General features: G+C 29.1%; 40 protein-coding genes and 1 pseudogene. 21 read left to right on the top strand and 20 right to left on the bottom strand.

The features are described 5' to 3' along the window. Both G507_RS16630 and G507_RS0108420 read right to left on the bottom strand, forming a co-directional pair. Positions 1-1,956, bottom strand: a pseudogene (locus tag G507_RS16630) (hypothetical protein); the annotation flags it as partial. A 9-nt stretch (positions 1,957-1,965) separates the two neighbouring features. Next, the gene (locus G507_RS0108420; protein WP_026717091.1) at positions 1,966-2,382 is read right to left on the bottom strand and encodes a hypothetical protein; all 417 of its coding nucleotides are present in this window, start codon (positions 2,380-2,382) and stop codon (positions 1,966-1,968) included. A gap of 167 nt (positions 2,383-2,549) precedes the next feature. Between G507_RS0108420 and folE the strand changes: the two genes are divergently transcribed. The 4 genes from folE to lgt all read left to right on the top strand — a co-directional run bounded on the left by folE (position 2,550) and on the right by lgt (position 6,326). Continuing rightward, positions 2,550-3,221: a GTP cyclohydrolase I FolE gene (gene folE / locus G507_RS0108415; protein WP_026717090.1), complete on the top strand. Its 672-nt coding sequence runs from the start codon at positions 2,550-2,552 to the stop codon at positions 3,219-3,221. A gap of 127 nt (positions 3,222-3,348) precedes the next feature. After that, positions 3,349-4,830 carry a cysteine--tRNA ligase gene (gene cysS, locus G507_RS0108410; RefSeq protein ID WP_026717089.1) on the top strand — a complete coding sequence of 494 codons (1,482 nt, stop codon included), beginning with the start codon at positions 3,349-3,351 and terminating at the stop codon, positions 4,828-4,830. A 164-nt stretch (positions 4,831-4,994) separates the two neighbouring features. After that, positions 4,995-5,228 (top strand): membrane protein insertion efficiency factor YidD, encoded by a 234-nt coding sequence (gene yidD, locus G507_RS0108405; RefSeq protein ID WP_026717088.1) that lies wholly within the window; start codon positions 4,995-4,997, stop codon positions 5,226-5,228. Positions 5,229-5,402: 174 nt separating this feature from the next. Then, entirely contained in the window at positions 5,403-6,326 is a 924-nt protein-coding gene (gene lgt / locus G507_RS0108400; RefSeq protein ID WP_026717087.1) for a prolipoprotein diacylglyceryl transferase, read from the top strand. A 54-nt stretch (positions 6,327-6,380) separates the two neighbouring features. Here the strand turns inward: lgt and G507_RS0108395 are convergent, their stop codons facing one another. From G507_RS0108395 to G507_RS0108355, 9 genes are all read right to left on the bottom strand, one after another. Beyond that, positions 6,381-6,959 carry a DUF3575 domain-containing protein gene (locus tag G507_RS0108395; protein ID WP_026717086.1) on the bottom strand — a complete coding sequence of 193 codons (579 nt, stop codon included), beginning with the start codon at positions 6,957-6,959 and terminating at the stop codon, positions 6,381-6,383. A gap of 100 nt (positions 6,960-7,059) precedes the next feature. After that, positions 7,060-9,996 (bottom strand): protein translocase subunit SecDF, encoded by a 2,937-nt coding sequence (gene secDF, locus G507_RS0108390; protein ID WP_026717085.1) that lies wholly within the window; start codon positions 9,994-9,996, stop codon positions 7,060-7,062. A gap of 185 nt (positions 9,997-10,181) precedes the next feature. Beyond that, the gene (mdh, locus tag G507_RS0108385; protein WP_026717084.1) at positions 10,182-11,114 is read right to left on the bottom strand and encodes a malate dehydrogenase; all 933 of its coding nucleotides are present in this window, start codon (positions 11,112-11,114) and stop codon (positions 10,182-10,184) included. A gap of 27 nt (positions 11,115-11,141) precedes the next feature. Continuing rightward, positions 11,142-12,146 (bottom strand): DUF6588 family protein, encoded by a 1,005-nt coding sequence (locus G507_RS0108380; RefSeq protein ID WP_026717083.1) that lies wholly within the window; start codon positions 12,144-12,146, stop codon positions 11,142-11,144. A gap of 1 nt (position 12,147) precedes the next feature. Next, positions 12,148-14,091 carry a DNA topoisomerase (ATP-hydrolyzing) subunit B gene (gene gyrB / locus G507_RS0108375; RefSeq protein WP_026717082.1) on the bottom strand — a complete coding sequence of 648 codons (1,944 nt, stop codon included), beginning with the start codon at positions 14,089-14,091 and terminating at the stop codon, positions 12,148-12,150. A gap of 354 nt (positions 14,092-14,445) precedes the next feature. Then, the gene (gene asnB, locus G507_RS0108370) at positions 14,446-16,110 is read right to left on the bottom strand and encodes an asparagine synthase B (RefSeq protein WP_026717081.1); all 1,665 of its coding nucleotides are present in this window, start codon (positions 16,108-16,110) and stop codon (positions 14,446-14,448) included. Positions 16,111-16,363: 253 nt separating this feature from the next. Continuing rightward, positions 16,364-16,813 carry a hypothetical protein gene (locus tag G507_RS0108365; protein WP_026717080.1) on the bottom strand — a complete coding sequence of 150 codons (450 nt, stop codon included), beginning with the start codon at positions 16,811-16,813 and terminating at the stop codon, positions 16,364-16,366. A 65-nt stretch (positions 16,814-16,878) separates the two neighbouring features. Continuing rightward, positions 16,879-18,633 (bottom strand): TonB-dependent receptor, encoded by a 1,755-nt coding sequence (locus tag G507_RS0108360; protein WP_026717079.1) that lies wholly within the window; start codon positions 18,631-18,633, stop codon positions 16,879-16,881. A 55-nt stretch (positions 18,634-18,688) separates the two neighbouring features. Beyond that, positions 18,689-21,703 (bottom strand): tetratricopeptide repeat protein, encoded by a 3,015-nt coding sequence (locus tag G507_RS0108355; protein WP_026717078.1) that lies wholly within the window; start codon positions 21,701-21,703, stop codon positions 18,689-18,691. Positions 21,704-21,877: 174 nt separating this feature from the next. Here G507_RS0108355 and G507_RS0108350 point away from each other — a divergent pair, with 174 nt between their 5' ends. Then, positions 21,878-22,561, top strand: a complete 684-nt coding sequence (locus G507_RS0108350) for a cell division ATP-binding protein FtsE (RefSeq protein ID WP_026717077.1) — start codon at positions 21,878-21,880, stop codon at positions 22,559-22,561. Here the strand turns inward: G507_RS0108350 and G507_RS0108345 are convergent. Together G507_RS0108345 and G507_RS17650 are read right to left on the bottom strand one after the other, a co-directional pair. Beyond that, positions 22,530-23,783, bottom strand: a complete 1,254-nt coding sequence (locus G507_RS0108345) for a hypothetical protein (RefSeq protein ID WP_157496532.1) — start codon at positions 23,781-23,783, stop codon at positions 22,530-22,532. The two genes, G507_RS0108350 and G507_RS0108345, sit on opposite strands and share 32 nt — an antisense overlap. After that, complete coding sequence (locus G507_RS17650) at positions 23,773-24,357, bottom strand: hypothetical protein (RefSeq protein WP_157496530.1); 585 nt, start codon at positions 24,355-24,357, stop codon at positions 23,773-23,775. The genes G507_RS0108345 and G507_RS17650 overlap by 11 nt, the downstream gene beginning before the upstream one ends. A 734-nt stretch (positions 24,358-25,091) precedes the next feature. Here G507_RS17650 and G507_RS0108335 point away from each other — a divergent pair. From G507_RS0108335 to G507_RS17320, 3 genes are read left to right on the top strand one after another with little or no spacing between them, the layout of a single operon-like run. Next, positions 25,092-25,808 (top strand): glycosyltransferase family 2 protein, encoded by a 717-nt coding sequence (locus tag G507_RS0108335; RefSeq protein WP_026717074.1) that lies wholly within the window; start codon positions 25,092-25,094, stop codon positions 25,806-25,808. Then, entirely contained in the window at positions 25,808-26,932 is a 1,125-nt protein-coding gene (locus tag G507_RS16625) for a glycosyltransferase (RefSeq protein WP_051191547.1), read from the top strand. Before G507_RS0108335 ends, G507_RS16625 begins: the two co-directional genes overlap by 1 nt. A gap of 9 nt (positions 26,933-26,941) precedes the next feature. After that, positions 26,942-27,889, top strand: coding sequence for a glycosyltransferase family 2 protein (locus G507_RS17320; protein WP_051191544.1), 948 nt, complete (start codon positions 26,942-26,944; stop codon positions 27,887-27,889). Here the strand turns inward: G507_RS17320 and G507_RS0108320 are convergent. Both G507_RS0108320 and G507_RS16615 read right to left on the bottom strand, forming a co-directional pair. Further along, positions 27,867-28,262: a sugar 3,4-ketoisomerase gene (locus G507_RS0108320; RefSeq protein WP_026717073.1), complete on the bottom strand. Its 396-nt coding sequence runs from the start codon at positions 28,260-28,262 to the stop codon at positions 27,867-27,869. The two genes, G507_RS17320 and G507_RS0108320, sit on opposite strands and share 23 nt — an antisense overlap. Next, complete coding sequence (locus G507_RS16615) at positions 28,262-29,362, bottom strand: glycosyltransferase (RefSeq protein ID WP_051191543.1); 1,101 nt, start codon at positions 29,360-29,362, stop codon at positions 28,262-28,264. The genes G507_RS0108320 and G507_RS16615 overlap by 1 nt, the downstream gene beginning before the upstream one ends. Positions 29,363-29,500: 138 nt before the next feature. On the opposite strand from G507_RS16615, the gene G507_RS0108310 reads away from it, so the two are divergent. Both G507_RS0108310 and G507_RS0108305 read left to right on the top strand, forming a co-directional pair. Continuing rightward, a complete protein-coding gene (locus tag G507_RS0108310; protein ID WP_026717072.1) occupies positions 29,501-30,643 on the top strand; it encodes a glycosyltransferase in 1,143 nt (380 codons plus the stop codon). Continuing rightward, complete coding sequence (locus G507_RS0108305; protein WP_157496528.1) at positions 30,640-31,890, top strand: glycosyltransferase family protein; 1,251 nt, start codon at positions 30,640-30,642, stop codon at positions 31,888-31,890. Before G507_RS0108310 ends, G507_RS0108305 begins: the two co-directional genes overlap by 4 nt. Here the strand turns inward: G507_RS0108305 and G507_RS0108300 are convergent. The 4 genes from G507_RS0108300 to G507_RS0108280 are packed head-to-tail and all read right to left on the bottom strand — an operon-like array spanning position 31,874 to position 35,795. After that, entirely contained in the window at positions 31,874-33,106 is a 1,233-nt protein-coding gene (locus G507_RS0108300) for an O-antigen translocase (RefSeq protein ID WP_157496526.1), read from the bottom strand. The genes G507_RS0108305 and G507_RS0108300 overlap by 17 nt on opposite strands. A 42-nt stretch (positions 33,107-33,148) precedes the next feature. Next, positions 33,149-33,718 (bottom strand): acyltransferase, encoded by a 570-nt coding sequence (locus G507_RS17895; protein ID WP_026717069.1) that lies wholly within the window; start codon positions 33,716-33,718, stop codon positions 33,149-33,151. Beyond that, complete coding sequence (locus tag G507_RS0108285) at positions 33,718-34,818, bottom strand: DegT/DnrJ/EryC1/StrS family aminotransferase (protein ID WP_026717068.1); 1,101 nt, start codon at positions 34,816-34,818, stop codon at positions 33,718-33,720. The genes G507_RS17895 and G507_RS0108285 overlap by 1 nt, the downstream gene beginning before the upstream one ends. Continuing rightward, positions 34,815-35,795 (bottom strand): GNAT family N-acetyltransferase, encoded by a 981-nt coding sequence (locus G507_RS0108280; RefSeq protein ID WP_026717067.1) that lies wholly within the window; start codon positions 35,793-35,795, stop codon positions 34,815-34,817. Before G507_RS0108280 ends, G507_RS0108285 begins: the two co-directional genes overlap by 4 nt. Positions 35,796-35,940: 145 nt before the next feature. Here G507_RS0108280 and G507_RS0108275 point away from each other — a divergent pair, with 145 nt between their 5' ends. Beyond that, positions 35,941-37,677 (top strand): T9SS type B sorting domain-containing protein, encoded by a 1,737-nt coding sequence (locus tag G507_RS0108275; RefSeq protein WP_084518953.1) that lies wholly within the window; start codon positions 35,941-35,943, stop codon positions 37,675-37,677. 1 nt (position 37,678) lies between these two features. On the opposite strand, the gene G507_RS0108270 is transcribed toward G507_RS0108275, so the two are convergent. Beyond that, the gene (locus G507_RS0108270; protein WP_026717065.1) at positions 37,679-38,419 is read right to left on the bottom strand and encodes an RDD family protein; all 741 of its coding nucleotides are present in this window, start codon (positions 38,417-38,419) and stop codon (positions 37,679-37,681) included. Between the two features lie 20 nt (positions 38,420-38,439). Here G507_RS0108270 and G507_RS0108265 point away from each other — a divergent pair, with 20 nt between their 5' ends. The 10 genes from G507_RS0108265 to G507_RS16610 all read left to right on the top strand — a co-directional run. After that, positions 38,440-39,420, top strand: coding sequence for a stage II sporulation protein M (locus tag G507_RS0108265; RefSeq protein WP_026717064.1), 981 nt, complete (start codon positions 38,440-38,442; stop codon positions 39,418-39,420). Beyond that, on the top strand, positions 39,404-40,357 hold the full coding sequence (locus G507_RS0108260) for a hypothetical protein (RefSeq protein WP_026717063.1): 954 nt from the start codon (positions 39,404-39,406) through the stop codon (positions 40,355-40,357). Before G507_RS0108265 ends, G507_RS0108260 begins: the two co-directional genes overlap by 17 nt. Next, positions 40,350-41,075 carry a hypothetical protein gene (locus G507_RS0108255; protein WP_026717062.1) on the top strand — a complete coding sequence of 242 codons (726 nt, stop codon included), beginning with the start codon at positions 40,350-40,352 and terminating at the stop codon, positions 41,073-41,075. Before G507_RS0108260 ends, G507_RS0108255 begins: the two co-directional genes overlap by 8 nt. A gap of 1 nt (position 41,076) precedes the next feature. Next, entirely contained in the window at positions 41,077-42,273 is a 1,197-nt protein-coding gene (locus tag G507_RS0108250) for a DUF4350 domain-containing protein (protein ID WP_026717061.1), read from the top strand. Between the two features lie 16 nt (positions 42,274-42,289). Then, entirely contained in the window at positions 42,290-43,294 is a 1,005-nt protein-coding gene (locus G507_RS0108245) for an AAA family ATPase (protein ID WP_026717060.1), read from the top strand. Positions 43,295-43,304: 10 nt separating this feature from the next. After that, complete coding sequence (locus G507_RS0108240; RefSeq protein WP_026717059.1) at positions 43,305-44,639, top strand: DUF58 domain-containing protein; 1,335 nt, start codon at positions 43,305-43,307, stop codon at positions 44,637-44,639. A gap of 71 nt (positions 44,640-44,710) precedes the next feature. Beyond that, positions 44,711-47,686: an amidohydrolase family protein gene (locus G507_RS0108235; protein ID WP_026717058.1), complete on the top strand. Its 2,976-nt coding sequence runs from the start codon at positions 44,711-44,713 to the stop codon at positions 47,684-47,686. 73 nt (positions 47,687-47,759) lie between these two features. Next, positions 47,760-49,046, top strand: a complete 1,287-nt coding sequence (locus G507_RS0108230) for an amidohydrolase family protein (RefSeq protein ID WP_026717057.1) — start codon at positions 47,760-47,762, stop codon at positions 49,044-49,046. A 99-nt stretch (positions 49,047-49,145) separates the two neighbouring features. After that, positions 49,146-49,934, top strand: a complete 789-nt coding sequence (locus tag G507_RS0108225; protein WP_026717056.1) for a TrmH family RNA methyltransferase — start codon at positions 49,146-49,148, stop codon at positions 49,932-49,934. Positions 49,935-49,975: 41 nt separating this feature from the next. Then, positions 49,976-50,157: hypothetical protein (locus G507_RS16610; RefSeq protein WP_035665874.1), on the top strand; the 182-nt coding region annotated here is incomplete at its 3' end.

Below are 50,157 nucleotides of genomic sequence, written 5' to 3'. Positions count from 1 at the left end.
ATCGCCATCACAAATTGTATCTCCAGTGATAGAAGCCGTTGGTAAAGGAATTACTGTAATAGTAACACAATCCGTAAAAGCTTGAGTACAAACTGGTGTCGAATTTGAAGCAGCACCCACTAAACAATACGTTGATGTTGCAGTAGAACTTACCGAAGCATTTCCTGATCCATCTAATACAATCGTACTAGAAACTCCATCAATCGTGTAAGTAATCGTAGCATTTGCCGTTCCTGCAAAATCTATAGTAGCAGAGGTACCTGAACATATAGAAGGTGTAGTAGTCGAAATTGAAACCGTTGGTAATGGATTAATTGTTACGGTGGCACAAGCTGTTAATGTTTGTGTACATGCTGGTGTCGTGTTAGACGTTACATTAACTAAACAATATTGAGAATTTGCTGTTAATATTGGTGTAGTTATTGTTCCAGTTCCAGAAGCATTTAAAACAACCGTTTGATTAGCTCCAGCGTCAACTGTATAGGTTACCGTAGCATTTGCAGTTCCTGTTATAGTAACCGTGCCAGATGTTCCAGAACAAACCGTATTAGCTACTAAAGTAGCTGTTGGTAGTGGATTAACTATTAAATTAAATGTAGTTGTGCTATATACTGTAGTATCAATATTTGATTCCAAGCGAACATAAATCACTTCATTTGGTCCTCCAACATACATAGTAGGTGGAGTTGCTAAATCGGTTGTATTATTTGTTTGCGCTCCTACTAAAGAAGTGTGGTATGTTATTGAAAATTGTGTTGGATCAACTCCATTATAAATAGCCGCATCCTGACTTGTTAAGTCAAAAATTTCGACACCATCTGGTGAATTGTTAATATCACAAACAATCATATCTGGTGGCATAGTTGCTGTGGCGACACAATCTACAATAAGATTAAATTCTGTATTTTCGAAACAAAGAGGATTGTTTAAGTTTTCTACACGAACATAAATTGGTATTGATGTTGTGGTGGTAAATGTTGTAGGGTTAAGAATTGGATTTGAACCATCAAAAGAATCAAATAAATCCAAATGAAAAGTAACATAATAATCTGCTGGATCAAGTGGATTCAACATTGCTGCAATTACTGATGTCAAATCAAATTCAGGATTACAACTCCCGGCTGTACCTGTGAGATCTGGAGGAGTATTAAGATTTGGTGGGGCGGAGAATGTGACAATTTTTTCATCTGTTGCACCAGCCGTACAACCTGGTCGAGTAGCTAAAACTGACCATAATCCACTTTGACAAACAGTAACTGATTGGGTTGTAAGCGTAGGTTGTAAAACTCCATCTAAAAACCACACAAAAATTGGTGTTCCCGGTTGTGTTGTTGGTGAATTAAAATTAGCATTAATTGTATAACAAGTTACTGATGAACTACAAAAAATTTCATCTGGGCCTAAGCTTACACCACAAACCACGTTACAATCTGTTGCACCTGCTCCAACCTGACCTAAATTAGTTTGTGTCATTGTAATTTGACCAGGTAGATTTTTAAAATTTGTTATTAAAACCATATAAATTTGGCCTGCAACCGCACCAGGAATACTAAAATTTTCTGTAGCAGAAGCTGAATAACTACAAGCAACTACATTATTTGGTATTGCAGTGTTTCCATCTGGATAATCGTATAAATCGGTACAGTTTGGTGAGGTAAATGGTCCCCAAACTATAAAATCAACATCTTGATTATCATAATTAGGTGCGTTATCCCCTTGCGTTAATAAAAAATTTAAATTTCCCGACTGACTAATAGTCATGTAAAACCAATTTGGGTTTGGAGTTGAAAATAAACAACCAATACCCGGGCCTTCACCAGCTGTATTACCAAATGTATTAGCATAAGTTAAGGTAGTACCACCAGCACAAAAAGGTGTGGCCGTAGCACAAGTAGGACTTTGACTATAAATGAAATTTAAGCAAAAAACGGTAAATATTATGTAAATCTTTTTCATAGTAATAAATTAGTCTAAAAATGAATAATAATTCCAATCTGATTGCTTAAGACATTTTTCAGACTTTACAATAACTCTCCACTTAAAACATTTAGCCATCATATCTATATGTTTTATTTTTAGTTCTTTTAAATCTATAAAATCTTTGCTTTTTAAATTTATTATTTCGTATTTAAGTGTTTGAATAGCATCTAACCCTGCTGAGCAGTCATATATTTTTATAATTTCCAATGAAACTTGATCTGATGCAGATAATTTAGAAAAATCCCATTTAAAATTTACAATTTTAACTTCAGGATTTAACTCTTCAATAAATTCTTTAGCTTGAATAAAATACTCAAAATCACAAACTAATTCTGTTTCCTGAGCATTTATATTAATGGATGTGATAAATAGCAGTAACGCTAAAAGTATTTTTACTTTCATATTTTATAAAATAATAGTTAATTAAGGGTGTCGAAATGTACAAAAATTTAACATTAAATTAAACAAAATATATTAAAATGTATAGTTTTAACATTTCTACTCTTTTTTAAAGTTTATTATTTATCTTTGCACTTTAAAAAATTGCTATAAACTTATTGCATAATAATATGTCTAAAAACGAAGACTTTAATTTAGAAATTGGTGAAAACCATATTGGCACAAGTACTAATACACCTTTAAGAGCGGATGCTTTTGCTATTTCTGATGAAGAAAAAATTGAATTAATAAAAAAAGATGTAGAAAGCATCTTAAACACACTTGGAATGGACTTAACAGACGATAGTCTAAAAGGTACTCCAAACCGTGTGGCAAAGATGTTTGTTAAAGAGATTTTTGGCGGATTAAATCCTGATAAAAAACCTAGTTCATCTACTTTTGATAACAAATATAAATATAACGAAATGTTAGTAGAAAAAAACATAGTTGTTTATTCTACTTGCGAACATCATTTGCTACCTATTGTAGGTCGTGCGCACGTGGCTTATATTTCTAACGGAACGGTTGTAGGTTTATCTAAAATGAACCGAATTGTGGATTATTTTGCTAAAAGACCTCAAGTTCAAGAACGTTTGAATATTCAAATTGTTGAAGAACTTAAGAAAGTATTAGGTACAGAAGATGTAGCTTGTGTTATTGACGCAAAACATTTATGTGTAAATTCTAGAGGAATTAGAGACATCGAAAGTAGTACGGTTACTGCCGAATTTGGTGGAAAATTTAAGGAAGAAAACGTAAGAAGAGAGTTTTTGGATTATATTAAAATGGAAACTACTTTTTAATTTTTACCCAATAATTTGAACTGAAAACTAATGCCCTAGCCCTGATAGAAACGGCATCCTTTTTATTTTGTTTTCAAAATAAAAAGATATAGTGGATAGCAGGATTAGCTTCAAGAAAACAAAAAATATGCAAATATATAAAAACAATTCGTTACACCTATATAATACTACTTCTGGAAAAAAGGAATTATTTTCTCCGATTTCGGATGGAAATGTGGGTATGTATGTTTGTGGACCAACGGTTTATAGTAATGTACATTTAGGAAACGTGAGAACTTTTATGAGTTTTGACGTGATTTATAGGTATTTATTGCATTTAGGTTATAATGTTAGGTATGTAAGAAATATTACGGATGCTGGACATTTAACTGATGATGGTGATGTAGAAAATGATCGTTTTGTAAAACAATCGAAGTTGGAGAAATTGGAGCCAATGGAAATTGTTCAGAAATATACGGTTGATTTTCATAAGGTTTTACAAGAATTTAATTTCTTAGAGCCAACTATTGAACCAACTGCAACTGGACATATTATTGAGCAAATCGAATTAACTCAAAAAATGATTGCAGATGGTTTTGCTTATGAAAGTAATGGTTCTGTTTATTTTAACGTTTTAGAATACAATAAAAAAGGCATGAATTATGGTGAATTAAGTAACCGTAATGTGGAAGAGCTATTTGCTAATACTAGAGATTTAGACGGACAAAGTGAGAAAAAAAATCCTCAAGATTTTGCCCTTTGGAAAAATGCTTCTCCTGCACACATCATGCGATGGAATTCTCCTTGGGGAGCTGGTTTTCCGGGTTGGCATTTGGAATGTACTGCAATGAGTACAAAATATTTAGGTGAAAATTTTGATATACACGGTGGTGGAATGGATTTGAAATTTCCGCATCATGAATGTGAAATTGCTCAAGCTAAAGCTAGTTTTGGACATTCACCTGTGAACTATTGGATGCATACAAATATGTTGACTATGAATGGTCTTCGTATGAGTAAATCGACTGGAAATTATGTTTTGCCTATGGAATTAATAGGTGGAAATAATCCTTTTTTCGAAAAGAGTTTTAGTGCTAATGTGATTCGTTTTTGCTTTTTACAAGCGCATTACAGAAGTGTTTTAGATATTTCTAACGATGCGATGGTTGCTGCTGAAAAAGGGTTTAATCGTTTGATGGAAGGAATTGCTCTGTTAGACAAATTAGTTGCAAGCTCTACTTCTACTCTATCTATTCAAAACTGGAAAGAGCAATGTTATAAAGCTATGAATGATGATTTTAATACGCCAATTCTAATTGCAAATTTGTTTGAAGGTGTAAAATACATCAATCTAGTAAACGATAAAAAAGAAACTTTAACTGTAGATGATATTGCAATATTAAAAGAAACCTTGAATGCATTTGTATTTGATGTTTTAGGAATTAAAAATGTAAAATCATCAAGTAATAATACAGATAAATTAACAGGAGTTGTTGAAATGTTAATCACGATGAGAGATGAAGCTAGAGCTAATAAAAACTGGGCTTTGTCTGATGAAATCCGTGATAAACTTGCTGCTACAGGAGTTATTTTGAAAGATGGAAAAGACGGAACGAGTTTTTCGATTTAAGGTTATTACAAAGAGTTACACAAAGGTTCACAGAGATTAATTTTTGAATTCGTAACATAAATAAGGAACACAGATTTGAGAAATTAAATAAATTTGAATAATCTTTGATATTTGAATTTGAACTTTTTTTTTGGAATTTGGAATTTAAAATATTGGAATTTACATTGAGATTAAGTTTAAAAAAAATAGTAATTTTTCCTTTTGTGCTTTTGGTACGTTTTTACCAAGGAGCAATATCTCCGTTTACACCTGCTGCTTGTCGCTTTGAACCAACTTGTTCTCACTATACAGTTGAAGCACTTCAAAAACATGGTTTATTTAAAGGTGGTTGGTTGGCAATAAAACGAATTGCTAGTTGTCACCCTTGGGGGAAAAGTGGCTATGATCCTGTTCCTTGATTTTAGTGTTCAGTGTTCAGTTTTGAGTGTTCAGTAAAACAAATCATTAATCAATAATTGTCTTTTTGATTGAAATTGATTTTTGAAATTGAACTTGTTATTTAATTTTGAATCTTTTTTAACATCTAAATAGATAATAATCTTTATTTTTACCCTTTTAAAAGAAAAACACACATGAATAACGCATTATATATGGTTTGGAATCCTTCTGAAGGATTTGATTTAGGTTTTATAACATTACGCTTTTATAGTTTAATGTTTGTAGTTGCTTTCGGTTTGGGTTGGTATATTATGAAAGGAATTTATAATCGCGAAGGACAATCTATTGAAAAACTAGACAACCTGTTTGTATATACTGTAGTTGCAACTTTAATCGGTGCTCGTTTAGGTCATGTATTCTTCTACGATTGGGCTTATTTTAGTCAACATCCAGTAGAAATATTATTACCTATTCGTGAAACTGCTGATGGCTGGGAGTTTACAGGATTTGCAGGTTTAGCAAGTCATGGTGCTGCTATTGCAATCATTTTAGTAATGTATTTCTATAGTAAAAAAGTAGTTCAGAAACCAATTTTATGGATTTTGGATAGAATTGTAATTCCGGTTGCGAGTGGCGCTATATTTGTTCGTTTAGGAAACTTTTTTAATTCAGAAATTGTTGGAAAAGAAACTACTTCTTCATTTGGAATTAAATTCATAAGAGATAAATTCAATCCTAGAGAAGCTTTTGAAAAAACTAATATATCAGATGTAAATGATGCTTATAAAGCAATTGAAAATAATCCTCAATTTGCAGATGTTTTAGCTGAAGTTACTCCAAAACATCCTGCAATGTTATATGAAGCCTTTGGATATGTTTTTGTATTTGCTATCCTTTTTTATATGTATTGGAAAACAGATGCTAGAAACAAACAAGGATTGCTTTTTGGAACGTTTTTAGTATTACTTTGGACAGTTAGATTCTTTGTAGAATACGTTAAAGAAAGTCAAGGTGGCTTTGAAGAAAGTCTTGGTTTACTTTCTACAGGACAATGGCTAAGTATTCCATTTGTAATTGCTGGACTATTCTTTATATTTAGAGCTAAGAAAGTAGCATAATAAATTACATGCTGTTATAAAAAAAAGACCTTAAAGTGATTTAAGGTCTTTTTTTTATAATCTAAATCCTAAAGTTACGTGGGCTTTAAAATTTATGTCTGAATAATTATCACTAATTTCTTTTGAATTTGAAAAATTTCTAGCAATTTGAGATCCTAAAGTAAGGCTTATTTTATCATTAAATAGCCATTTATGACCAATGCCAAAACCTGCTTCTAAACCACTTAAATCGTATTCTCTAGTCAATTGTGTGTATGAGTTAGAATTATAGTCATAATTATAATAATCAACCACCTCTTGTTTGCCTAATCTGTATTTTAAATAAGGTGAAAAAACAAATCCGTGTTGTTTTTTACTTTTTGAAAAATAAATATTGTATGAAGCTTGCAATCCGATTAAGCCGTTTTTTTCTAATTCTGATGCATCTAAATAAGAATACGTGTCAAAAAGAGTTACATCAAACTGAACAGATTGATTTCCTTTTAGAAAATGCTCATATCCAACATTAAAAGATTTACCAACGACTAAATCAAAAAGGTTTGATTTAATTTCTCCTTTATACTCTTTTGATTCTTCATTTTGAGCAATAGAAATAAAAGGCAAAAGCAACAATCCTAAAATAATTTTTTTCATATATTTTAAAGTTAAAGTTAAAACAAATATAGAAAGAGTTAATCAAAAAAAAATCCTAAAATTTTCATTTTAGGATTTTTTTCAAACTTATTTTTTTTGACTAATCTTCTTTTTTGAATTGAGCCATTTTCAATTTTTCTTTTTCGCTCATTGAATCACGCATAATTGGTGTTGCGACGAATAATGAAGAATATGTACCCACTAAAATACCTACTAGAATTGCAAATACAAATCCTCTGATAGTTTCACCACCTAAGATAAAGATTGCTACTAAAACTACTAATGTTGTAGCAGAAGTATTAATTGTTCTACTTAATGTAGTATTAATAGCTTTATTAACTAAGCCATCAAAATCTGATGTTGAGTTATAATCTAAGTATTCACGAATTCTATCAAAAACAATTACCGTATCATTTAATGAATAACCAATTACCGTTAAGATAGCTGCAATAAATGCTTGATCAATTTCCATATTAAATGGTAAGATATTGTAGAAGAATGAGAATATACCTAATACTATAATTACATCATGTGCAACTGCTGCAACTGCTCCAAGACCAAATTGCCATTTTTTAAATGAAATCATTAGATATAAGAACACAACAAATAAAGAACCAAAAACAGCCCAGATTGAGTTACTTTTAATATCCTTTGAAATAGTTCCAGATACTTTAGAAGACTGCATTACACCATATTTTTTTCCTTCATATGAAGTAACAAAATCTTTGTATGATAAATTAGCTGGCAAGTATTGCTTTAAAGCTTCATATAATTTTTCGTTTACTTCCTTGTCAACTCCTTCACTTTCTTCGTTAACTTTATATTTTGTAGTAATCTTTAACTGATTATCGTTACCAAAAACTTTAGCTTCTGCACTTCCGAAAGTAGCTACTAAATCTTTAGCAACATCTGGAGCCACAACAGCTTTGTCAAAACGTACTTGATAAGTTCTTCCTCCAACGAAATCTACACCTAAATTTAAACTTTTTGTAAAGATTGAAAATAAAGATAATGCTATTAAAATTCCTGAAACTGCATAAGCAATTTTTCTTTTTCCTAAGAAATCAAAGTTCATGTTTTTGAACCAGTTTTTAGTAATAGAAGTTGAAAACGCTAATTTTTCTCCTTTAGAAATACTCCAATCTAAGAATATTCTAGTAATAAAAATTGCAGTAAACAATGAAGTTAAAATACCAATAAGTAAAGTAGTTGCAAAACCTTTAATTGGTCCTGTTCCTAAAAAGAATAAAATTAATGCAGTAATAAAAGTTGTAACATTGGCATCAATAATAGATGACATTGCCCCTTTCCATGTATATGCATAGTTAACGGCTTCTTCAATTGTTTTACCTGAATCTAATTCTTCTTTAGCTCTTTCAAAGATAATTACGTTAGCATCAACTGCCATACCTATCGTTAAAACTATACCAGCAATACCAGGTAATGTTAATACAGCACCAAAACTTGCTAAAGCTCCAAAGATGAAAAGAATATTTACTAATAATGCTAAATTAGCGTAAAATCCTGTTTTTCCATAATAGAAAACCATCCATAATAATACCAATGAGAATCCGATGATGAATGACATAATACCATTATCAATAGCTTCTTGACCTAATGAAGGACCAACTACATCAGATTGTAAAATATCAGCTCTTGCAGGTAATTTACCAGCTCTTAATACGTTAGCTAAATCTTTTGTTTCTTCAATAGTAAAAGAACCTGAAATTTCAGAACTTCCACCAGAAATTGCTCCTTTTGAAACACCTGGTGCAGAATATACTGTGTTATCTAATGTAATTGCGATAGCGTTTCCTTGTTGAGAAACTTCACCGGTCATTTTTTCCCAAGCTTTAGCTCCTTTACCGTTCATTTGCATACTAACAGCAGGTTTCCCTGTACCGTCATAAGTATCTGTAGCATTAGTAATAACACCTCCACTTATAGGAGCTACATTTTCTCTATTACCTTTTAATGCGTATAATTCAGTAATATCTGGAGTTTTGTCATTAACTTTTCCCCAAGCAAACTTTACGTCAGCCAATTGGCTTGGCAATAAAGCTTTCATATCACTTCTTTTTAAATAAGAGTTTATTTTTGCTGTATCAGAAAGTTTAGCATAACCAATTATTGAAGTTCCTGGTTGTTGACTAACCTGAATTTTATCGAATAATGGGTTTACTTGGTTTGATAAAGTATCTGCTTTATCAACTAATAAAGAATCAATTCCTTTAGAAACTGTTTCTTTAATATCCTTTTCTTTAATTTCTGTTTTCTTTAGAGCTTCATTTACTGAAACTATATATTGAGCTACATCGTCAATTTTGTATGTTTCCCAAAATTCTAATTGTGCTGTCCCTTGTAATAATTTCTTAATACGGTCAACATCTTTTGCTCCAGGTAATTCTACTAAAATTCGACCTGTTTCTCCTAACATTTGGATATTAGGCTGTGTTACACCAAATTGGTCAATACGTTTTCTTAATACTTCAAAAGCACTTTCTACAGATTTGGCAACTTCTTGTTTGATTAATGGTTTTACTTGATTATTAGTCATGTCAAACTTAATAACATCATCTAACGCCCTTGTTCCAAAAATTTCAGCACTAGATAACTTAGTGTTTGATGCTGTTGCTTCTTTATCAAAAGTCTCAAAGAAAGCATCTAAATAAGTTTGGTTACCTACTTGATTTTTTGCTGTTTCGGCTAATGCTTTATTAAAAACAGGGTTTTTAGTATTATTAGCTAATCCTTTTAGTATATCTTTTACTGATATTTGAAGAATAACATTGATTCCACCTTCTAAGTCTAATCCTTTGTTGATTTGTTTTGCAACTACTTCATTGTAAGTATTACCCATGTATACTTTCTCTTTACCTATAGAATCTAGGTATTGTTGCTCTTTTGCGAAATCTCCATTTGCAAATGTTTTTGCTTTTTCTGCATAACTATTTGCAACGTAAGTAAACGTTAATTGGTAGATACATGCTACGGCAAAAATAATTGCGAAAAATTTAATAAGTCCTTTATTCTGCATTATTCAAAAAATTAATTTATTGTATTTTAAAAAACGGACAAATATATACTATACAATAGGATTATACAATTTTATTTTATACTAATGTTAAATTATTATAATTATAAAAATAGAATTTGTCAGTTTACATTTAATAAAAAAGGCTGTTAAAAATTAACAGCCTGATTTCTATACTTATATAAAAATTATAAAACCGATTTCAAATCAGCATTCATATTTCTAACTGCTTCTGCACTTTTAGCAAACAATGCTTTTTCAGCATCATTTAATTTTACATCAACAATTTGTTCAACACCGTTTCTTCCAATGATACATGGAACACCGATACAAATATCGCTTTGTCCATATTCACCATCCAACATAACTGAACAAGGAATCATGCGTTTTTGATTGTTTAATATAGAATCTACTAAAAACGCTACAGAAGCTCCAGGAGCATACCAAGCTGAAGTCCCTAACAAACCTGTTAAAGTTGCACCACCAACCATAGTCGAAGCTGCTACTTTATCCATTTCTTCTTGTGACAAGAAATTAGCAACTGGTGAACCATTGTAAGATGCTAAACGTGTTAATGGAATCATAGTTGTATCACCATGACCACCAATTACCATACCTTGCACATCGTTAGATGGTTTTTGTAAAGCTTGTGATAAGAAATATTTGAAACGTGAACTATCTAAAGCCCCACCCATTCCAATAACTCTATTTTTAGGTAAACCTGTTGCTTTTAATGTCAAATATGTCATTGTATCCATAGGGTTTGAAACAACAACTATAATTGCATCTGGAGAATGCTCTAAAATATTTACTGCAACTGATTTTACAATTCCAGCGTTAATTCCGATTAATTCTTCACGAGTCATTCCAGGTTTTCTTGGAATTCCAGAAGTAATTACTACTACATCAGACTTAGCTGTTTTAGAATAATCATTTGTGCTTCCTGAAACTACAGTATTAAAACCTGTTGTAGTTGAGCATTGCATAATATCCATTGCCTTTCCTTCTGCAAAACCTTCTTTGATGTCTAATAAAACTACTTCGCTTGCAATTCCTCTATAAGAAATAACATCTGCACAAGTAGCACCTACATTACCAGCACCTACTATTGTAACTTTCATATTTGTGTTATTTATGTAATTATTAAATTAAAATTCATATTGTAATGAAACATTTGTGTTTACAAATTTACCAAAAGCAAGTGTACCTTGTACAAAAAAATTGCTAAATTGATATCTACCAGAAAATTCTCCTATTAAATTTCTTTTCGTTTTACTCAAATCTTTCATTCTATCATTCAATATATCCTGCAAAGGAACAATTTCTTCAATACTTCCTTTTTCACCATCAAACTTATAATTGAAATCACTTATGTTAAAAATAACACCCCATAATACTTCTAAATTTTTATGTGTTTTAGATATATTAATTTGAGTCTGATAAGTGTCTATGCTACTTCCTAAAGAATTAATTCCTAATGTTCCATAAGCTGACTGAATATCAACAAAATCGAAACTCAAATTTTCTTTAGAATAAGCAATCAATGCAGATACATGAATTGTTTTATTGAAATTTTCTGAAAAATGTTGATCTAAATTATGTTTTAAACCAGCTCCATAAACTTGATAATCTCCTTTTTTAAGTTTGGTTTTTGGAGAGTATTTAACTAATACTTCTGTACCATACCAAAGTCCAACACCAGCTTGTAAATATGGATAAAAAACAGTTTCCTCATTTACCCCTTCTGGAGATTTTAATCGTACTTCTGAACCTCCTAAATCACCCACTAAGTAATATTGATCATTGTTCCCTAAAGCTGTCGGAACCTCAACACTATTTTGACCTTCTATTGAGAAAAACTCAAAGTCATTATTAGTTGCCGTGAAAGTTCTATCTGATTTGGGCACAAAAAACAAATTAGCATTTACACCAAATGTTACTTCACCTAACTCCTTTTTCTTTGTAGAGGTCATCCAACCAGATGAGGCTTGATAAACAGCGGCATCAGTGGCTGGAGTTATATATTTATCAGAATACAAAAGGGCATCATTTAGTAGATACCCTATTTGTTGAAACACTTCAGCATTTTGTGCTTTCAATTGATTAGTAGTTATTACTAATAAAAACAAAACAACAGTAGCAGTTTTATTCATCTTAAGCGTCAATATTTGCGTAAGCTGCATTTTTCTCAATAAACTCTCTACGAGGCGGAACTTCATCTCCCATTAACATAGAGAAAACTCTATCTGCTTCCGATAAACTATCAATATTTACATGACGTAATGTTCTAAATTCTGGATTCATGGTTGTGTCCCATAATTGTTCTGCATTCATCTCTCCAAGACCTTTATAACGTTGGATTGATGCTGAACCACCCATTTTTTGATTTATTAAATCACGTTGATCATTTGACCAAGCGTATTCTTTTTTGTTTCCTTTCTTAACTAAATATAAAGGTGGTGCTGCAATATAAACGTGTCCACCTTCAATTAATTCTTTCATAAATCTAAAGAAGAACGTTAAGATTAGTGTAGAAATGTGAGAACCATCGACATCGGCATCACACATAATAACTACTTTATGGTATCTTAATTTTGAAAGATTTAAGGCTTTACTATCTTCTTCTGTACCAACAGTAACCCCTAAAGCAGTAAATATATTTCTAATCTCTTCGTTTTCAAAAACTTTGTGCTGCATTGCTTTTTCAACATTCAAAATCTTACCTCTTAAAGGTAAAATAGCTTGAAACATTCTATCACGACCTTGTTTTGCCGTTCCACCTGCAGAATCTCCCTCAACAAGGAATACTTCACATTTTGCTGGATCTTGTTCAGAACAATCTGATAATTTTCCAGGTAATCCACCACCACCCATAACGGTTTTTCTTTGAACCATTTCACGTGCTTTTTTAGCAGCGTGACGAGCTTGAGCAGCCAAGATTACTTTTTGAACAATAATTTTAGCATCATTAGGATTTTCTTCTAAGTAAGCTTCAATCATATCACCAACAGCTTGACTAACTGGTGAAACAACTTCTCTATTTCCTAATTTTGTTTTGGTTTGCCCTTCAAATTGTGGTTCTGCAACTTTTACCGAAATAATAGCTGTTAACCCTTCACGGAAGTCATCTCCAGAAATTTCGAACTTCAATTTATCTAACAATCCCGAAGCATCTGCATATTTCTTTAAAGAACGAGTTAAACCTGTTCTAAAACCTTGTAAATGCGTTCCTCCTTCATGAGTATTAATATTATTTACGTAAGAAAATATATTTTCTGTGTAACTTGTATTGTAAATCAAAGCTACTTCAACTGGAATTTCTCCTTTATCAGAATCCATTGAAATCACATGTCCAATAATTGGCTCACGATTAGCATCTAAATAACGAATATATTCTTTTAGACCTTCATCAGAATGAAAAATTTCAGAAACAAAATTTCCGTCTTTATCTACTTCTCTTTTATCAGTGAACGTAATTGTAATTCCTTTATTTAAGAATGACAATTCACGCATACGAGCTGATAACGTATCATAAGAAAATTCAATTGACTGCGTAAAAATCGTATCATCTGGATAAAAAGTAACAATTGTACCTCTTTTATCTGTTGTTCCAATTTGTTTTACTGGGTAAAGCGCTTTACCTCTTTCGTATTCTTGTTCATAGATTTTTCCATCAGAACTGTGAACTGTTGCGCGTAAATGATTTGACAATGCATTTACAACTGAAACTCCAACTCCGTGTAATCCTCCAGAAACTTTATATGAATCTTTATCGAATTTACCTCCAGCACCAATTTTAGTCATTACAACTTCTAGGGCAGAAACTCCTTCTTTTTTATGAATTCCAACTGGAATACCACGACCATTATCTTCTACTGAAACCGAACCATCTTCATTAATATCTACAATAATAGTATCACAATAACCACCCATTGCTTCATCAATAGAGTTATCTACGACTTCATATACTAAATGATGCAATCCTCTGACTCCAACATCTCCAATATACATAGAAGGTCGCATTCTTACATGTTCCATTCCTTCTAAGGCCTGAATACTGTCTGCTGAATAATTGTTTTTGTTTATTTCTTCACTCATATTATTAAATCTTAAACGATTTTTTTATTATAACTACAAATATAACCATTTAATAAAGAAAACAGCTAAAAAGCGCCTTAAAATGATTTCAAGTTATCAACATTTGTTAATTTCTGTAAAGTTGCTTAAATCGAATAAAAAAAGGCTGAAATCGAATTTTAATCAATTTAGCCTTTTGTTTTTTATACTGAAATTAGTAAAGTTGTTTAGAAGGGATTTTTTGGATGTTGGATTTTCGGATATTAGATATTCAGATAAAAGAAAACTGATATAAATTCGACTTTAAAACAAAATGTTAAACATAAAATTAAACTGTCTGAAAATCTAATATCTGAATATCCGAAAATCTACCTTCTAATATGCTTCCGTATGAACATTTGCAACTGCTCTTCCTGAAGGATCATTCATGTTTTTGAAAGCCTCATCCCATTCTAAAGCAATTTTTGTACTACAAGCTACACTTGCTTCTTGTGGAACGCTTTTGGCTGCTGCATCACTTGGAAAGTGCTCTGTAAAAATTGAACGGTAATAATATTCTTCTTTTGATGTTGGTGTTTGAATTGGAAATTTGTATTTCGCATTCGCTAATTGTTCATCTGAAACTTCTTTAGCTACGACTTCTTTTAAAGTGTCAATCCAACTATACCCTACTCCATCACTGAATTGTTCTTTTTGTCTCCAAGCTACACTTTCTGGCAACATATCTTCAAATGCTTTACGTAAAACCCATTTCTCCATACGTTCTCCGTTAATCATTTTGTCTTGTGGATTAATTCGCATAGCCACATCCATAAATTCTTTGTCTAAAAAGGGCACACGACCTTCAATTCCCCAAGCCGCAAGACTTTTGTTAGCACGAAGACAATCATACATGTGTAATTTACTTAATTTACGAACTGTTTCTTCGTGAAATTCTTGCGCATTTGGTGCTTTATGAAAATACAAATAACCTCCAAACAATTCATCTGCACCTTCTCCAGAAAGTACCATTTTAATTCCCATTGATTTTATAACTCTTGCCATTAAATACATTGGTGTTGAAGCACGAATTGTTGTTACATCATAAGTTTCAATATTATAAATCACATCTTTAATTGCATCTAAACCTTCTTGAATAGTGAATTTAATTTCATGATGAATTGTTCCTAAATGATCTGCTACTTTTTGAGCTGCAGCTAAATCTGGTGAACCATTTAATCCAACTGCAAATGAATGTAATTGTGGATACCATGCATCTGATTTACTGTCTGATTCAATTCTTTTTTGAGCATATTTTTTAGCAATAGCTGAAGTTATTGATGAATCCAATCCTCCTGAAAGCAATACTCCATAAGGCACATCACTCATTAATTGTCTTCTAACTGCAGCTTCTAAGGCTGTTTTGATTTTAATTATGCTTGTTTCGTTTTCTTTTACAGCTTCAAAGTCTGTCCATTCTCTTTTATACCATTGTACAAATTCTCCATTTTTACTTGACATGTAATGTCCTGGTGGAAATAATTCAATTTTTGTACAAACTCCTTCTAAAGCCTTTAGTTCTGATGCTGCGTAAAATGTTCCGTGTTCGTCCCAACCTATATATAAAGGTATAATTCCCATGTGATCACGCGCAATGAAGTATTCATCTTTTTCAACATCGTAAATAGCGAAACCAAATATTCCGTTCATCTCATCTAAAAAATGTGCTCCTTTTTCTTGGTATAAAGCTAAAATGACTTCACAATCACTTTCCGTTTGAAATTCGTACTTGCCTTCAAATTGCTTTCTTAATTCTCTGTGGTTGTAAATTTCTCCATTAGCCGCTAAAACCAATTTTTTGTCTTTTGAAAATAAAGGTTGTTTCCCAGAAGCTGGATCAACAATAGCTAAACGTTCGTGTGACATGATAGCTTTTTCATCACTATAAATACCACTCCAATCTGGTCCACGATGACGAATTATTTTAGACATCTCTAAAACTTTAGGTCGTAAAGTTTCAGCTTTTTGTTTTAGGTCGAAGGCACATACTATTCCGCACATAATTTTTAGTTTAAGAGGTTATCAGTTTAAAAGGTTAAAAGGATAACCGTTTAATTGTTGAACAAAATTGAGGATAAAACAATAATAAATAAACTAAATGTTTGATTTTAGTTATAAATTATAATCTTAAAGTTAGTTTTAATACAAATATGTAACTGAATATTCAAAATAAGTTCGTTTTAATTAAAAAAAGCACTTCGACAGGCACAGTGTGACAGTAAGTATTTAATTGTCCATAAAATAAAAGTGGAGTTTATTCTATTGTTTGAATAGTATAGGTTTTTGAATTAATCTCAAATTGAAAATTAACTTTGTTTCCCATTAACTTTGTTCCTAATGGTGATTGTGGTGAAAGTGCGAAAACATCTTGATTTTCAATTGTTATTTTTGGTAAAGCTGCACTGACAAAGAAAAAAGTAGAGTTGGCTTGAACTAAACTTCCTAAAGAAACAACTTGATGTTTTTGAGAATCATCAATTTTATCTAAAATGGATTTTTGTTCTAAAACTTCTTTTAGTTTTTGATTTAGTTTTTCTTGTTCTAAATGCATCATGGCTAATGCCGTTTCATGTTTATCTCCAGCTGAACCTTTGGCATCATTTTGTGCATCAATAGTCAGATCGGAAATCATTTTTTGAAGGGTTTCGATTTTTTCTTGAACTATGGATTTGTATTGAGAAAGGATTTGTGGTTTTGTTGGCATATGTTTTAAATAAAAAACGCTAAGTTAAATAAATACTTAGCGTTTTAAAAAATTCTTATTAATTCTTAAAAATCAAACTTATAATTCGCACCAATCATTACCTGAATAGATTGTACTGGGAAGTTTGCCCAACGTTGGTAGTTTTGACTTGCTAAGTTGTTTCCTTTTAAGAAACCAGTCAATCTTTCGTTGTATTTGTACCCAACATGTGCGTTTAAATCAAAGTAACTATCTAATGTCACCGTTTGTGAAGTGAAAGTTCCTGGATTGATAGTCAAATCATCTTGCACTTGAATTTGGTCTTTTCTGTCACCTACAAAAAACACTTTTGCTCCTGCGTACCATTTATCTGTAATATTGAAATCTACAGTTGAAGCTAATTGAATTTGAGGTAAATTCCATGCTTCTTGCTCTTCATCTACTGAATAATTATTGTACGATCCACTAATTCCAAAAGAAACGTTTTTAGAGAAATCAGCTTTCAATTCAGCAAATCCTGTGATGGTTTTCACTTTATCATAAGTCACATCAAATGAATTTCCAAAAGCATATCCTTCAATATTTGTCACAAATGGATCAAAGGCATTATTTTTGAATAAAGCTTTTGCTTCTTCATCTTTATAAGATGCTCTTAAATTAAACGAAACTGAATTAGATAATTTCCCTTTTAAACCTGCATATATATCATATTTTTGGTTTGTTGGTGAAACATAAAGAGTTGGAGAAACAAATGGATTTACATGTACAAAATCTGCATAAGAGTTTTGATGTAATGTTCCTTCTGCTCCAGCATAAGCTGTTAAAATTTCTGGCACTAATTTATAGGATGCTTTTATGTTTGGATATATAAAAACCTTACTATCTGAAATACCATCAACTTTCTGTGTACTATAAAAAACTGATGCTCCAAATTGAACTGAGTAATCATCTTCTTGCAATAATATACTTGGACTAGCTCCGAAATTTATGTTACTATATTTGTAAGATTGATCAACATAATAGCTTCTGTCAAAACTTCCTCCTACATAATCTACGATTACATCTAATTTTACTTTTGTATTCATTACTTCAAATGAAGTTTCTGGCTTGATATAAAACCTATTTTCTCCTGATCCAAATGCATCAGAAAAACGTTTAAATAGTAAAGTTGAATTATCTAAAAAACTATCTTTCATTCCTAATTTTCCACCTAATTGAATTGTATTAAAAGATTGTTTTTCTTTAATTGAATTTAAAGCTGCTTCATCAAAAGCTACAAATTCAGTTGGCAAACCATACCAATTGCTTACTTGATTTTTGAATCCTAAATCAACATTATAATGTAAATCTTTATCGCGACTTCCATAAGTTACATCTGCACTTGTTGTTGCAAATTGATTGTCTAAAACAACTCCATCAATATCACCTTGTGATGACAAATGACGAATCATTCCTCCTACATATTCACTTCTACTAATATCTTCTGTGATGAATAATTCTGCATTTAATGTTAGGTAGTTTCCTAAACCTAAAGTTGCGTAATTTTTATAGAGCTTTTCTTTTTTTGCTTTTTCTACATCAGCTGCTTTTCCTTTTGCTGGTGTAAAGGTTGAAGCTACAGGAAATGAAAAAATTGAATATTCTATTTTCTCTTTTTGTACTTCTGCATCATCTTCAAAAGTTGGTGTTTCTTTTACTTTGAATGCATCAGAAATTGTTGGGCTATATGGTTTTACAATATTTACCACTTCCGAACCTATATTTTCATCTTTCTTTTGGGCTAAAGCCAACTGAAAAGAAAAAATTACTACTACTAGAATTATATTTTTTAAATATCTCATTTTTCTTATTTTAGATACTGAATCAAGTTCAGTATGACAGACATTATTGATTTAATTACTCTTGAATTGAAGAATTACGTTTTGCTTCTTCTGATTTAATTTTTGCTAATTCGTCTTTTGCTTCTGTTACAACATCTGCATATTCTTCATATTCTTCAATAACCATTTTTAAAATAGAAGTGGCTTGAAAACTATCTTTTAATTGGTAATAATTTTTTGCCATAACTACTAAACTTTTAGCAGCAAAATATTGGTAACCCGAATAATCTTTAGCATATTTTTCTACAATTTTATTAGAATCTGCAAATTTTCCGTCTTTGTTTTTAAAATAAGCATCATAGTACAAAGCTTCTGCTGCTAGTTCTCCTTTTGCTATTTTTTGTAGGTTTTGGTAAGCTAGTTTTGCTTTTGCTTCATCTCCAGTTTTTATGGCAGAACGCGCTACAATAATTTGTGCATCACTTTTTACTCTATCTTCTGTTTTATCATTTGACAACACTTTATCAGCATAAGTAACTGCATTTGTATAATCTTTTTTCTCATAATAAGATTTCATCAAATTAGATTGAGCAAATGTTACGTTTTGAGGAAAATCTGCTTCTGTTTCTAATCGCTTTAAAACAACTATCGCTTTATCATATGATTTTACTTTTAGATAAACTTGACCTAAACGTGCTAATGCTTGTTCAGTAAATTCACTACGAGGTTTACTTATTACATATTCATAATGTTTGATCGCATTATTTTCTAAACCATCAGCATAATACAATTGAGCTAAATAAAAATTAGCCTTTAAAGCATGAAGACCATTTGGAAAACTACCTAAATAGGTTGTAAATCCAGAAATAGCTTGTTTTGCATTATTCATTAAATATTGCTTTTCGGCTGATTCATAAGTTGTATTATCTAAATCTGCATTACTAACTTCAATAAAATTTAAAGTTTTAACCCAAGCAGCATATTCATCTACTCTACCGTTATCAATATAAATTAAACGAGCTGTTGAAACCGCTTCTAAAGCTTCTGGTGAATTTGGAAAATCAGCGGCAACTTTTTTGAATTTTGTAATCGCTAAATCTTCTTTACCATTATTATAATGAATTAAACCTTGTTTTAAAATAGCTTTAGCCAAATAAGAACTTGTTTTGTGATTAGCAATTAATTTATCAAAAGTCTGAATTGCTTTATCTACTTTGTTTTCGTTTACATAAGTATTTCCTAGTTCATATAAAACATCGTCTGCATATTGTGATGTAGGATAAATTTTTGAAAAATTTTCTAAATCGTCTATCTTCTTATCGTTCTTTCCAACAAAACCGTAACTTATTCCTTTTTGATAAGCTGCATAATCTGCATCCGGACTTTTTAATTCCATTACCTTATTATATGCATCCATTGCTGGCCAATATTTAGCTGAAATAAAATTACAATCACCCAAACGCAAGTAAGCATCTGTTAATCTTGTCTTATCATTTTTGTTTGAAGCTATATAACTACCAAAAGTAGAAATAGCATTATCGTATTCTTTTAATTTAAAATAAGTATACCCTAAATTGTAATTAATGTTTTTGTTTTCTGGAGTTGAAGCCGCTGCACTATTTGCTTGAAATTGCTTAAAAGTAATTTTAGCTTCACTAAATTGATCTAAATTATATTCCGTTTCAGCTTTCCAAAAAAGTGCTCTTGCAGTGTATTTTGGGTCTTTATTTTCTATAATTGCTTTTTTGAATAGGTTTAAAGCTTCTGTATTATTCCCATCAATATATAATTCTAAACCTCTATAAAAATTTGCTAATTGATAAGCTTGACGATTTTCTGGAGATTTGTTTTTTTCCAAAAGAACTAAAGCTTCTTTATAATTTTTTGATGTGATATAAGAACTAATCAATAAATTATTAATTTCTTGTTTGTATGACGAATTAGGATATTTAGTCAAATAAGCCTGTAAAACTTCCGGTGTGCTTTTGAAAGAGTTTCCGATTTCGTAGCTTAATTTAGCATAATTCAAATAAGCATCTTCTTGAATTTTTAAATCAAATTCCATTTCCGAAGCAGTTTTAAACGCAGTTAGTGCTTGATTTTTCTTATCTGTACGCAAATAACATTCTGCTAAATGATAATAAGCATTTTGAGCTACAGCATCATTTCCACCTATAATTTTATTGAATTGTGAAATCGCTTTTTCGTAGTCTTTTTGTTGGTAATAAGCATAACCTAATTGGTAATAATCAGTGTTATTCCATTTACCTCTTGATCCTTTATAATCTTCTAAATACGGAATTGCTTTGTCGTATTGCTTTAAATTAAAATAACTTTCACCAATAATTTTAGACAATTCACTTATGTCAGCTCCTCTAGATTTTGGCATTTGGGCTAAACCTAAATCAATTGCTTTTTGAAAATTTCCTAATTTGAAATTCATATCAGCCTGAAAATAACCCATTTTTTCTTTGTATCTATCTTGGTCAGATACTTTGTCGAAATAGTCATTAGCTTTTTTAAAATCATCGGTTTCATAAGCTAAATAACCCAAATAGTATTTTGCTTGATTCCCATATTCTTTAGAATTCACAACTTTATTAAAGTAATTTGAAGCTTCTTTTATGTTTTTAGCTGTAAAATAGGCATATCCTTTTTGAAAATTAAATTTTTCTCTTTCATAAGTTGTCAAACCGTTTTCATCTACTTTATCAAAGTATTTTAAAGCTTGTGGATAATTACTTTGGTCAAAATAATAATGAGCCACTTCAATAAACGCTTGATTTTGCTTTGTACTTGTTGGATATTTTTCCACAAAATCTTCCATTAATTGATCTGCTCCCATTTGGTTTAAACGAATAGCACAATTAGCAATATAATAAGCACAATCTGCTTTTACATCTGTACTTGAAACAGTATTGATTACTTTATCAAAAATAATCTGAGCGGATTGATATTGTTTGTCTTTATACAATTCAACTGCTCTATCAAATTCTTTTAATTCGTGCGAATAAATAGCAGTTTGTTGCGCCACAACAAAAGTGGTTTGAAAGAATAGCAATAAATAAAAAATGTGTTTTGTAAGCTTCATTTTATTCCGGTTTTAGAATCTCAAATATAAGTTATATATGACTACTAACGGGTGAAGCATAGTTTATATTGTGAACAAGGTTTTAAACAAATATGTTATTTTTTTACAATTGATTGATATTATTTTGAATAGAACATTACTATTATTACATTTACAGAATAAATTTATTAAATCATGGCAGCAACCATTCTTTCCTTACAAAACGTATCCATAAATCAAGAAAACAATAGAGTTTTATCTAATATAAATCTTGAAGTAAAACGTGGTGATTTTATATATTTGATAGGAAAAACCGGTGCTGGAAAAAGTAGTTTATTAAAAACTCTTTATGGTGATTTGGCTTTACTTGAAGGTGAAGGAAGTATAGTAGATTATGATTTACGCAAATTAAAAGAGAAAGACATTCCATATTTGAGAAGAAAATTAGGGGTTGTTTTTCAGGATTTTAAATTGTTACCAGATAGAAATATTCATGATAATTTATTGTTTGTTTTAAAAGCGACTGGCTGGAAAGAAAAAGCCGAAATGAATTTAAAAATTGAAGAAGTTTTAGATAAAGTTGGTATGAAAATGCAAGCACACAAAATGCCTCATCAAATTTCTGGTGGAGAACAACAACGTGTTGCCATTGCAAGAGCTTTGTTAAATAACCCTGAATTAATTTTAGCAGACGAACCAACTGGAAATCTTGATCCACAAACTTCTGTTGAGATAATGAATGTTTTAAAAAACATCAATGAAAATGGTAAAACGATTTTAATGGCAACACATGATTATGCTCTAATTATGAAATTCCCAACAAAAACACTTAAACTAGAAGACGGAACTATTTTTGAAGTAGTGCAAAGAACGGTTTAGAACTTATTCTATTTGACCAGAATTTTGAAACTAGTATCAATACAAATGGATAGATTATAATATGAAATCTATCTCCTTGTGCACATGAAACTCCAGATATTAAAATAGTATAAAGAATAAATCCAGCTACAAGAATGCTGAATTTTTCTTTTTTATAGTTTTTTATAACACACAATAAAGACAATCCAAAACCTAAGAGCGTCAATAGAATATTTTGAATTTTAGACAAATAGAAAAAGGTAGTCTTCACTAATTCAAAATAATTTGTTTTTTTTACATTTTCACTTAATAAAATTCTAGAACTTCCATCTGTTGTATTGTGATGTAAATCATCAATATAGGCTAAAATTAAGTTAGGAAAATTATTTTTTAGTTGATTTAAAAAATCATTTTGGGCCACAGCATTTGCTTCTTTATATGAAAATTGCGTTAAATATTTATCTCTTTCTTTTGAATTAAAGTCTTTTAAATTTTCATTCTTTTTCAACATATTAGATTTTGCTCCTAAATAATTATAATAAGTATAAGAATCAATATAACTGATTTTGAAATTCCCGTAAGTGCTTTTAACTGCATAACATTGCATAAATACTAAAAAAAGTGCACTATAAAAAAAAACAATACTTTTTTTCTTTATGTTTTTAATTAAGATTTTTATAAAAAATAAAATTGCTAAAATTGCTAAAAACTTGGCTCCTGGACGAATTAACATACTAACAACTAGCAATGACAAAGCTATTGACAAGTAGTGGAATTTTAATGTTTTGTAATATTGTAAAAGCAAATAAAAAGCAAATATTATAAAAAGCAAATAAATACTTTCGCTTAACAAATCAAACAAAATTGTGCTATTTCCGACTGAAAAAAGAAACATAAGTGATATTAAAAATGCTTTTTTTGGTACTAAATAATGTTTGGCAATTTCAAATAAAATTATAATTGTACTAAACCATGAAATGATATTTACAATTAAACTAAAATCATATAAATAAGTAACAGAATTTGAAAACAAAAGTGGCAAACCAGTAATAAAAGCCATTACAAATGGTCTATAATAATGAGCTTTACAATCATTGTATAAAAACTGTGCTGATTCAATATAGTTCAATGAATCATTTCCAACTAATTGTTGACTGTTTAATTGTAGTAAATAATTAATAACAATTAGGTTTATTGAACCTATTAGTAGCAATAAAAGATGATATTTGAATTTACTTTTCAATTTGAAATTTATGATAAAGATTAGCAACTAGAATGAGAACTAATGGAAAAAATACAATATGGAACCTATCTCCTTGATCACTAGAAATACCAGATATAAAGAACAAATATAATATTGTTAAAGAAACTAGTTTTAGCTCTTTTTCTTTTTCTTTATTTCTTATTAAAAATAGTATTGAACCAATTACACCAAAAATCGTAAAAATTACATTTTGTCCTTTAGAAATTGCTTTAAAAACAAATTGAACAGAATTGAAAAACCATGTATTCCTTTTATTTTCAAAACCAAAAATACTTGCACTTCCTTTAGTTGAATTTATGTGTAAATTAGAAAAATAGGCTTTAAATAAGTTTATTTTATTCGATTTTAATTGTTCTTTAAAATCCTCAATTGCAATTTTTTTTCTTTCTAAATTAGATAATTTAGACAAATAAACATGCCTTGGGTTAGTTCCTTGTTCAAACTTAATGTCTTTCTTAAAACAATCAGCTTTTGTTCCCAAATAATTATAATAAGTAGAAGTATCAATAGTACTTATAGTAAAATCTCCGTATGTTTTTTTTATGGAATACATCTGCAAAAGAATTAAGCTTATTGCTATGTATATAAGTAGTGAAAATTTACTTTTTAACACATTTATAATATTTTTAAAATAAAAAATAATTACAATTAAAATGAAAAATTTTAATATTGGCTTTATTAAAAGAGTAAGTATTAAAAGAGTAATTGCAAAAGTTAAAAATTTATTGTTTTTAGTCAATTCAAATTTTTGAAACAGATAAACAACAAAAGATAGAAAAAATGTAAAAATTGGTTCTGTCAATAAATGAAAAACAATACCTAAACTTCCAATTGTGAATATATACACTAACGAAAAAACAAAAGCTATCCTTTTTGTAACTGAAACTGAAATAATTTTATAAAGTAGTAAAATAGTACCAAGCCAGGCAATAGAATTTAACAGAAAACTCCATTTAAAAACATATTCAATAGGCAAATTAAACAGCAATGGAATTCCGTTTAAAAAAGAAAAAAGAAAAGGCCTATGGTCGTTAAATTTAAACTCAAAAAATAATTGCTTTATGGATAAAATATACGAATATGTATCTGGAAAAATATAGGTTTGATGTTCTAATTGCAATAAATAACAAAAAACAGTAATCCATATTATTCCAATAAATAACAGTATCACTTTTGGATTTAACTTTTCTACAATCTTTTTCAATAGAAATAAATTTGAACAAAAATAACTAAATTATTGTAATTCAGATTTAGAAATGTAGATTTGTATTGTTTACAATTTAAAATATGCAATTACTTAGTATTATAATCCCAGTTTACAATGAAGGTAACACTATTCATCTGATTTTAGATAAAATCAAAAATGTTACTTTACCTCAAAATATTGAAAAAGAAATTATCATAATTAATGATTGTTCTACTGATAATACTTCAAATTCTATTAAAAAATACATTTCAAATAATACTTCTTTAAATATTACGTATTTTGAACATGCAATTAATAAAGGAAAAGGTGCAGCACTTCACACTGGAATAAAAAATGCAAAAGGAGATTACACTATAATTCAAGATGCTGATTTAGAATATGATCCAAAAGAATATATTATTTTGTTACAACCTGTTTTAGATGGTTTTGCAGATGTAGTTTATGGTACAAGGTTTATGGGTGGAAATGCTCATAGAGTTTTATTTTTCTGGCATACAATCGGAAATAAATTTTTGACTTTCTTATCCAATATGTTTTCAAATTTGAATTTAACAGATATGGAAACTTGTTATAAACTATTCAACACGAAATTATTACAATCTTTAACTTTAAAGGAAAAACGTTTTGGTTTTGAACCAGAAGTTACAGCAAAAATTGCAAGAATCTCAAAAATTAGAATTTACGAAGTTGGTATTTCCTATTATGGAAGAACTTATGAAGAAGGTAAAAAAATCAATTGGAAAGATGGTTTTCATGCTATATATTGTATACTAAAATATGGCTTATTTAAATTATAATGAGTCAAAAAAAAATCGTCATATCTGGTATAAATGTTGTTGATAGTGGAATACTTTCAATAATGACGGATTGTTTAAATCAACTTGAAAAATATTCTACGAACAAAAACATTAAAATTATTGCTTTAGTTAATTCACAAAAACTCTTTTCTACACCAAATATTGAATATATTGAGTTTCCAAAATCAAAAAAAAATTGGCTTTTTCGTTTGTATTATGAATACTTTCATTTTAAGAAATTATCAAAAGAGTTTAAAGCTGATGTTTGGTTTTCAATGCATGATTTATCCCCAAATGTAGTTTCAAAGAACAAGTATGTCTATTATCATAATCCTTCTCCTTTTTACAAATTAAGTAATAGAGAATGGTTTTTTGGATTTAAAATAGGTTTATTTTCTAAGTTTTACAAGTATTTAACCCAAATAAACATTCATTCAAATGATGCTGTTTTTGTACAACAACACTGGATAAAAAATCAATTTGAACAATGGTTTTCTATTAAAAATTGTAAAGTTGCTTATCCAGAAACTCAAGTGAATATTGACAAAAGTAAAGTTGAATTGAATCCTAAAAAAGTTCACTTCTTTTATCCAAGTTTCCCTAGAATGTTTAAAAATTTTGAATGTATTTGTGATGCTATTCTTAAATTACCAATAGAAACACAAAATAAAATAGAAGTTCACTTTACCATTTCTGGAAACGAAAATAAGTATGCAAAATCTATTTATAAAACTTATTCAAAATATGAATGTTTTAAGTTCGTTGGAAAACTAAATCGAAATGAAGTTGCAGGATATTATGAAGCAATGAATGCTTTACTATTTCCTTCAAAACTTGAAACTTGGGGTTTGCCATTAACTGAAACAAAAGAATTTAACAAACCCATTTTTGTATCTGATTTGCCTTATGCAAAAGAGACTGTTGGAAATTATAATAAAGTAAGTTTTTTTAATCCTTCAAATTCAGATGAATTAGCTGAAAAATTAAAACTATTTATTACTAATAAATTGGAATTTGATGAAACAAAAAATTCAAAGAAACCTGATTTTGTCGGTTGGAATTCCATTTTTGACTATATATTTGAAGAAGATAAAAGTTTTCAGCACATAATTCATGATTCATAATTAATTAAAATGCCTTTTTTTACAATAATTATTCCGTTATACAACAAAGAAAACTATGTTGAAAGTGCTTTAAAAAGCATTCTCAACCAAACGTTTACGGATTTTGAAGTTATTATTGTAAATGATTGTTCAACTGACAAAAGTGTATCAAAAATAGAATCCTATTTGTCTGATAAAGTTACTTTAATTCATCACGAAAAAAACAAAGGATTATCAGCCACAAGAAATACTGGAATTCGAAATGCAAAAGCTGAATATGTTATGTATTTAGATGCTGATGATTTGTGGAAAACTACTTTTTTAGAAACTATTCATCGTTTGATTTCAAATTTTCCTGAAGCAAAAATTTATGGGACAAATTATGAAGAAATTTATGGTAATAGAGTTTTAAAACCATTTAATAATTCTGATGCTTTAGCTGATAATTTTGAAGGAATAATAGATTTTTTCAAATTAAATGTTAAACAAGGCATTTATAATCATGGTTCTGTTTGTTTTCATAAATCGGTTTTTGAAAAAGTGGGCTATTATGATGAAAAAATTAGATTTTCTCAAGATATAGATTTTAATATTCGTGCGAATTATTTTTTCAAATTAGCTTATAGTAACACAAATCAAATGAGTTACTTTATGCAAACAGATAATCAAATAACTCGAAGTTCAATTTTACATTATCAAATTCCTGATTATGATAAGTATGAAGATTGGGCAAAAACAAATCCAGATTTAAAAAAACAACTAGATTTTTTGCGTTATGTTTTAGTAAAAAAACTCAAAAAAGATGGAGATAAATCACTTTGGAAGAAAATTATAAAACCTATTCAATTACGAAATTTAAATTGGAAACAGGTTATTTTATTATATGTGCCAAAGAGTGGACTTCTATTTTTAGACTCTATAAAAATGCGTCTAATGAATAAAGGAATTAAAGTTGCTACTTATTCAAATACGAAATAAAGTCATCAAAATTTCTGATGTAATCTTCTTCTAAAAATACATCCGAATTTAGAACCAAACAAACGGCTCCAGAAGAAAAATTATCTAATTCTCTCCAAACATTAGTTTTGATAAGCAAGCCTTTATCTGGTTTGTTTAATGTCACTTTCTCTTTTGTTTTTCCGTCATTTAAAACCACATCAAAACTTCCTGAAAGAGCAATTAAAAATTCTGATTGATCTATATGCGCGTGTCCACCACGTTGCGCAGAACTAGGCACATCATACAAATAATAAACGCGTTTAATCTCAAAAGGAACTACATCTTTTTCTATGATGGCCAAATTTCCTCTATAATCTTCTACTTTTGGAATGTCTATTATTTCTATGTTCATTATTCTAATTCGTTAAAAATTTGTAACCAATGATTTCCAATACTTTCTAGTGAAAATCGTTCCACACTACTTTTAGCATTTTGTTTACAATGTAAATATAATTCTTTATTTGAAACCATTTCGTTTAAAGCATCAGTCATTGCTACTTTATTTTGATTTTCGACTAAAATTCCGTTTCCATCTTGAAAAATTATTTCGCTTGGACCAGAATGTAAATCATAAGAAATAACAGGAGTTTCACAAGCTAAAGATTCTAACAAAACCATTGGAAAACCTTCATATTTGCTTGTCATAGCAGTAAATAAAGCTTGAGAATAATAGGAATATGGGTTTTGAACATTTCCTAAAAACACTATATTATCTTCTTGTTTAAGTGATTTAGCAAAATCTTGCCATTTTTGTTTCAATTTTCCTTCACCAAGAATAACTAATTTGATGTTTTGTATTGGTAGGTTAGAATTTGAATAACTTTCAATTAAATGATCAAATTGTTTTACATTATCTTCCATTCTTCCAACTCCTAAAACATACTTAAAATCTAAATTTGTTGGTTCATTTTGCAGTTTTTCTATGCTTGAAAAATCAATAGGATTATAAATTTGAGTCAGATTTTTAAAAGAATAATTATCTTGAATGCTTTTTTCTATTTCACTTGAAACTGCAACTATATCTGAAACCTTTTTATATAAATGCTTGGCTAAAAACTTGTTTTTTGGAATATAATGTTCAATAAAATTGCTGTGAATTGTTTGTATAAATTTCTTATAAATGAAATTATGAATAATAAATTCTTGCAAATAAAATTCTTTGACTCTAAAATCAATAATTATATCAAATTGCTGTTTCTTAAAATACTTTTTTAAAGCGAAAAATCTTTTGAAACGACTAAAAATACTATTGTTTTTATCTTTTAAGGTTTCTAGATGTAATAATTCACCTGAATAATCATATTTAATTTCTCCTGCAAAAACCACATGATGGACTTCAAAACCTTGATTTACAAAGTAATGCGACAAAGATGCAGCACATCTTTCAGCTCCACCACCAGAAAGTGATACCGTTGTTAAACAGATTTTTAAAGGTTTATTTTTTTGATTCAATATTCGTAGGGTTATTTCACAAAGTTACACAAAGAAGTCTCAAAGTAGCACAAAAAAATTCTGAAATCAAAAATCGTTAATCTTCATTCTGCAATCTTAAATTTTATGTATTTTAGCAAATGTAAAATAATTTTTTAAATGCGAATATTACTTGTAGGCGAGTTTAGTCGATTGCACAATTCTTTGAAAGAAGGTTTGGTGGCTTTAGGTCACGAAGTTGTCTTAATCAACAATGGTGATGGCTTTAAAAACTTTCCGTCAGATTATTCAAATCGTGCTATTTTGTGCGAAAGCAAATTAGGAAATATTCCAAGACAAATTATTTATAGAACCACTAAATTTGATATTTCAAAAATTGAACGTGGCATTCGTTTTTATTTTCATTTGAATAAATTAAAAAACTTTGATGTTGTTCAATTGATAAATGAAGCTCCAATTCAAACCACACAAAAATTTGAATTTTATTTACTAAAAAAAATATTCAAGCAGAACAAAAAAGTATTTCTTTTGTGTAGTGGTGTTGATTACATGACTTTAAATCACATGCTTCAAAAAAAGGAGCGTTATTCTATAATGAATCCGTATTTTGAAAAAGTTGTCGAAGCCAAAGAACAATATGCTTTTATGTTTAACTATTTGACAAAAATACATCAAAAAATACATCATTTTTTATATGAGAATATTTCTGGAGTTATTGCTACAGATTTAGATTATGTAAATCCATTAAAAGAAAATCCGAAATATATTGGAATGGTTCCAAATCCAATTAATCTAACTCAAATTGAATATAAAAAGTTAGATATTTCAGGTAAAATCAATATTTTCTTAGGGATAAATTCTGGAAATTCTTTTAAAAAAGGAGTTCATTTTTTCGAAAAAGCATTGGAAATTATAGAAGAAAAATATAAAGATAAACTCAATATTCAAATCACTACAAATATTCCTTATAAACAATATATTAGTATATATAATGATTGTCACATTTTGTTAGACCAAGTTTATGGTTATGATCAAGGTTATAATGCTTTAGAAGCAATGGCAAAAGGAAAAGTAGTGTTTACTGGTGCAGATAAAGAGTTTTTAGAGTATTATCATTTAAAAGAAGATGAAGTTGCAATTAATGCTTTACCTGATGTGAATGATTTGGTTGAAAAATTATCTTTTTTAATCGAAAATCCTTCAAAATTGATTGAAATAGGTCAAAAAGCTAGTGATTTTCTAAAAAAAGAACATGACTATATTAAAATCGCTGAAAAATATCTTGAAAAATGGATAAATTGAAAAAAATAGTATTTCAATATAAATATGAGTTTTTACTAATTTTAATTTCTTTAATTTTCATTAAGAGTTTAAGTTACTTATTACAACTTGACATTCAGTCAATAATCTATTTAGATTCTGGAAGTTATTATGAATCTGCCGAAAATGTATATTACTATTATAGAGGTCATAACTTAAGACCAATGGTGTTAGCTTTAATTCATGGAATTCCGTTTTTGTTTACAAATTCAGCCATGGAAGTTTATGCAAACACTTATTATATTAATTTATTTTGTTGGATTGGTTCTACACTGCTAATTTACAAAATTGCACAACACTATATTTCTGATAAAAAAGCCTTTTTTTTAAGTTTACTAAATTTGATTATTATTGGAAATGTGATTTCTGTTTTTCACATGCTCTCAGAAAATATTTTTATATTTTTTATTGTTCTTGCCTTCTATTTTTATCATTTATTTAGAACTAAATCTAAGACACTTTATTTAGCTTTATTTTTATCTGTAGTTGTAATTTCAATGCTAATTAGACCTGGAGCAAAGTTTTTTGCAGTTTTTATTTTACTCTTTTTTATAAAAGATATTATTAAATACTATAAAATCAAATCATTTTACCTACTCTACTTTAGCTTCTTTTTAGTCTTTATTCAGTGTGCTGGAATAAAATACCAATTTGGAAATTTTACAATCAGTTACATTGATTCTGTTACTTATTATAATTATCTTGGAAGCAAAGCCATGTGTTATAAAAACGATGTTGACTATTCGCAATTTAACAATCAAAGAGGTAAATATTTATTTTCACTTGGCTATGAAGAATCAAAAGTTGAAGTTTTTAAGGATATGAAAAATCAACTAAAAGGCAATAAAATTAATTTATTAAAAGCTTATACAGATGATTTATATGAGAATAGTACAACTGGAAATATTATTTTAAATGATGTCGTAAATATAAAAAGCACTTCCTATTTTGAAAGCATAAAATCAAACTTATATAATTTCACCATTTATAGTAATGTGTTTCTAACGATAACAGGTTTATTATTGAGCCTATTTACTTTATTACTGCTTTATAAAGACAAATTTGTAGTTATAATAAGTGCATTTATTTCTTATACATTTTTAACGTCTGGAGTTTCTTGTGGACAAGGAGATAGATTTCATATTGTTTTTTTCCCTTTTATATTGCTATTATTGGCGATAAATATTCAATATTTTAGTTCTAAAAAAAGGTCTAAACTTTTTGTTTAAATAATACTTTTCTAAACATAATTAGAAACACAAAAAACATTAGCACATTAGCAAAAAAATAAGCCATTACAACTCCTTCTGATGCGAAATTTTGCATTAAGTAATAAGATAAAATGAAATAAGACAAATTGTATACTATTTCAATAAAAAAGAACTTAAACATCATGGTTTTTACTAAAATCTGATATCCAAAAGCTAATGACATAATTCTAAAAAAATCGCCTAATAATTGCCAAATTAATATTTCTGAAACCTTATTAAATTCTGGAGTAAAAGCAATATTTATTATTAAATTTTTAAAAAGATAAATCAGAACAATCATTAGAATAAAAATTGGAACAAGTGTTTTGAAATACTCCTTTAGTTCACTTTTAAACTCCTCATCAGTTGATAATGATGCTAATTTAGGCATATAATACAATGTAAGGCCAGAACTGAACAATAACATATAAAATCCAGATAATCTTATTACTGCATCCCAAATTCCTGCTTCTTGAAATGTATAGCTTTGTATTAATAAGTTTCTTATTGAAATAAGCGTTATTGGAATTATAATAGCACTTAACAAAGCCATTGAAGAAAATTTTCTGATTTCTTTTAGATGTTTGTTATTTAAAACTCTTTTTACTTCAAAATTAAAGAAACCTTTTTCTCTTTTAATAAAAATAAAAGTCACCAGAACCATTATGATTTCTGAAATTGCAATTGCCAATAATCCACCAACTATATTTTGTTTCCAAATTAATAATGCAGTGACAATAAAAACTAAAACATTTGAAATAACTTGAATTAATATTATAGTTTTAAACCTTTCAAAAGCATTGTAAATAGAGATCCAAAACGTATTAATAACTATAAATGGTAATGTCAAAGAAAAAAATTGAATCGGAATTTTATAATCCGTTGAAAAAAATAATAATTCAGAAATTGAACTACTAAAAATTAAAATAACAATACCAACGACAACCGAAATCACTAAAAACAACCAAAAAAAAGTAGAATATATTAATGATAATTCTTTTTCATCTTCCTTATTTTCAACTACAAGTTTTACCAAAGAATTACTTACTCCAAGTGTCGCAATTGATTTTGACATGGTTGTGAAATTTCTAAAACTTCCTAACAAAGTCATTCCTGTTGTACCAAGAAAAAAAGCTATAATTTTTGAGGAAAATATTCCCAATACAAAACTAACCATCACTGATATTGAATTCAACGATAGTACTTTTAAGGAGTTATTTTTAGTGAAAAATTTCAATTAAATAGTTCTTATTATTTTTGCTGGATTTCCAGCTGCAATTACATTATCAGGAATCGATTTAGTAACAACAGATCCAAATCCAATAACAGAATTCTTCCCGATTGTTACTCCTTTTAAAATGGAAACATTGTCACCTATAAAAACATTTTTAGAAATAACAATTTCAGCTACTTTAGGAATTCCATCTGCTCTTTTATCTATCTCTAATTGATGTCCATCAGTATCAATAATTGAGCAATTCACACCAATTAAAACATTGTCTTCAATCGTTATTTTTGAAAAAGAAACTGCCGAAAAATTATTATTTATTGAAACATTATCCCCAATAATGATTTTGCTTTCTGGATATTTTGCTTCAAAATAGGAATAATGTGAGTAAAAGTTTGGTGATGATTTTACACCAATTTGAACATTTTTACCAAATTTAATTGATCCATTTCCTTCTATTAATAAAGGATGATATAACTTAGGTCTTCCATTTATATTTTTACAATTAGAAAGCCATTTGTACTTTAGAATTCTAAATTTAACAAAAACAATATTTTTTACTTTTTGAATTATATCCATTAATATTGATTTAAAATTTGAATGACTTTACTAATCTCGTCTTTTGTCATAATTGGAGAAATCGGAATACTTAAAACCTCAGCATGCATTTTCTCGGTAATTGGAAATGACAAATTATTCCACTCAACAAATGCTTTTTGTTTATGCGGTGGAATTGGATAATGAATCATAGTATCAATTTCATTATCTTTTAAATATTCTTGTAATTTGTTTCTATTTTCTGTTCGAATTACAAACAAATGAAACACATGATTGTTTGAAAAATCCCAAAAAGGTAATTCTATTTTATCGTTTTTAATTTCAGCCAAATAACGTTTTGCAATAGTTTTTCGCTTATGATTATCTTCATTTAAATAAGGTAATTTCACATTCAAAAAAGCAGCTTGAATTTCGTCTAAACGACTATTCACACCAACAAATTCATTTTGATATTTCTTCTCTGAACCATAATTTCTTAATGAATACAATACTTTAGCCAAATCCTCATCATTAGTTGTAATCGCACCAGCGTCTCCTAAAGCACCAAGATTCTTTCCTGGATAAAAACTATAAGCTTGAGCATTTCTAAATTCTAAATTCTGACTTCTGCCATCAAAAATTGCTCCGTGAGATTGTGCTGCATCTTCTACAACTAATAAATTATGTTGTTTGGCAATTTCATTAATCTTATCCATTTCACATAATTGTCCATATAAATGAACCGGTAAAATTGCTTTTGTTTTTGAAGTGATTTTTTCTGAAATCAAATCTGGATTAATATTAAACGTTTCTATCTTGGGCTCAACTAAAACTGGAACCAAATCCGCTTGAAGTACTGCTAAAATTGAAGCTACATAGGTATTTGCTGGAACAATGACTTCATCTCCTTTTCGCATCAAACCTAGTTGAATGTAGGCTTTAAAAATCAAAACTAAAGCCTCTAACCCATTTCCAACACCAATACAATGTTTAGCCTTTGTAAATTTGGCGAAATCAGTTTCAAATTGTTTTACTTCATCTCCTAAAATAAACCATCCTTTATCTAAAACTAATTTCATTTTTTGTTGAAATTCATCTTGATATTGAGCATTTATTTTTTGAAGATCTAAAAATTTTATCATAGCATAACAGTATCAAGCAAACCGTAATTTGCAGTTTCAACTTCATAAAAATCTTGAACAACTGTTTTAGTTCCAAAACTTTCTTTCCAAAACAATAAGCCTTCATTTATATTTTTTCCTTGATTTTCGTTAGAAGGTCCAAAATCAAAATAGTCTATATCTTTAAAAACTTCGGCAAGTAAATGATGGTATAAATAATCTAAGCTACCCAATTGATTTTTATCGTCGTTACCCGAAACATATTGAGGATGTGCAACATGTTCTGATATAAAAACAGTCGTTCCAGCAACAATTTTTTCGCCATCATAAACATTAAAATGTCGAATATTCTCTGGGAAACGTTTTTGAAGAAAAGTGATTTCTTCAACTGTATGAACAGGTTTTGCTTGGTGTTTTTTATTCAAATTCGGAATCAATATTTCATTCCAAAATAACTTAAAATTTAATTCTTCTCTAATTTCTAAGTTGTTTTTGGCACCACGTCTAATATTTTCTTTTCTAGATTTAGCTATTTTGTATGACTTTTTAGTATCAATTACGGATAAATTATCCCGTCTAGTCATTTTAGCTTTAATTATAAAAAGGGCATAATCAATTTCAGAAGTAAAGCAATCTAAATATATTGAAGGCATTTGTTTCAACTGCAATTTTGAAACATTTTTTTTATGTAAAAACGATAAAACTGATTTGAAAATTACCATTGCATTATCTAACTTTATAGTTTCTAAAAAAACAAAACCTCCATAAGTCAATCCTTGATGAGATATTAGAGTATCTTCAACTCTATTGGCAGGTAGAATAGAAACCAAATTATCTTTCGCATCAAAAACTAGCAATGAAAAATCTTCAAATCTATCTTGGTGATATTCCATAAAGTCTCTGTGGAACAAGAAAGTTGCATTTTTTGCTTTAGCTACAAATTCGTTCCAAAGTGAATAATAATCAGATGTATATTGTTTTATAGTGATGTTTTTCACAACTATTTTTAATGAATTAATTCAAATTCTTAACTGAATAACTTAATTTTTAATAAATTAGTATCAAAATTAACTAATCTTGAAACAAAACTACTCTTTATTTTTTTCAAAAATACTGATTTTATCTTTGTTATTTACTATAAATATGAAAGGGCAAAATGTTTCTTTGTACCAACAATTTAATGGTAGATATGATTTTACTTTTTTAGGTAACACTATGAATCCTGTAGAAAATACTTTTCAGGGAACTCCAGCTATTTTCACAACTTCTTCTGCAACGCTAATATTGCAACCCAATGATGTCGTTGAAAAAGCTTTTTTATATTGGGCTGGCTGCGGAACAGGTGATTTTAATGTCAAGTTAAATGGTGTTGATATAACTGCTCAAAGGACTTTTAGTAATGTTCTACAAACACAGTTTAATTTTTTTAGTGCTTTTACAGATATTACATCTCAAATACAATCTACTGGAAATGGAAATTATACCTTATCGGATTTAGATGTCACTAGTTTTATTAATTTACATTCTCAAAACAGCACTAATTTTGCAGGCTGGGCAATTGTTGTGGTTTATTATAATCCGAATTTACCTTTAAACCAATTAAACGTTTATGACGGTTTACAAGCCGTTTCGCAAGTCCAAAATCAATTAAATATTACTTTAAACTCACTTAATGTAATTGATAATAATGATGCAAAAATTGGATTTCTCGCGTGGGAAGGTGATGTAGGTTTATCTAATAACGAAACCCTTTCTATCAACGGAAATATTTTAAGTAACACTTTAAATCCTCCAACAAATGCATTTAATGGCACAAATACAATAACTAATAGTACAGATCTTTATAATATGGATTTGGATATTTATAGCATTCAGAATAACATTGCTATTGGAGACACTTCAGCTGACATTCAAATGACTTCTAACCAAGATTTTGTGATGATTAATGCTATTGTTTCAAAATTAAATAGTCAACTTCCTGATGCTACTATTTCTATCGACGTTACTAATCAAGTTTGTAATTCAAATATTTTATTAGTTGATTTTACGGTTTATAATTTAAATTCAACTGAAATTCTTCCTGCTGGAACTCCAATTTCAATTTATGCTAATGGTGAATTTATTGAATATACAGAAACGTTAACACCTATTCCTATTGGCGGAAGTTGGAGTGATCAAATTAGTATTTTATTACCTTTTGATATTCCTGCAAATTTTGACTTACAATTTGTAGTTGATGATATTGGTACTGGTGTTGGAATTGTGACAGAAATTAACGAAAATAATAATGTTGATTTACAGGCTATAATTCAAAACAGCGCTCCTTCTTTCAATAAATTAGATGATTTGGTTTCTTGTAATGAAGGTTTAACAAAAGGTACATTCAACTTTTCTCATTACGAAGATTTGGTAAAAACAGATTCTAATCAAATAGCCAATTTTTATACAACAATTGATGATGCATTAAATCTAACTAATCCAATCTTTAATACGTCTAATTTTGTAGCTAATTCGACTCCACAAGAAATTTACATTCGATTAGAAAACGATAATTGTTATGGATTTACTTCTTTCTTTTTAACTACAAAAAATTGTCCACCAACTGTTTATAATTATGTTTCAGGTAATTTTGATGGCTATAATGATGGCTTTTTTATTGAAGGTTTACGCGATGTTTTTCTAAATTTTGAAGTTAAAATTTATAACCGTTGGGGAAAATGGCTTTGGACAGGAAATCAATCAAAACCAGATTGGGATGGTTATGTTGAAAATGGTGTAGACGAAAAATATGCTCCAACTGGAACGTACTACTATGTAGTATTTCTAAATGATCCAGACTATAATGAACCTTTAGTAGGTTATCTCTATCTTACAAGATAAATTACATGTTTTGAGTATAATAGTTGTAATCCTTAAGTAAAGTTCTAATAAAATCTTGATCGTTACCCGATTGATTTTTAATGCCCGTTACACCAATAATTTTTTCTCTTAATTTTATTAAAGTCCCATAATCTCTAGTTTTAACAGCTACTTCAAAAGTTTCTTTAATAATCCGAGCATCATTATCAGAAAGCTTTATAACTAATGGATAAGTAGGAACATAATCCTCGTTTAAATCTTCTAAAATGGTATGATTGATGTTAATATTACTTTTTAGAGAAATCACAGCTGTTCCTGCTGCCATATCTCCCATTCTCTGATTTCGTTTGTTGAATATTATGGCTAATAAACCTATAACACCATTTCCAATCAATACTTCGATTAATCTAAACAACCATCTAATTAAATAATCACCAAAACCCGCTTGATAACCATCAATTTTGATCACTTTCATCTTCATTATTTTCTTTCCAATAGTTTGTCCTTCCCAAAGGCTTTCTAAAACTAATGTGTAAAAAATAACGGGTGAAAACAGCATAATCATAATTGCACCTGAAGACCAGCCATCCATTTTAGCAAACATTTTGCTTAATCCTGACAAATCTATAATATAATACATTACAACCGAATAAGCTATAAGAACCAAAATATCAAGTAGTTGACCCGCAATTCTTGAACCTACAGAAGCTGCTGTAAAATTTATATTAACATTTTGCGTAGTTGTGATTGATAATTGATTCATATTTTTTATTTTAGCCTCTAATGAGAGAAGTTGCATTCATAAAACAAAATAAAGAAAAATGGCTTGAATTTGAACAAGCTATTTTTGGTAAACTTAAAAAAAATCCTGACGATTTAGCCAGTTTGTATATACATTTGGTTAATGACTTGGCATATGCACAAACTTACTATCCAAAAAGTAAGACTGTTGTTTATCTTAATCATTTGGCTTCGCAAACCTATCAAAAGATTTACAAAACTAAAAGAGAAGACACAAATAAACTAATTTATTTTTTTAAAACTGAAGTTCCACTATTAGTTTATCAATATAGACGCTATGTTTTGTATGCTTTTTTAATCTTTGGAATTTTAACAGCCATTGGAACTATTTCTGCCAGAAATGATGATACTTTTGTTCGATTAATACTGGGTGATGCTTATGTAAACATGTCTTTAGAAAACATTAAAGACGGAAACCCAGTTGCTGTTTATAAATCAGCTACTAACTGGGGAAGTTTTGTTGGTATTACATTCAATAATCTAAGAGTTGGAGCACTCTCCTATTTCTTTGGTATATTTTTAGGCTTTGGAACATTTTATATCTTAATAAACAATTGTATAATGCTGGGTTCTTTCCAATATTTCTTTTACAGAGAAGGCGTTTTTTGGGAAAGCGTAAGAGGAATTTGGATTCATGGTTCCATGGAAATTTTTGCAATGGTAATTGAAGCTGCTGCAGGTTTTGCCTTAGGTGCAAGTATTTTGTTTCCCAATACATTTTCTAGGTTTAACTCATTTAAAATCGGATTTAAAAATACGTTTAAAATCTTCTTAAGCACAATGCCATTTACAGTTATTGCTGGTTTTTTAGAAGGTTTTATTACCAGATATTCTATAGACATGCCTCATTTTTTAAGTGTTTTCATCATACTTTCAACATTAAGTGCCATAAGTTATTATTATTTGATTTACCCTTTTAAAGTTCACAAAAAAATAAATAAAGAAAATGTTTCAACTATATAAAAAAAGAGGTTTTAATGAATTAGTAAGCGATACTTTCGATTTTTTTAAAATCTATGGTAAAAACTACTTTAAAAATTATTTCATTATCAATGGTGGATTTCTACTAATCCTTGTTGTGTTATTATATTTTTTAATGAAAATATTTTTTGAAGGTATTTTTGCAGGTATCAATAATACGCAATCAGGAGAAAATCTATTGTTGAATAATCTAACTTCAAATTTACCAATATTAATTATTGGTGGAATTACAATATTAGTTTTAATCATTGTAATTAGTATAATCAATTATTCATTTCCTGTAGCCTATTTAAGCCTAATTGAGTCTAAAAAAGAAATTACTACTAAAAATTTAATCGGATTTATTAAATCTAAATTAGGTAAATCTATTCTTTTCTTTTTAGCATCATTAGTAACATTTGTTCCTATCTTTTTTATAGCTTTTGCATTACTCATTGCCTTGATGTTTGTAATCATAGGGTTTCCTTTAATTATTATTGTTTTACCCGGAATTATAAGTTGGATTTCTTTAAGTTATTACGATTATATTTCTACAGAAAACAGCTATTTAGTCTCTTTAATAAATGGATTTAGTCTTGTTTTAAGTAAGTTTTGGTCGATAATTAGCTCAACGGTAATAATGTTAATCATCGTTCAAGTTGTTGTAGGAATCGTTTATTTTGTGCCTTACATAATTGGAGTTGCCTCCGTTTTTACTAATCCTGAAGCTATGCAAGGTAATTCTCAACAAACTCTTGAAGCGTTATCCTTTATAACTATTATGATGACGATAGCAATGATTGTTTCAATTCTATTTAATTATATGTTACAAAATTTGATTCTAATCAATCAAGGAATAATTTATTATAGCAGTAAAGAAGAAAAAGAAAACAACGTAATTAAAAATGATATTGATTTAATAGGAACTGATAGTGAATAAATTCTTAACTATTTTATTTTTCATAACTGCTTTTTGTTTTGGACAAAACGACTCGTTGCGCCCAAAAGAAGATGTAAAATATGACACAGAAACCATTAAATCTAAAAAATTTGAACCAAAATTTAAGGATAAATATACTTCTAATGAATTTCTATACGAACAAAAAGTAGATGATTCAAAATTATCCGCTTGGAATAGATTCTGGAAAAACGTTGGGGAATTTTTTAGCGATTTATTTGATTTTAGCAATACAGATGGAACATTGACAGGTCTTGGTATTTTGATGAAAGTCATTGCTTTTATAATTATTGGTTTTGTGATCTATATGATTATAAAAATCATCATTAACAAAGAAGGTGGTTGGGTTTTTGGAAAATCTTCAAAAAATATAAATGTTTCTGAATTAGTAGAAGAAAATATTCATACTGTAGATTTTAAAAAATTAATTTCTTCTTCAAAATCAGATAAAGAATATAGAAATTCAATACGTTATTATTATTTATGGTTGCTAAAATCAATGTCAGATAAAAATATTATTGAATGGGATATTGAAAAAACCAATTCAGATTATTTGTATGAAATTAAAAATGCTGAAACTAAATCTGAATTTCAATTTTTATCATATATATATGAATATTGTTGGTATGGTGAATTTGTTATATCTGAAGCTGATTTTCAAAAAGCAGAAAAATCATTCCTAAAAGCCATTCAACCTTAACATGAACAGAAATCTAAAAGTATATATCTTTTTATTGGTTCTTATTTTAATAGGAATCATATTTGTAGATGCTAGTAGACCAAAACCTATTAATTGGTCAGCTACGTTTGCTTTGAATGATAAAATTCCGTTTGGACTTTATGTTTTTAGTCAAGAATCTGATAAATTATTTTCTAGTCAAAAAGTGACAAAACATAGCAATACACCTTATGAATATTTTTATGACAAGTATGATTATGAAGACTCAACTTACACGGTTAAAGGTGATATTCTTTACATAAATGATGAATTTACTATTGATAAAAATTCGGTTGACGAACTTTTTTATTACGCTAGTAGAGGAAATGATGTTTTTATCAGCTCAAGTTCTTTCTCAAAAAATCTTAAAGATACATTAGGTTTTGAAATTGAAACTAGTAGTATTTTTATGGATTCATTTGCTTTGAAAGTTTCTAATAAAAATTTAAATCCTAAAGATTATTACTATTCTAAAGGCGTTTCTACCAAATATTTTTCGAAAATTGATACGACAACTACAGTAGTTTTAGGTCATCAAAATAGTACAAAAGAAAATTTGACAAACTTTATAAAAATTCCATACAAAAAAGGAAATTTTTACTTGCATACTCAACCTATAGTTTTTACCAATTATTATATGTTGAAAAACAAGAATTATGAATATGTAGAGCAGATTACTTCCTATTTAAATCAAGATAAAATCTATTGGTTTGCCAAATCATATGATGATGCACAACTCAATCAATCACCTATGCGATATATTTTAAGTCAAGCAAGTTTGCGTTGGGCTTGGTATATTTCATTGATCAGTATTTTGATATTTATTTTCTTCAACGCTAAAAGAAAACAAAGAGTAATTCCAATTATTGAACCCTTAAGAAACACAACTGTCGATTTTACAAAAACGATTGGAAATCTATATTATCAAGAAGGAAATCACAAAAATATCATTGATAAAAAAATAATATATTTCCTCGAAAAAACAAGAAATGAATATTTAGTTGATACAACTGTACTCGATGCTACTTTTATAAACCGTTTTCAACAGAAATCTGGAAAGAAAAAAGAAGATATTGCTGCATTAGTTCAATTAATTAATCAATTAAAAAGAAAAGAAATATGTAATGAGAATGATATCATTTCATTAAATCTTACTATCGAAAAATTAAATCACAAATAAGACAAATAATTACCTTATGGAAAATAATATAGAAGAAATCGAAAACGAAAATTTAAACTTCAACAATCGTATTGATCTAGCTCCTTTGCAAGATAGTCTTCAAAAAGTTAGGGCAGAAATTGGAAAAGTAATTGTCGGACAATCTAAAATGATTGATCAATTATTAGTTGCAATTCTAGCAAATGGTCACGTTTTGCTTGAAGGTGTTCCTGGAGTTGCAAAAACCATTACAGCCAAATTATTATCAAAAACATTATCACTTGATTTTAATCGAATTCAGTTTACACCAGATTTAATGCCTTCTGACATTATCGGAACTTCTGTTTATGATTTATCAAAATCGAGTTTTGAATTTAAAAAAGGCCCAATTTTTTCAAACTTCATTTTGATTGACGAAATCAATCGTGCTCCAGCTAAAACGCAAGCAGCTTTGTTTGAAGTTATGGAAGAAACACAAATTACCGCTGATGGAACAACTTATATTTTAGAAAAACCATTTATCGTAATTGCTACTCAAAATCCAATTGAGCAAGAAGGGACGTATCGTTTACCCGAAGCACAATTAGATAGATTTTTGTTCAAAATAAACATAGGTTATCCTAATTTAGAAGAAGAAGTTGCTATTATTCACAAAGAAAACGATTTACAAAACAGAGACAAATTGTCTGACATTGCAAAAATTGTTTCTCAAAGTGATATTTTAAGTTTTCAAGGCTTGGTAAAACAAATTTTAATTGAACCTCATCTTATCGAATACATCGCAAAAATCGTTTTAAATACGCGTGAAAATCCGTTCTTATATTTAGGAGCTTCACCAAGAGCATCAATTGCAATCTTAAATGCCTCAAAAGGTTTTGCTGCTATAAAAGGAAGAGATTTCGTTACACCAGATGACATTAAAGAAGCTGCAATTCCAGTTATGCAACATAGAGTTGTAGTTACTCCAGAAAGAGAAATGGAAGGCTTAAACAGCACTGAAATCATTAAACAAATTATTGATTCTGTAGAAATTCCAAGATAATTTAAAAAAAATGAAACAACTTTTTAAACAACTCTACCTTACTAATTTCTTTTTCTATTGCCTAATTGGTATCATAGGTTGTTTTGTGTTGTCTTACTTTTTTCCAATGTTTTACAATGCCAGTTGGTATATTTTATACATTTTTATTGTCTTTACAATTATTGATGTTTTGTTGCTTTTTACAGCTAAATCCCCAATTGATGCAATTCGTGAAACTCCGGAAAAACTTTCAAATGGTGATGAAAACGAAATCATTATTCGAATAAAAAGCAAATATACTTTTCCTATTTATGCCAGAATTATTGATGAAATTCCCTTTCAGTTTCAAGTCAGAAATTTTAATGTTTTCAGACGAATTAGTGCTCAATCAAAAGATGAATACAAATACTTTTTAAGACCTACAGAAAGAGGTGAATATTTCTTTGGAAGTTTAAATGTTTTTGCAAGTTCTCCTTTGAGATTAACTTCTAAAAGATTCCGTTTTGCCAATAATCAATTAGTGCCAACTTATCCATCTTATATTCAATTACGAAAATATGATTTGATGGCTTTTTCGAATTCATTATCCCAATATGGATTAAAAAAAATTAGACGAATTGGACATACAATGGAATTTGAACAAATCAAAGAATATGTACAAGGTGACGACATTAGAACCATAAATTGGAAAGCTACAGCGAAACGAGATCAATTGATGGTGAATCAATTTCAAGATGAAAAATCTCAAAATGTTTACATGATTATTGATAAAGGTCGTGTCATGAAAATGCCTTTTAATGGTTTAAGTCTGTTAGATTATGCTATTAATGCTACACTAGTCTTATCAAATGTAATTCTAAAAAAACATGATAAAGCTGGAACATTGGCATTTTCTAAAAAAGTAGAAAATAGAGTTGTGGCTGAAAAACGTCAAAGTCAAATGCAGTTAATTTTAGAAAATCTATACAACATCAAAACCGATTTTTTTGAAAGTGATTTCAGCCGTTTATATGTTGATATCAAAAATAAAATTAATCAAAGAAGTTTACTAATTCTTTACACCAATTTTGAAACACTTGATGGTTTGCACAGACAGTTGCCTTATTTAAAAGGAATTGCTAAAAATCATTTATTAGTTATTGTCTTTTTTAACAATACAGAATTAAACGAATTAATTGACAAAAAAGCCAATACTGTTCAAGAAATATACGATAAAGTCATCGCAGAAAAATTTGCTTTCGAAAAACGTTTAATTGTAAATGAATTAAGAAAATACGGTATTTATTCAGTATTAACACAACCCGAAAACTTAACGTTAGATGTTATTAATAAATATTTAGAAATTAAAGCAAGAGGAATTTTGTAGAGTAATTCACAAAAATTTTTTTTACATACATATTTAACTATATTTATGGCTTAATTATAATATACGATTAAATGCGATTAATTAAATTTTTATTTCTGTTTTGTTTCACAATAGCAGTTCAGGCTCAAGATTATTTTCCCAAAAATGACGGTGTAAAACAATCTTTCAAAAACCATGTGGCTATAACTAATGCTACTATTTATGTTTCATCAACTCAAAAATTAGAAAAAGCCACTTTACTTTTTAAAGATGGAAAAATTTTAGAAGTTGGAACAAAAGTTTCAATTCCAAAAAACGCAACTATAATTGATGCAACTGGAAAAACAATTTATGCTTCATTTATTGATGTGTTTAGTGAATTTGGAATTCAGAAACCAACAGATCGACCAGAAAGAGGTTCATCGGCCCAATATGATTCTTCGCGTGAAGGTTATTATTGGAATGACCATATAAAAACAGATTACAATGCCTTTGAAAACTTAAACTATGAAAACAAAAGTGCTGAAAAATTACGTGCTATTGGTTTTGGTACAGTTTTAAGTCACTTTAATGATGGAGTTATTGCTGGAACAGGTTTATTATGGACTTTAAATGATGAAGGAAATAACGCAACAAGAATTCTTAATAATAAAATATCACAACATTTTACATTTAGTAGAAGTAAGTTTTCTAGACAATCTTATCCTTCTTCTTTAATGGGAAGTATGGCTTTAATTCGTCAAGTATATCATGATGGAAAATGGTATGCAACAGGAGCTTCAAAAACAAAAGATTTAGCACTTGAAAGTTTCAATGCAAACAAAAATCTTATTCAAATATTCAACGCTGGTGATAAATTAAATAGTTTAAGAGCTAATAAAATTGGTAAAGAATTCGGAGTTAACTATCTTATTAAAGGAGATGGAAATGAATTTGAAAAAATAAATGAAATCAAAAATACTGGTGCAACATATATTATCCCTTTAGATTTCCCAGATGCATATGATGTTTCTGATCCTTATCTAGCGCAGCAAGTGAGTTTAAGTGATATGAAATTTTGGAATCAAGCTCCTTTTAATTTGAAAATTTTAGCAGACAATAATATTCCATTTGTTCTAACAACTTATGATAATAAAGATGCAAAAGACTTTTTACAAAACTTAAGAAAAGCTGTTTTATATGGTTTCCCTAAAGAAAAAGCTATTGCTGCTTTAACTGAAACTCCTGCTAAGTTAATGAACCAATCAAATACTTTAGGTTCTTTGAAAAAAGGAGCTTTAGCCAACTTTATTATTGTTTCTGGAGATATTTTTGATAAAGACAGTAAAATTCACGAAAATTGGGTTCAAGGAAATAGAAATATTCTTGACAAAATGAATGTCGAAGATATTCGTGGTGAATATAATTTGGTTTTTGATAATAAATCATTTGACTTGAAAATTTCAGGTGAACTTGAAAAATTAGAGGCTAAAACTTCAAAAGACAGTATCGATTATGGTACTAAATTAAATTACAGCGAACCTTGGGTAAATTTAGTTGTCAAAACAAATGATTCTATTAAATCTGCCTATTATAGATTAACCGGAACAAAAAACTTAAATTATTTAGAAGGAAAAGTAGTTCTAGAAAATGGCCAAGAAACTTCTTGGAAAGCAACAAAAAAGGAAGTTACCGAAAAATCCAAAGATAAAAAGAAAGAAGACAAAAAAGACGAAGAGCCAAAAGTTCCAATTATGGTTCCAGTTACTTTTCCAAATTTAGCTTACGGAAACGAAAACAAACCAAAACAAGAAACGTTGCTATTCAAAAATGCTACAGTTTGGACTGGTGAAAAAGAAGGAATTCTAAAGGAAACAGATGTTTTAATCGAAAATGGTAAAATCGTCAGAATAGGTAAAAATATTTCTGCCACGAATGCAAAGAAAATTGATGCAACAGGCAAGCACTTAACAGCTGGTATAATCGATGAACATTCGCACATTGCAATTTCTAACGGTGTTAATGAAGGTGGACAAAATTCATCTGCAGAAGTTACTATTGAAGATGTTGTAAATTCGGATGACATCAATATTTATAGAAATCTAGCTGGTGGAGTTACTTCTTCAAATTTACTACATGGTTCAGCAAATCCAATTGGTGGTCGTGCAGCTTTTATCAAATTAAAATGGGGTTATTCTCCAGATGAAATGATTGTAAAGGATGCTCCAAAATACATCAAATTTGCTTTAGGAGAAAACGTAAAACAATCCAATTGGGGAAGCGGTCGTTTTCCACAATCAAGAATGGGTGTTGAACAAGTTTATGAAGATTATTTTACTAGAGCTTTAGAATACAAGAAAGAAAAAGCAAGTAATTCAAAATACCGTTATGATATAGAAATGGAAGTTTTAAACGAAATTATCAGTAAAAAACGTTTCATAACTTGTCACTCTTACGTACAATCTGAAATTAACATGTTAATGAAATTAGCCGAAAGATATAATTTCAAAATTCAAACTTTTACACATATATTAGAAGGTTATAAATTAGCTGATAAAATGGCAGAACATGGTGTTGGTGGTTCAACATTTGCAGATTGGTGGGCTTATAAATATGAAGTTAATGATGCAATTCCATACAACGCTGCTTTAATGCAAAGTCAAGGTGTAATGGTTTCGATAAATTCAGATGATGCTGAAATGTCAAGACGTTTAAATCAAGAAGCGGCAAAAGCTGTAAAATACGGAAACGTTCCAGAAGAACAAGCTTGGAATTTCGTAACCTTAAATCCTGCAAAATTATTACAAGTTGATAATAAAGTGGGAAGTATAAAAGTTGGTAAAGATGCTGATGTAGTACTTTGGTCAGATAATCCATTATCTATCTACGCTAAAGCTGAAAAAACTATAGTTGACGGAACAATTTTCTACGATTTAGAAAAAGAAACAGCAACTCTTGACGTTATTCAAAAACAACGTAGTGAGCTGATAAATAATTTATTGGAAGCAAAAAATAAAGGGTTAAAAACTCAAGCTCCAAAGAAAAAAGAAGTAAAACATTATCATTGTGATACTGTTGAAGAATTTTAAATTTCAAGCTCAATATCAATTGAAAACTGAAATAATTGAAACAAAAAAAACAAATTGAAACATACATTTTAAAATGAAAAAATACATATTCTTATTACTACTAACTACAATAGCATTTGGACAACAAACACCAGCTTCGAAACAAACCAAAAGCATACTCATTTTAGGTGGAAGAGCTCATGTTGGAAATGGAACCGTGATTGAAAACAGTCTTATTTCTATAAAAGACGGAAAAATTGCTATAATTGGCGATGGAACTCTAATGAAACCTGCAAAACATGACATTGTAATAAATGCTTCAGGTAAAGAAATTTATCCCGGATTTATTGCTCCAAATACAACATTAGGCTTAGTCGAAATTGATGCCGTAAAAGCCACAGATGATGAAAGTGAATTAGGTGAAATGAACCCACATATTAGAAGTATAATTGCTTATAACGCTGAATCAGGTTTGGTTGAAGTTGCTCGTCCAAACGGAGTTTTATTAGCACAAATAACACCAAGAGGTGGAAGAATTTCTGGAACTTCATCAATCGTTCAATTAGATGCTTGGAATTGGGAAGATGCAATAATAAAAGAAAATGACGGTATTCACTTAAACTGGCCACGAAGTTACTCGCGTGCGGGTTGGTGGGCAGAACCAGGAGGAATTCAACCAAATAAAAAATACGATGAACAAACTACCGAAATCCAAGATTTCTTCAATAATGCCAAAGCTTATGCTGCTTCAAAAGTTTCAGTAAAAGACATTCCTTATGAAGGCATGAAAGGAATTGAAAGTGGAGATAAACAAGTATTTATTCACGCTGATGGTGAAAAAGAAATAATCGATGCTATCTTATTCAAAAAGAAAAATAACATTAAAAAAATGACGATTGTTGGTGGTTATTATGCCTATAAAAACGCAGCTTTATTAGTTGAAAACAACGTATCTGTACTTTTAAGAAGAGTACACGATTTACCAATATTAGAAGATGAAGACGTAAACTTACCTTTCAAAAATGCAAAATTATTGACTGATGCTGGAGTTTTAGTTGGATTACAAAATGAAGGTGACATGGAAAGAATGCAAGCTAGAAATCTTCCATTTTACGCAGGAACATGCGCTGCTTGGGGAATGGATAGAGAAAAAGCATTACAACTAATCACATCAAATTCAGCAAAAATACTTGGAATTGATGCAAACTATGGAACATTAGAAACTGGAAAAAGCGCAACCTTATTCATTTCTGATGGTGATGCATTAGATATGAAAACAAACAAAATTTCAACAGCACTTATCGACGGGAGACAAATTAGTTTAGAAAGTCATCAAACTGAGTTATACGAACGTTATAAAGAGAAATTTGAAAATAAATAATTTAGATATTCGGATTTTCAGATTATAGATATTCAGATTAAATGTTATCGAAATATCTTTCCGAAAATCTGAACATCCGAAAATCTGAACATCTATAAAATGAAACAAATAACTTCTATCCAAAATCCATATATCAAAACCTTAGTGCAATTGCAAGAAAAAGCAAAAGCGCGTAAACAATCAGGTACATTTTTAATAGAAGGAAAACGAGAAATAGAATTAGCCCTAAAAGGAAATTACGAAATAGAAACCATTTTATTTTGTCCAGAATTATTTATTCAGTCTGAAAATCCGAATATCCGAATATCTGAATATCCAAAAATAGAAATATCAAAAAAAGTCTATCAAAAACTAGCTTATCGCGATACAACAGAAGGCATTTTAGCCATAGCGAAAACTAAAAATTTAAAACTTTCTGATTTACAATTACCAGAAAACCCATTAATTCTTGTTTTAGAATCCATCGAAAAACCTGGAAATATCGGAGCAATGCTTCGTACAGCTGATGCAGCCAATATTGATGCTGTTTTATTAGCCAATCCAAAAAGTGATTTGTATAACCCAAATATAGTTCGTTCAAGTGTTGGATGTTTGTTTACCAACCAAATTGCATCAGGAACAACAGAAGAAATTATTGCCTTTTTAAAAGAAAAAAACATTGATTTTTATAGTGCTACTTTACAAAATTCTAACGAATATCATAAAGTCGACTACACTACTCCAACTGCTTTAGTTGTAGGAACTGAAGCTACAGGTTTAACTCAAAAATGGAGAGACGAAAGCACTCAAAACATCATAATTCCAATGCAAGGGGAAATTGATTCTATGAATGTTTCTGTAGCTGCAGCGATTTTATTGTTTGAGGCTAAGAGGCAACGTGGGTTTTGATATTATTTTTCGTATTTTTAAAAACTATTAAAACACGCAACATGAAATCAAAACTACCTATAACCTATTACCTATTACTTATTGCTTTTATACTATTCCCCATAACTCTATTTTCTCAAAACTTTCAGTGGTTGCAATCTGGAGGAGGGATTAATTCAACCTCTGACAAAGAAGTAGTAGTAGATATAGCTACTGATAGTCAGCGTAATATTTATGTATTATC

The organism is Flavobacterium gelidilacus DSM 15343, from assembly GCF_000422685.1.
GTDB lineage: Bacteria > Bacteroidota > Bacteroidia > Flavobacteriales > Flavobacteriaceae > Flavobacterium > Flavobacterium gelidilacus.
This window is presented reverse-complemented; position numbering and strand designations above follow the sequence as displayed.

What these genes read in the sequence shown, in the direction of transcription:
- G507_RS0108420 (WP_026717091.1), bottom strand. Translation starts at nt 2,382, where the DNA reads ATGAAAGTAAAAATACTTTTAGCGTTACTGCTATTTATCACATCCATT.
- folE (WP_026717090.1), top strand. Translation starts at nt 2,550, where the DNA reads ATGTCTAAAAACGAAGACTTTAATTTAGAAATTGGTGAAAACCATATT.
- cysS (WP_026717089.1), top strand. Translation starts at nt 3,349, where the DNA reads ATGCAAATATATAAAAACAATTCGTTACACCTATATAATACTACTTCT.
- lgt (WP_026717087.1), top strand. Translation starts at nt 5,403, where the DNA reads ATGAATAACGCATTATATATGGTTTGGAATCCTTCTGAAGGATTTGAT.
- G507_RS0108395 (WP_026717086.1), bottom strand. Translation starts at nt 6,959, where the DNA reads ATGAAAAAAATTATTTTAGGATTGTTGCTTTTGCCTTTTATTTCTATT.
- secDF (WP_026717085.1), bottom strand. Translation starts at nt 9,996, where the DNA reads ATGCAGAATAAAGGACTTATTAAATTTTTCGCAATTATTTTTGCCGTA.
- mdh (WP_026717084.1), bottom strand. Translation starts at nt 11,114, where the DNA reads ATGAAAGTTACAATAGTAGGTGCTGGTAATGTAGGTGCTACTTGTGCA.
- G507_RS0108380 (WP_026717083.1), bottom strand. Translation starts at nt 12,146, where the DNA reads ATGAATAAAACTGCTACTGTTGTTTTGTTTTTATTAGTAATAACTACT.
- gyrB (WP_026717082.1), bottom strand. Translation starts at nt 14,091, where the DNA reads ATGAGTGAAGAAATAAACAAAAACAATTATTCAGCAGACAGTATTCAG.
- asnB (WP_026717081.1), bottom strand. Translation starts at nt 16,110, where the DNA reads ATGTGCGGAATAGTATGTGCCTTCGACCTAAAACAAAAAGCTGAAACT.
- G507_RS0108365 (WP_026717080.1), bottom strand. Translation starts at nt 16,813, where the DNA reads ATGCCAACAAAACCACAAATCCTTTCTCAATACAAATCCATAGTTCAA.
- G507_RS0108360 (WP_026717079.1), bottom strand. Translation starts at nt 18,633, where the DNA reads ATGAGATATTTAAAAAATATAATTCTAGTAGTAGTAATTTTTTCTTTT.
- G507_RS0108355 (WP_026717078.1), bottom strand. Translation starts at nt 21,703, where the DNA reads ATGAAGCTTACAAAACACATTTTTTATTTATTGCTATTCTTTCAAACC.
- G507_RS0108350 (WP_026717077.1), top strand. Translation starts at nt 21,878, where the DNA reads ATGGCAGCAACCATTCTTTCCTTACAAAACGTATCCATAAATCAAGAA.
- G507_RS17650 (WP_157496530.1), bottom strand. Translation starts at nt 24,357, where the DNA reads ATGTATTCCATAAAAAAAACATACGGAGATTTTACTATAAGTACTATT.
- G507_RS0108335 (WP_026717074.1), top strand. Translation starts at nt 25,092, where the DNA reads ATGCAATTACTTAGTATTATAATCCCAGTTTACAATGAAGGTAACACT.
- G507_RS16625 (WP_051191547.1), top strand. Translation starts at nt 25,808, where the DNA reads ATGAGTCAAAAAAAAATCGTCATATCTGGTATAAATGTTGTTGATAGT.
- G507_RS17320 (WP_051191544.1), top strand. Translation starts at nt 26,942, where the DNA reads ATGCCTTTTTTTACAATAATTATTCCGTTATACAACAAAGAAAACTAT.
- G507_RS0108320 (WP_026717073.1), bottom strand. Translation starts at nt 28,262, where the DNA reads ATGAACATAGAAATAATAGACATTCCAAAAGTAGAAGATTATAGAGGA.
- G507_RS0108310 (WP_026717072.1), top strand. Translation starts at nt 29,501, where the DNA reads ATGCGAATATTACTTGTAGGCGAGTTTAGTCGATTGCACAATTCTTTG.
- G507_RS17895 (WP_026717069.1), bottom strand. Translation starts at nt 33,718, where the DNA reads ATGGATATAATTCAAAAAGTAAAAAATATTGTTTTTGTTAAATTTAGA.
- G507_RS0108285 (WP_026717068.1), bottom strand. Translation starts at nt 34,818, where the DNA reads ATGATAAAATTTTTAGATCTTCAAAAAATAAATGCTCAATATCAAGAT.
- G507_RS0108275 (WP_084518953.1), top strand. Translation starts at nt 35,941, where the DNA reads ATGAAAGGGCAAAATGTTTCTTTGTACCAACAATTTAATGGTAGATAT.
- G507_RS0108270 (WP_026717065.1), bottom strand. Translation starts at nt 38,419, where the DNA reads ATGAATCAATTATCAATCACAACTACGCAAAATGTTAATATAAATTTT.
- G507_RS0108265 (WP_026717064.1), top strand. Translation starts at nt 38,440, where the DNA reads ATGAGAGAAGTTGCATTCATAAAACAAAATAAAGAAAAATGGCTTGAA.
- G507_RS0108260 (WP_026717063.1), top strand. Translation starts at nt 39,404, where the DNA reads ATGTTTCAACTATATAAAAAAAGAGGTTTTAATGAATTAGTAAGCGAT.
- G507_RS0108250 (WP_026717061.1), top strand. Translation starts at nt 41,077, where the DNA reads ATGAACAGAAATCTAAAAGTATATATCTTTTTATTGGTTCTTATTTTA.
- G507_RS0108245 (WP_026717060.1), top strand. Translation starts at nt 42,290, where the DNA reads ATGGAAAATAATATAGAAGAAATCGAAAACGAAAATTTAAACTTCAAC.
- G507_RS0108240 (WP_026717059.1), top strand. Translation starts at nt 43,305, where the DNA reads ATGAAACAACTTTTTAAACAACTCTACCTTACTAATTTCTTTTTCTAT.
- G507_RS0108235 (WP_026717058.1), top strand. Translation starts at nt 44,711, where the DNA reads ATGCGATTAATTAAATTTTTATTTCTGTTTTGTTTCACAATAGCAGTT.
- G507_RS0108230 (WP_026717057.1), top strand. Translation starts at nt 47,760, where the DNA reads ATGAAAAAATACATATTCTTATTACTACTAACTACAATAGCATTTGGA.
- G507_RS0108225 (WP_026717056.1), top strand. Translation starts at nt 49,146, where the DNA reads ATGAAACAAATAACTTCTATCCAAAATCCATATATCAAAACCTTAGTG.